The sequence below is a fragment of the Streptomyces sp. NPDC058701 genome, assembly GCF_042715295.1.
Taxonomy (GTDB): domain Bacteria; phylum Actinomycetota; class Actinomycetes; order Streptomycetales; family Streptomycetaceae; genus Streptomyces.
Genome location: NZ_JBHXSY010000012.1, coordinates 165,993 through 218,903, shown reverse-complemented (window position 1 = coordinate 218,903; position 52,911 = coordinate 165,993). Strand labels below are relative to the sequence as shown.

Annotated in this window: 40 protein-coding genes (1 of these 40 cut by a window edge); 24 read left to right on the top strand and 16 right to left on the bottom strand. The window is 73.2% G+C overall.

From position 1 onward, the window contains the following. Positions 1–58: 58 nt before the first annotated feature. The 3 genes from ACFWW8_RS16225 to ACFWW8_RS16215 all read right to left on the bottom strand — a co-directional run bounded on the left by ACFWW8_RS16225 (position 59) and on the right by ACFWW8_RS16215 (position 2,523). Positions 59–775 carry a hypothetical protein gene (locus tag ACFWW8_RS16225; protein ID WP_386528986.1) on the bottom strand — a complete coding sequence of 239 codons (717 nt, stop codon included), beginning with the start codon at positions 773–775 and terminating at the stop codon, positions 59–61. Positions 776–1,001: 226 nt separating this feature from the next. Then, entirely contained in the window at positions 1,002–1,772 is a 771-nt protein-coding gene (locus ACFWW8_RS16220) for a hypothetical protein (RefSeq protein ID WP_386528983.1), read from the bottom strand. 37 nt (positions 1,773–1,809) lie between these two features. Continuing rightward, on the bottom strand, positions 1,810–2,523 hold the full coding sequence (locus tag ACFWW8_RS16215) for a hypothetical protein (RefSeq protein ID WP_386528981.1): 714 nt from the start codon (positions 2,521–2,523) through the stop codon (positions 1,810–1,812). A gap of 327 nt (positions 2,524–2,850) precedes the next feature. Here ACFWW8_RS16215 and ACFWW8_RS16210 point away from each other — a divergent pair, with 327 nt between their 5' ends. Together ACFWW8_RS16210 and ACFWW8_RS16205 are read left to right on the top strand one after the other, a co-directional pair. Next, positions 2,851–3,681 carry an SAM-dependent methyltransferase gene (locus tag ACFWW8_RS16210; RefSeq protein ID WP_386529016.1) on the top strand — a complete coding sequence of 277 codons (831 nt, stop codon included), beginning with the start codon at positions 2,851–2,853 and terminating at the stop codon, positions 3,679–3,681. 107 nt (positions 3,682–3,788) lie between these two features. Continuing rightward, positions 3,789–5,957, top strand: a complete 2,169-nt coding sequence (locus ACFWW8_RS16205; protein WP_386529013.1) for a putative bifunctional diguanylate cyclase/phosphodiesterase — start codon at positions 3,789–3,791, stop codon at positions 5,955–5,957. A gap of 104 nt (positions 5,958–6,061) precedes the next feature. Here ACFWW8_RS16205 and ACFWW8_RS16200 read toward each other — a convergent pair whose 3' ends face one another. After that, positions 6,062–7,138: an FAD-dependent monooxygenase gene (locus ACFWW8_RS16200; protein ID WP_386528978.1), complete on the bottom strand. Its 1,077-nt coding sequence runs from the start codon at positions 7,136–7,138 to the stop codon at positions 6,062–6,064. 111 nt (positions 7,139–7,249) lie between these two features. Here ACFWW8_RS16200 and ACFWW8_RS16195 point away from each other — a divergent pair, with 111 nt between their 5' ends. Then, positions 7,250–7,894, top strand: coding sequence for a TetR/AcrR family transcriptional regulator (locus tag ACFWW8_RS16195; RefSeq protein WP_386528975.1), 645 nt, complete (start codon positions 7,250–7,252; stop codon positions 7,892–7,894). Between the two features lie 55 nt (positions 7,895–7,949). Here ACFWW8_RS16195 and ACFWW8_RS16190 read toward each other — a convergent pair whose 3' ends face one another. After that, positions 7,950–8,837, bottom strand: coding sequence for a LysR family transcriptional regulator (locus ACFWW8_RS16190; protein WP_386528971.1), 888 nt, complete (start codon positions 8,835–8,837; stop codon positions 7,950–7,952). Between the two features lie 95 nt (positions 8,838–8,932). Here ACFWW8_RS16190 and ACFWW8_RS16185 point away from each other — a divergent pair, with 95 nt between their 5' ends. The 4 genes from ACFWW8_RS16185 (at position 8,933) to ACFWW8_RS16170 (ending at position 13,342) form a co-directional block, all read left to right on the top strand. Beyond that, positions 8,933–9,637, top strand: a complete 705-nt coding sequence (locus ACFWW8_RS16185; protein ID WP_386528968.1) for a succinate dehydrogenase — start codon at positions 8,933–8,935, stop codon at positions 9,635–9,637. Positions 9,638–9,639: 2 nt separating this feature from the next. Further along, positions 9,640–11,595, top strand: a complete 1,956-nt coding sequence (locus ACFWW8_RS16180; protein WP_386528965.1) for a fumarate reductase/succinate dehydrogenase flavoprotein subunit — start codon at positions 9,640–9,642, stop codon at positions 11,593–11,595. Continuing rightward, a complete protein-coding gene (locus ACFWW8_RS16175) occupies positions 11,592–12,338 on the top strand; it encodes a succinate dehydrogenase/fumarate reductase iron-sulfur subunit (protein WP_386528962.1) in 747 nt (248 codons plus the stop codon). Before ACFWW8_RS16180 ends, ACFWW8_RS16175 begins: the two co-directional genes overlap by 4 nt. A gap of 356 nt (positions 12,339–12,694) precedes the next feature. Then, entirely contained in the window at positions 12,695–13,342 is a 648-nt protein-coding gene (locus ACFWW8_RS16170; protein WP_386528959.1) for a hypothetical protein, read from the top strand. A gap of 21 nt (positions 13,343–13,363) precedes the next feature. On the opposite strand, the gene ACFWW8_RS16165 is transcribed toward ACFWW8_RS16170, so the two are convergent. Together ACFWW8_RS16165 and ACFWW8_RS16160 are read right to left on the bottom strand one after the other, a co-directional pair. Then, positions 13,364–15,928 carry an ABC transporter gene (locus tag ACFWW8_RS16165; protein WP_386528956.1) on the bottom strand — a complete coding sequence of 855 codons (2,565 nt, stop codon included), beginning with the start codon at positions 15,926–15,928 and terminating at the stop codon, positions 13,364–13,366. 10 nt (positions 15,929–15,938) lie between these two features. Then, positions 15,939–16,928, bottom strand: a complete 990-nt coding sequence (locus ACFWW8_RS16160) for an MsnO8 family LLM class oxidoreductase (RefSeq protein ID WP_386528954.1) — start codon at positions 16,926–16,928, stop codon at positions 15,939–15,941. A gap of 113 nt (positions 16,929–17,041) precedes the next feature. On the opposite strand from ACFWW8_RS16160, the gene ACFWW8_RS16155 reads away from it, so the two are divergent. Further along, the gene (locus ACFWW8_RS16155; RefSeq protein WP_386528952.1) at positions 17,042–17,533 is read left to right on the top strand and encodes a hypothetical protein; all 492 of its coding nucleotides are present in this window, start codon (positions 17,042–17,044) and stop codon (positions 17,531–17,533) included. 111 nt (positions 17,534–17,644) lie between these two features. Here ACFWW8_RS16155 and ACFWW8_RS16150 read toward each other — a convergent pair whose 3' ends face one another. Then, a complete protein-coding gene (locus ACFWW8_RS16150; protein ID WP_386528950.1) occupies positions 17,645–17,860 on the bottom strand; it encodes a dodecin in 216 nt (71 codons plus the stop codon). Positions 17,861–18,026: 166 nt separating this feature from the next. On the opposite strand from ACFWW8_RS16150, the gene ACFWW8_RS16145 reads away from it, so the two are divergent. The 3 genes from ACFWW8_RS16145 (at position 18,027) to ACFWW8_RS16135 (ending at position 21,240) form a co-directional block, all read left to right on the top strand. Next, positions 18,027–19,289 carry an extracellular solute-binding protein gene (locus ACFWW8_RS16145; protein WP_386528947.1) on the top strand — a complete coding sequence of 421 codons (1,263 nt, stop codon included), beginning with the start codon at positions 18,027–18,029 and terminating at the stop codon, positions 19,287–19,289. A 200-nt stretch (positions 19,290–19,489) separates the two neighbouring features. Then, positions 19,490–20,305, top strand: coding sequence for a GNAT family N-acetyltransferase (locus tag ACFWW8_RS16140; protein ID WP_386528944.1), 816 nt, complete (start codon positions 19,490–19,492; stop codon positions 20,303–20,305). Then, positions 20,302–21,240 (top strand): lysophospholipid acyltransferase family protein, encoded by a 939-nt coding sequence (locus ACFWW8_RS16135; RefSeq protein WP_386528943.1) that lies wholly within the window; start codon positions 20,302–20,304, stop codon positions 21,238–21,240. The genes ACFWW8_RS16140 and ACFWW8_RS16135 overlap by 4 nt, the downstream gene beginning before the upstream one ends. Here the strand turns inward: ACFWW8_RS16135 and egtD are convergent. Genes egtD through egtA form a run of 4 tightly spaced genes read right to left on the bottom strand, consistent with a single transcriptional unit; the run spans position 21,123 to position 25,526 of the window. Then, entirely contained in the window at positions 21,123–22,097 is a 975-nt protein-coding gene (egtD, locus tag ACFWW8_RS16130) for an L-histidine N(alpha)-methyltransferase (RefSeq protein ID WP_386528941.1), read from the bottom strand. The genes ACFWW8_RS16135 and egtD overlap by 118 nt on opposite strands. Beyond that, positions 22,094–22,870 carry an ergothioneine biosynthesis protein EgtC gene (egtC, locus tag ACFWW8_RS16125; protein WP_386528938.1) on the bottom strand — a complete coding sequence of 259 codons (777 nt, stop codon included), beginning with the start codon at positions 22,868–22,870 and terminating at the stop codon, positions 22,094–22,096. The genes egtD and egtC overlap by 4 nt, the downstream gene beginning before the upstream one ends. Further along, entirely contained in the window at positions 22,870–24,192 is a 1,323-nt protein-coding gene (egtB, locus tag ACFWW8_RS16120; protein ID WP_386528935.1) for an ergothioneine biosynthesis protein EgtB, read from the bottom strand. Before egtB ends, egtC begins: the two co-directional genes overlap by 1 nt. Next, the gene (gene egtA / locus ACFWW8_RS16115; protein ID WP_386528933.1) at positions 24,189–25,526 is read right to left on the bottom strand and encodes an ergothioneine biosynthesis glutamate--cysteine ligase EgtA; all 1,338 of its coding nucleotides are present in this window, start codon (positions 25,524–25,526) and stop codon (positions 24,189–24,191) included. The genes egtB and egtA overlap by 4 nt, the downstream gene beginning before the upstream one ends. Between egtA and ACFWW8_RS16110 the strand changes: the two genes are divergently transcribed. After that, on the top strand, positions 25,525–26,190 hold the full coding sequence (locus tag ACFWW8_RS16110; RefSeq protein WP_386528930.1) for a TIGR02452 family protein: 666 nt from the start codon (positions 25,525–25,527) through the stop codon (positions 26,188–26,190). The genes egtA and ACFWW8_RS16110 overlap by 2 nt on opposite strands. A gap of 99 nt (positions 26,191–26,289) precedes the next feature. On the opposite strand, the gene ACFWW8_RS16105 is transcribed toward ACFWW8_RS16110, so the two are convergent. Together ACFWW8_RS16105 and ACFWW8_RS16100 are read right to left on the bottom strand one after the other, a co-directional pair. Then, on the bottom strand, positions 26,290–26,754 hold the full coding sequence (locus ACFWW8_RS16105; protein ID WP_386528928.1) for a type II toxin-antitoxin system PemK/MazF family toxin: 465 nt from the start codon (positions 26,752–26,754) through the stop codon (positions 26,290–26,292). Positions 26,755–26,833: 79 nt separating this feature from the next. Beyond that, on the bottom strand, positions 26,834–28,195 hold the full coding sequence (locus tag ACFWW8_RS16100) for an amidase (protein ID WP_386529011.1): 1,362 nt from the start codon (positions 28,193–28,195) through the stop codon (positions 26,834–26,836). Between the two features lie 519 nt (positions 28,196–28,714). Here ACFWW8_RS16100 and ACFWW8_RS16095 point away from each other — a divergent pair. The 5 genes from ACFWW8_RS16095 (at position 28,715) to ACFWW8_RS16075 (ending at position 34,921) form a co-directional block, all read left to right on the top strand. Further along, complete coding sequence (locus tag ACFWW8_RS16095) at positions 28,715–29,764, top strand: LacI family DNA-binding transcriptional regulator (RefSeq protein WP_386528926.1); 1,050 nt, start codon at positions 28,715–28,717, stop codon at positions 29,762–29,764. A 283-nt stretch (positions 29,765–30,047) separates the two neighbouring features. Continuing rightward, a complete protein-coding gene (locus ACFWW8_RS16090; RefSeq protein WP_386528923.1) occupies positions 30,048–31,247 on the top strand; it encodes a thiolase family protein in 1,200 nt (399 codons plus the stop codon). Positions 31,248–31,490: 243 nt separating this feature from the next. After that, on the top strand, positions 31,491–32,930 hold the full coding sequence (locus ACFWW8_RS16085) for an aldehyde dehydrogenase family protein (protein ID WP_386528921.1): 1,440 nt from the start codon (positions 31,491–31,493) through the stop codon (positions 32,928–32,930). A 102-nt stretch (positions 32,931–33,032) separates the two neighbouring features. Then, positions 33,033–33,449, top strand: a complete 417-nt coding sequence (locus tag ACFWW8_RS16080) for a thioredoxin family protein (protein WP_386528919.1) — start codon at positions 33,033–33,035, stop codon at positions 33,447–33,449. 41 nt (positions 33,450–33,490) lie between these two features. Beyond that, a complete protein-coding gene (locus ACFWW8_RS16075) occupies positions 33,491–34,921 on the top strand; it encodes a dihydrolipoyl dehydrogenase family protein (RefSeq protein WP_386528917.1) in 1,431 nt (476 codons plus the stop codon). A gap of 83 nt (positions 34,922–35,004) precedes the next feature. Here ACFWW8_RS16075 and ACFWW8_RS16070 read toward each other — a convergent pair whose 3' ends face one another. Together ACFWW8_RS16070 and ACFWW8_RS16065 are read right to left on the bottom strand one after the other, a co-directional pair. Continuing rightward, entirely contained in the window at positions 35,005–36,900 is a 1,896-nt protein-coding gene (locus ACFWW8_RS16070; protein ID WP_386528915.1) for a PAS domain S-box protein, read from the bottom strand. Between the two features lie 438 nt (positions 36,901–37,338). Next, positions 37,339–37,647: a DUF2087 domain-containing protein gene (locus ACFWW8_RS16065; RefSeq protein WP_386528912.1), complete on the bottom strand. Its 309-nt coding sequence runs from the start codon at positions 37,645–37,647 to the stop codon at positions 37,339–37,341. An 858-nt stretch (positions 37,648–38,505) separates the two neighbouring features. On the opposite strand from ACFWW8_RS16065, the gene sbnA reads away from it, so the two are divergent. From sbnA to ACFWW8_RS16030, 7 genes are all read left to right on the top strand, one after another. Further along, positions 38,506–39,564, top strand: coding sequence for a 2,3-diaminopropionate biosynthesis protein SbnA (gene sbnA, locus ACFWW8_RS16060; RefSeq protein WP_386529009.1), 1,059 nt, complete (start codon positions 38,506–38,508; stop codon positions 39,562–39,564). A 10-nt stretch (positions 39,565–39,574) separates the two neighbouring features. Further along, entirely contained in the window at positions 39,575–42,739 is a 3,165-nt protein-coding gene (locus ACFWW8_RS16055; protein ID WP_386528911.1) for an amino acid adenylation domain-containing protein, read from the top strand. Between the two features lie 16 nt (positions 42,740–42,755). Beyond that, positions 42,756–43,070: an AzlD domain-containing protein gene (locus ACFWW8_RS16050; protein ID WP_386528908.1), complete on the top strand. Its 315-nt coding sequence runs from the start codon at positions 42,756–42,758 to the stop codon at positions 43,068–43,070. Positions 43,071–43,107: 37 nt separating this feature from the next. Next, entirely contained in the window at positions 43,108–43,965 is an 858-nt protein-coding gene (locus ACFWW8_RS16045) for an AzlC family ABC transporter permease (protein ID WP_386528905.1), read from the top strand. A gap of 119 nt (positions 43,966–44,084) precedes the next feature. Continuing rightward, positions 44,085–50,630: an amino acid adenylation domain-containing protein gene (locus ACFWW8_RS16040; protein ID WP_386528902.1), complete on the top strand. Its 6,546-nt coding sequence runs from the start codon at positions 44,085–44,087 to the stop codon at positions 50,628–50,630. 106 nt (positions 50,631–50,736) lie between these two features. Next, positions 50,737–52,284 carry an argininosuccinate lyase gene (locus ACFWW8_RS16035; RefSeq protein ID WP_386528900.1) on the top strand — a complete coding sequence of 516 codons (1,548 nt, stop codon included), beginning with the start codon at positions 50,737–50,739 and terminating at the stop codon, positions 52,282–52,284. Further along, positions 52,281–52,911 carry the 5' portion of a kinase gene (locus ACFWW8_RS16030; RefSeq protein ID WP_386528897.1) on the top strand. 311 nt of this gene lie beyond the right edge of the window, so only the first 631 of its 942 coding nucleotides appear in the window; its start codon is at positions 52,281–52,283; its stop codon lies off the right edge, out of view. Before ACFWW8_RS16035 ends, ACFWW8_RS16030 begins: the two co-directional genes overlap by 4 nt.

Sequence of the window (52,911 nt, the reverse complement as noted above, 5' to 3'; positions counted from 1 at the left end):
CCCCGAGTCCTGGCCAGGACTCGGGGCGACCGGCGGTTCCGTTTCCGTGGCGCGCGGTTCAGTGGCTCCTGCCGGTGCCCCGGCGGCGGCGGAGCGCGTAAGCGGTCCCGCCGGCCGCGGCGAGGAAGAGCCCGGCGCCCGCGCCGAGCTCGACCGGGTCCAGCCCGGCGACGCTGCCGCCGAGGCCGCCGCGCACACCGCGGGCTGAGGGGACGGTGGTGCTGGCGGCGGTGCCGGTCGGGGCGCTCGTGCGGACGGGCGGGGCGACGGCGGTCCTGGTGCCGGCCGCGGCGTCGGGCGTGGCGGTACGGGTGGGGGTGCGCGGGGCGGCGGGGATGGTGCGGGCCGCGTTGGGCGTCGCTGTCGCTGTCGCTGTCGCCGTCGTGGTGGAGCTGGTGGTGGGGCTGCTCGTGCCGCCGGTGATGGTCAGGTCGGCCGAGCCGGTCTCCCCGTTGCAGGTGAAGGAGACGGAGTACTGCGCGCCGCGCCGTGCGTCCCGGTCCACCGTGACCCGTACGGTCCGGCCGCGCGCGATGCTCACGGTGTCGAAGATCCCGGACGACGAGGTCGCGAAGGCGGCGTCGCAGCCGGTGACAGCGAGGACCACCTGGCCTCCCGGGGCGACCGTGGAAGGGGTGAGGCTGAAACCGAACGAGGTGACGGGGGCCGCCTCGGCCGCGTGCGCGGCGGGGGCTCCGAGGGCGCCGAGCGCGAGTGCGGCACCCATGGCGCCGGCGCTCAGCAGGGCTGTGGCGGAGGTACGTATCGCACCCATGGTTGATTCTCCGGATCCCCGAGGAGCAGCCGCGGAACGGTTTCCGCACGTGGGGGGTCGTGCGCCTCGATGTCCGACACGCTAGGCGCGGGCGCGGTGACCCGCGATCAGGAACGGGCGAATGGGGCACGGCCGTAGGCCGAACCGGGGACGGGAGGCCCGTCCCCGGTTTACCGGCCGCCGCTGGTGCGCGGTGGGAGCGCCCCGTACGGGGCCGGTCCCGGCCTCAGTCCTCCAGCCCCAGATGGGGGAACTGGGCGAAGAACGGCTCGGCCGTGGCCGAGATGCCGCGGCCGAACGGGGCGTCGAAGTCCCAGATGAGGAACAGCAGGAACGCGATGAGCGCGCTGAACAGCCCCGCCAGCAGCATCTCCCGGAACGACCGGCGGATCTGCAGGGTGAAGATCAGACCCACCGTCACCAGAGCCCCGGCGATCAGCCCGAACCACACGACGCCGGGCATCGTGGCCCCGGCGCTCTGACCGCGTGCGTTGCGGGCGTCGTCGGCCACGGCGACCTGGTCCACCAGCGGCTGGTACGCCTGGCCCTCGTGGTCGGTCCGCGGCTCGTAGTCGGTGACGTCGCGGCGGATACGTTCCAGCAGCTCCCCGCTGCGGTCGGTGAGCTCGCCGGTCTCGCCCATCGCCTTCCACTCGGTGTCCACCACGTACGTCACGTAGGCGTCGACGTCGGACCGGATCCTCTTGCGCACCTCGGCCGGGTAGACCTCGGAGCGGACGCTGACCTCGTGCAGGGCCTGCGCCTCCTGGCGCACGTACTCCTGGGCGGCGCCGCGGCCCTCCCAGACGCCGGCGATCGCCAGGCCCAGCACGATCGCGTAGATCACCCCGATCATCATCGTCATGTACTCCATGACGTCCGGGGTCTCGTTCGGATCGTCGTCCTCGCCGATCCTGCGGTGGTTGAAGAAGGCGATGGACAGCACCACGGCGCACGCCGCGGCCATCGCGAGGGACAGGACGAGCCATTCCGACAAGATGACTCCCAATCGGTTGTCAGGGGGTGCCCCGGGGCTACCGGGGGCGCAGCGCGACGATCGCGAGCACCGCGGGAGCCGCGGTCAGCAGGGTGAAGGTCACCGGCGAGATGTGGTGCTCCACCGGCTTGCGGGACGGCGCGTGGTACGAGGGACGGGCCACCGGTTTCGGCGGCGCGGGCGGCGGGGTCACTACGGGAGCCGGAGGCGGTGGAGGGGCCGGGGGCGGCGGGGCGGGGGCCTTGGCCGCGAGGGGCGGAGCGGGAGCGGGCTTCGGGGGCTGCGGCGCCGGTTCGGGTGCCGGCTTCGGCGGCGGGGGTGGTGGGGGCACGGGGGGCGGGGTCGGTGCGGGCGGCGGAACGGGCTTCGGGGTGGGCTTCGGCGTGGGCGTCGGGGTCGGCGAGGGGGTCGGGGTGGGCGAGGGGGTCGGGGTCGGCGAGGGAGTCGGGGTGGGCGTGGGCTTCGGCGGGCACGGCGGGGGAGGCGGTGGCGGGCAGTGGTGTCCGCCGTGGTGTCCGCCGTGGTGTCCGCCGCCGTGCCCGCCGCCGTGATGGCGTCCGTGATGTCCGCCACCCGGACCACCGCCGCGGCCGCCGCCGAGGGCCGCCGTGACGGCGGCGGCGGCGTGCGCGCCGTCGCCGTAGTCGGTCGTCGCGTAGGCGCTGCTATCAGCCACGGCCGGCGTGACGGCCAGGGCCGCCCACAGCAGGACCGGGACCGCCAGCAGGCGCCTGGCACAGGCTCTGTTCACCCGGGGAGCATGGGCCCGCGCGTGCCCGCGCACGCGAGGGTCGGCCCTGGTTCGCCTGAACGGGTGGAGTGCCGACCATAGAGGTTTGAGCCAGCTTTCGGACTGCTGTGTAACGGGCCCGACCGTTCGACGATCAATTCCCAAAAGGGATTTGTCGGTAACGGTCATTCCCCTAGGGAGGGCTCGCGAGAGCCTTTGGTGTGTGACGAAGAACGGATCGCCAATTTCCGCTTTTGCTCGCCCTGTTGGGCAATGATCAGTACATTCGGCTCGTACAGGAGTCCGACCTCGGACGGACCACCACAGGAACAAGGCTTGGAGACCTCGATGGAGCGCCCCGCCTGGGCCCCGCCGGGCATCGACATATCGGTGCCGAGCGTGTCCCGTATCTACGATTACTACCTGGGCGGCTCCCACAATTTCGAGGTCGACCGCCAGGCCGCCCGTCGCGCCATGGAATTCATGCCGGGCCTGCCCAAGATCATGCAGGCGAACCGGGCATTCATGCGCCGGGCCGTGCGCTACGCCGTCGACCAGGGCGTCACGCAGTTCCTCGACATCGGCTCCGGCATCCCCACGTTCGGCAACGTCCACGAGATCGCCCAGGCCGCGGACCCCGAGTCCCGCGTCGTGTACGTCGACCACGACCCGGTGGCCGTGGCGCACAGCCAGGCCGTACTCGACGGCGACGAGCGCACCGGCATCGTCGCCGCCGACCTGCGCAAGCCGCAGGACATCCTGGCGGCCCCCGAGGTGACGCGGCTGCTGGACTTCGACCGCCCGGTGGCCCTGCTGCTCGTCGCCGTCCTGCACTTCCTGGAGGAGGAGGACGAGCCGTACGCCGCCGTCGCCCGGCTCCGCGACGCGCTGGCCCCCGGCAGCCTGCTGATCCTCACCCACGCCTCCTATGAGGGCATCCCGCTCACGGAGGAGGTCGCGGGCGGAACCGTGGGCGTCTACCGCGAGATCCGCAGCCCCCTCGTCATGCGCAGCGGGGAGCGGATCACCCGCTTCTTCGACGGCTTCGACCTGGTGGAGCCGGGACTGACGTCGATGCCCGGCTGGCGCCCCGAGATCTCCACGGGCGCCCACGACCTCGAGGCGGAGGAGGACCCGTACGCCTTCTCGGGCTTCGCCGGCGTGGGACGCAAGGCGTGAGACTTCCGGCACAGACGGCGGGCACCCGGGCGGCCGCCGCAGCGCACACGGCGCCCGCGGGACCGGGGGCGTCCGCCCCCGCGGCGTCGGCGGGGCCGCAGGGCGGTCTGGAGGACCGGATCGCCCGCTTCGCGACCATCTGGGGCCGGGCGATCTTCCCGGTCACGGCGACCTCGCTGACCCGCCCCGAGTTCGAACGGCACCTCCTCCCGCTCACCCGGACGCTCGCCGAGGCCCTGCACGCCCGGCCCTTCGACGCCGGCGTGGCCCAGCGCGTCGGGGCGGAACTCGTCGCGGTGCACTGCACCGACCCCGAGGCGCTGGCGGGCACCCTCGGCGTCATCGAGTCGTACCTGGTCCTGTACTGCGGAGCCGGTTCCCCGTCCGGGCCCGTCGCCTCCGGCGCGGACGGCACCGAGGAGTACCGGGCCCGCTGCGCCCGGCTCCAGCACGGGATCGCGGCCGGTTTCGCCCGGGCCCTGCGCGAGCGCACGCTCAAGGAGCAGGAGGCCATCGCCCGTTCCGCGCTGACGGCCCGCACCGACGCCCAGCAGGCGCTGCACGCCAGCGAGGCGCGCTTCCGGGCCGTGTTCGAGGGGGCGGCCGTCGGCATCGGCATCGCCGACCTGGACGGCAACGTGCTGGAGGCAAACGACGCGCTCCTGCAGATGTTCGGCGGCCTGGAGGGCCACGTCCGCGACCGCAAGGTCAGCGAGTGGGGCCACCCGGACGACACCCCGCACGTCTGGCGGATGTACGGCGAACTGGTGCGCGGCGAGCGCGAGAGCTACCGCGTGGAGAAGCCGTACTACCGGCACGACGGCACGGTGCTCTGGACCAACCTGACGGTGTCGCTGCTGCGCGACGCCGACGGCGTGCCGCAGTACCAGCTGGCGCTGATGGAGGACACCACCGAGCGGCGGTTGCTGAACCTGCGCCTGCGCTACGAGGCCACCCACGACGCCCTCACCGGGCTGCCCAACCGGACCCTGTTCTTCGAGCGGCTGGAGAAGGCCCTGAGCGGAGCCGGCGGTAGTCGCTTCGGCCTCTGCTACCTGGACCTCGACGGGTTCAAGGCGGTCAACGACAGCCTCGGCCACTCGGCGGGGGACCGGCTCCTGGTGGAGGTCGCCGACCGGCTGCAGAGCTGCGCGACCGGGCCCGGAGAGGTGGTCGCCCGGCTCGGCGGCGACGAGTTCGTGGCGCTGACCACCGGCTCCGACACCGAGGAGAAGGTGACCGACCTCGCCGTCCGCATCCTGTCCGCGCTGTCGACGCCGATCCGCATCGAGGGCCGGGAGCTGACGGTCCGGGGCAGCATCGGCATCGTCGAGGGCCGGGCCAGGGAGCGCACCCCGGCGGAGGTGCTGCGCAGCGCCGACATCACCATGTACCGGGCCAAGGCGGCCGGCGGCAACCGATTCGAGTTCGCCGACGCCGAGGCCGACGCCCGGGCCATCACCCGGCACGGGCTGACCAACGCCCTGCCGGCGGCCCTGGAGCGCGGCGAGTTCTTCATCGAGTACCAGCCGCTGGTGCACATGCACGACGGCAGCGTGCACGGCGCCGAGGCGCTGGTGCGCTGGTCGCACCCGCAGTACGGCGTGCTCGGACCGGACCGGTTCATTCCGCTCGCGGAGCGGACCGGGCTGATCATCCCGCTGGGCCGCTGGGTCCTGGAGGAGTCCGTCCGCCAGGCCCGCAACTGGCAGAGCCAGCTCGGCGGCGCGTCCCTGCGGATCAACGTCAACCTCTCGCCGACCCAACTGCACCACCCCGGCCTGGTCGCCGACACCATCGCGGTGTTGGAGAAGTCGGGCCTGGCGCCCGGGGCGTTGTGCCTGGAGGTCACCGAATCCGCTCTGATCGGCGCCGACGACGAGCTCCTCGAACCGCTGCGCCGGCTTGCCGCCCTCGGCGTGGACATCGCCCTCGACGACTTCGGTACGGGGTACTCGAACCTGGCCAACCTGCGTCGCCTGCCGGTCAGCGTCCTGAAGCTGGACCGCTCCTTCACCCAGGGGATGCAGCAGAGCCCCGCCAACCCGGTCGACGTCAAGATCGTGGAGGGGATCGTCGCGCTGGCCCACAGCCTCGAACTGGCCGTCACCGTCGAGGGCGTGGAGACCGGCGCCCAGGCGGCCCAGTTGCGCGCCCTCGGCTGTGACACCGCGCAGGGCTGGTACTACGCGCGCCCCGGGGCCCCGGACCGCATCCACGCCCTGTCCCTCTCGGACGCCGTGCCCACCTCCGCCCCCGGCTCCACGTTCTCCTGAGCGTGCCCCGGGGCCGGGCCGCGAGCATGGGGGGCGAGAGCGTCGGGGCCGAGAGCGTCGGGAGCGCCGGCGGCCGGGGCGGAGTTCCGGTGCCTGGCGGAGGGTCAGCCCAGGCCGGCCTCCGTCCCGATGCCCGGTTCGCGGACGGCGGCCAGGACCCGTTCGTGCCGCCGGGTCGTGTCGGCCAGCAGATCGGCGGCGAACGGCAGCCGTTCCGCTTCGTACGCGTCGAGCGCATCCGCCCGGGCGGGGCCGACGGGAGCGGTGAGTGCGGCTGCCAGAATCCGGCCGAGGGCGGCGGCGTCGTGGATGCCGGCGTTCATGCCCCGACCGCCCGCTATCGGGTGGGTGTGAGCGGAGTCCCCGGCGAGGAAGGCCCGCCCCTCCCGCATGCGCACGGCCATCCGGACGTTCACGCCCCAGCTCGTGAGCCAGGTCGGTTCCGCCAGACGTATCCCCGGCATCCGGGCGTGCCGTTCGAAGAGTCGTTGGAAGCCCTCCAGCGACGGGGGCATCGGATCGCCCCGTTCGTCCCGCTCGGGCGAAGCCTGTAGCCGGAAGCTCCTGGTTCCCGGTATGGGGCAGAGCAGCACGGCGCCGCCGTCCGATGAGAACCACTGGTGCCAGTGCTCCCGGCTCAGGCCCGGTGCCGCGACGTCCCCCAGCACCATCGTCGGAGCCCGCTCCGTGCTCCCCTCGAAGGGGATGCCGAGCAGCCTGCGGGTCGTGCTGCGACCCCCGTCGCACCCGGCCAGGTAACGGCCGCGGACGGCGCGGCCGTCCGCCAGTTCCACGTCGACTCCTGCCCCGTCCTGGCGGATCCCGGTGAGGCGGGACCCGTACTCCACGACCACGCCCAGTTCGGTGAGCCGCTCGCGCAGCACGTCCTCGATCTGCCACTGCCCCATGAAGAGGGCGCCGTCGTAGGGGGTGTCGCGGACGTGGACCCCGTCGAAGTACTTGCGGAAGACGAGCCCGTGGCTGCCGATGCCCGCGAGTCGCCGGGAGACGTCCGGCCCTTCGAGGAGTTCCAGGGAGTCGGGGTGGAGCGTCTTGCCGCGGGATTCGCGGTGCGGCGCGGTGCGCCGGTCGAGGATGCGCACCCGCGCACCGCGCCGGGCCAGCTCGCACGCCAGGGTCAGCCCGGTGGGGCCGGCTCCGGCGATCAGTACGTCGGTCATCGCGAGTCCTCTCGTCCGTGCGTCGTCTGTCTCAAGGAAAGCGCCTTCCGAAGAAAAAAGCAACTCAGTTAAAAAATTTACTCAGTCACGATTCAGTGCTACGGTGTACGCATGGAAAACGCGACGGGTCTCCGTGAGAACAAGAAGCTGCGTACGCGCCGCCAGCTGGCGGCCACGGCGCTCGAACTCTTTCTGGAACGCGGCTTCGACGCCGTCTCCGTGGCGGACGTCGCCGCGGCGGCGGAGGTGTCCAAGCCCACGCTGTTCCGGTACTTCCCGAGCAAGGAGGACCTGGTGCTGGACCGGTTCGCCGACCGTCAGGACGAGGCGGCGCGCATCGTGCGGGACCGGGCGCCGGGGCGAAGTCCCGTCAGCGCCCTGCACGAGCACTTCGTCGCGGCCCTCGGGGAACGGGATCCGATCACCGGTCTGTGCGACCACCCCGACGTCCTGGCCTTCCAGAAGCTCGTCTACTCCACCGCCGGCCTCGAGGCGCGGCTGGCCCACTACAGTGCCCGGGAGGTCGAACTGCTCACCGACGTACTCGAAGCCGAGTCCGTCCCGCCGCTCGCCGCCCGGCTGGCCGCCCTGAACCTGGTGACCGCCCGTCAGGAGCTGGGCCGGGCGAACTACCGCCGGATAGGCGCCGGGAAGAGCGCCGACGAGGCCCACCCGGAGGCCGTGGCCGAGGCCCACCAGGCGTTCGGAATGCTGGCCGGCGGGCTCGAGCGGGTCCTGCCCATACGCGAGGCCTGATCCGCGGCATCCGGTCCGGCATCCGGTCCGGGGTTGGACCCGCGGGGCTGTCGGGTCAGTCGGGTCGGCCGACCAGGATGCGCTTCAGTTCGCGGGCGGCGCGCGGGGGAGCCACGTCCGTGCGGTGCGCCAGGGCGATCGTGCGGCGCAGGGGCGAGCCGGCCAGCGAGGTCGCCCGCAGGCCCGGGCCCGCCCGGTCGACCACCATCGCCGGGACCACCGCCACGCCCAGGCCGGCCCGGACGAATCCGAGCACCGCGTCCATCTCGCCGCCCTCCACGGTGAACACCGGTTCGAAGCCCTCCGCCCGGCAGGCCGTCACCGTCATCTCCCGCAGGTCGTAGCCGTGCCGGAACATCACCATCGGCTCGTCCCGCAGCCCGGAGATGGTCAGCTCGCCACCGCCGCCGGGCGCCGGCAGCTCGGACGAGGACACCACCACCAGGTCCTCCGTCAGCAGCTCCACCGTGGTCAGCGCCGGGGCCGAGGGCGGGAGCGGCAGTGCGATCAGGGCAAGGTCCAGGGCCCCCCGAGCCAGCTCCCGTACGAGGTCGAGGGAGCCGCTCTCCTCGATCAGTAGCTCGATCCCCGGATGGGCCGTGTGGAAGGCGCGCAGTACGTCCGGCAGCAGGCCCGTGCACACGCTAGGGGTGGCGCCCAGCCGGACCCGCCCGCGCCGCAGCTGCGCCAGTTCCTGCACCTCCTGCCGGGCCGTGTCCGCGTCCGCCAGAATCCGCCGCGCCAGTGGCAGCAGGGCCTCGCCCGCGTCGGTGAGCGCGATGTTGCCCCGGGCCCGGCTGAACAGCTCCGCCCCCAGTTCCCGCTCGAGTGCCTTGATCTGCTGGGAGAGCGAGGGCTGGGCCACGTGCACCTGCTCGGCGGCCCGGGTGAAGTGCCGGGTCTCGGCCACGGCGACGAAGTACAGAAGCTGCTGGAACTGCATTCGCCCAGGTTACGCCCTTCCATAGGTAAGGGCTATCGAGAGGAGCTCTATCATGTCTTGGACCTTTCAGGACTTAGGTCCTTACCGTCGGTGGCATGGCTCTGGCAACGCGGACGGCCCGACGGTCGTCCACCACGCGCACCATCTGGGACTCGTCCATCGGCAAGAAGACCGTCATGGCGGTCTCGGGCCTCGTCATGCTCGGCTACCTCGTCGTGCACATGCTCGGCAACCTCAAGATCTTCTTCGGAGCGGACGAGTTCAACGGATACGCCCACTGGCTGCGCACCCTGGGAGCGCCGTTCCTGCACTACGAGTGGGCCCTGTGGATCGTCCGGGTCGTCCTGGTGGCGGCCGTGGTGGCCCACGCCGTGTCCGCGTACCAGCTCAGCCGGCAGGACATCAAGGCCCGCCCGGTCGCGTACGTCCACAAGCGCCGCCGCACGAGCTATGCCACCCGCACCATGCGCTGGGGCGGCATCATCCTGGCCCTGTTCATCGTCTGGCACCTCCTCGACCTCACCACGCTCACCGTCAACGAGCGCGCGTGGGCCGGCCACCCGTACGAGAACGTCCTCTCCACCTTCTCCACCTGGTACGGCAACACGGTGTACATCGTGGCGATGGCCGCCCTGGGCCTGCACGTGCGCCACGGCTTCTGGAGTGCCGCCCAGACCCTCGGCGCCGGCAGCGCACGGCGCGACCGGACGCTGAAGTTCCTGGCCAACGCCATGGCCCTCGTCCTGTTCGCGGGCTTCGTGTCCGTCCCCGTCGCCGTCATGACCGGAGTGGTGAGCTGACCATGAGCCCCTACGACAGCAGCTTCGCCCGCTACACCACGGGTGCCCCCCTGACCGACGCCAAGGCCCCCGACGGCCCGATCGCGGAACGCTGGGACCGGCGCCGCTTCGAGGCCAAGCTGGTCAACCCGGCCAACCGCCGCAAGCACACGGTCATCGTCGTCGGCACCGGCCTGGCGGGTGGCGCCGCCGGCGCCACCCTGGCGGAACAGGGCTACCACGTGGTCCAGTTCTGCTTCTCCGACTCCCCGCGCCGGGCCCACTCCATCGCTGCCCAGGGCGGCATCAACGCCGCCAAGAACTACCGCAACGACGGCGACTCGGTGCACCGCCTCTTCTACGACACCGTCAAGGGAGGGGACTTCCGCGCCCGCGAGTCCAACGTGCACCGCCTCGCGCAGATCTCCGTCGAGATCATCGACCAGTGCGTGGCCCAGGGCGTCCCCTTCGCCCGCGAGTACGGCGGCCTCCTCGACACCCGCTCCTTCGGCGGAGTCCAGGTCTCCCGCACCTTCTACGCCCGCGGCCAGACCGGACAGCAGCTCCTCCTCGGCGCCTACCAGGCGCTTTCCCGGCAGATCGCCGCGGGCAACGTCGAGATGCACGCGCGCACCGAGATGCTCGACCTGATCGTGGTCGACGGCGCGGCCCGCGGCATCGTGGCCCGCGACCTGGTCTCCGGCGAGATCACCACGTACTACGCCGACGCGGTGGTGCTGGCGAGCGGCGGCTACGGCAACGTCTTCTACCTCTCCACCAACGCGATGAACTCCAACGCCACGGCCGTCTGGCGGGCGCACCGGCGCGGCGCGTACTTCGCCAACCCCTGCTTCACCCAGATCCACCCCACCTGCATCCCGCGCACCGGCGACCACCAGTCCAAGCTCACCCTGATGAGCGAGTCCTTGCGCAACGACGGCCGCATCTGGGTCCCCAGGGCCAAGGGCGACGACCGCCCCGCCGCGGACATCCCCGAGTCCGAGCGCGACTACTACCTGGAGCGGATCTACCCCTCCTTCGGCAACCTCGTACCCCGCGACATAGCCTCCCGCGCCGCCAAGAACGTCTGCGACGAGGGCCGCGGAGTCGGCCCCGGGGGCCAGGGCGTCTACCTCGACTTCTCCGACGCCATCCGCCGCATGGGCCGGGACAAGGTCGCCGAGAAGTACGGCAACCTCTTCGAGATGTACGAGCGGATCACCGCGGAGAACCCGTACGAGGTCCCCATGCGGATCTACCCCGCAGTCCATTACACGATGGGCGGCCTCTGGGTCGACTACGACCTGCAGACCACGGTCCCGGGTCTCTTCGCCATCGGCGAGGCCAACTTCTCCGACCACGGCGCCAACCGGCTCGGCGCCTCCGCCCTGATGCAGGGACTGGCCGACGGCTACTTCGTCCTCCCCTCCACCATCAACGACTACCTGGCCCGCCACCCCCACCGGGAAGCCGTCGACGACACGCACCCCGAGACCGCGGCGGCCGTCCGCGAGACCCGCGACCGCCTCGCGAAGCTGCTCTCAGTAGACGGCGACCGCACCCCGGACTCCTTCCACCGGGAGATCGGCGAGCTGATGTGGGAGTACTGCGGCATGGCCCGCACGGAGGAGGGCCTGCGCAAGGCGCTCCAGCGGATACCTGAGATCCGGGAGGAGTTCTGGCGGCGGATCAAGGTCCCCGGCCGCGGCGAGGAGTTCAACCAGTCGCTGGAGAAGGCCAACCGCATCGTCGACTACCTGGAGCTCGCCGAGCTGATGTGCCTCGACGCCCTCCACCGCGAGGAATCGTGCGGCGGCCACTTCCGCGCGGAGTCCCAGACCGCGGAGGGCGAGGCCGAGCGCCGCGACGAGGACTTCTCGTACGCCGCGGCCTGGGAGTTCACCGGCCGCGCCCCCGTCCTGCACAAGGAAGAACTCGTCTTCGAGTACGTCCACCCCACCCAGCGGAGCTACGCATGAAGCTCACCCTGCGCGTCTGGCGCCAGCAGAACGCCGACGCCCCCGGCGCCATGGCCTCCTACGCGGTCGACGGCATCTCGAAGGACATGTCCTTCCTGGAGATGCTCGACACCCTCAACGAGGACCTCATCCTGCGCGGCGAGGACCCGGTCGCCTTCGACCACGACTGCCGCGAGGGCATCTGCGGCGCCTGCAGCCTCGTCATCAACGGCGACGCCCACGGCCCCGAGCGCACCACGACCTGTCAGCTGCACATGCGGTCCTTCGCCGACGGCGACACCATCGACGTCGAGCCCTGGCGGGCCGCCGCCTTCCCGGTGGTCAAGGACCTCGTCGTCGACCGCGGCTCCTTCGACCGGATCATCCAGGCCGGCGGCTACATCACGGCCCCCACCGGCGCGGCCCCGGAGGCGCACGCCACCGCCGTGCCCAAGCGCGATGCCGACCACGCCTTCGAGCACGCGGAGTGCATCGGCTGCGGCGCGTGCGTGGCGGCCTGCCCCAACGGATCGGCGATGCTCTTCACCTCCGCCAAGATCAACCACCTCAACGTCCTCCCGCAGGGCTCGCCCGAGCGTGAGACCCGCGTCCTGGACATGGTGGCCACGATGGACGAGGAGGGGTTCGGCGGCTGCACCCTGGCGGGGGAGTGCGCCACCGCCTGCCCCAAGGGCATACCCCTCCCCTCGATCGCCGCGATGAACAAGGAATGGCTGCGCGCGCTCCGCAAGGGGCCACGCTGACGGCACGAACCCGCAGGTGCCTTCGGGGCCCATCCTGGATGCGTTCTGCTTCGCCAACGACGCCGGTACGCGGCCCGTCCCCGTCCCGTCCTCGTCCCCGTCTCCGTCCCGTTCCGTCCCCGTACGAGAGACCGGCCGAACGGGCGCCGGCCGAGGGTGCCTCCGTGGCCGTGCCGCGGGCCGCACCCGCGGCCCCCGCCGCCGTTCCCGCCGACACGCTCGCGGCCGCGACGACCGGGCTCGTGCCACCCGCCCCGGCGGCGTCCCCGCTCCCGCCTGCGCCGATCGGCTGACCGGGGCCGCCCGCGCCGCGCCGCGCCCCGGCGGACCCCCGGCCATGGGCGACAGTGGACCCCATGCCACATGCCCCCACCGGGTCCGGACCGCGCCGCCGAACCGTACTGGCCGCCGCCCTCGCCCCGCTGGCCGCGGCCGGCTGCACGTCCGAGGAGCACCCCGGCGGCCCGGCTCCCGGCCCGCCGGCCGAACCGCGGGACGCCCTGGTCATGGTGATCCGGCACGCGGAGAAGCCGTACGCCGGTGACACCGCCGAGGACGACGAGGGCATCGAGCACCCCGGCTCCCTCTCCGGCCGCGGTCGGCGCCGCGCCGAGGAACTGCCCCGCCTCTTCCCGCCGTCCGCCCGTTCCTCCCTGCCCCGTCCCGCCGCCGTCTTCGCGGCCGGCGGCAAGGCCGCCCCCGAGCGGTGCCGGCAGACGGTGACGGCCCTCGCCACCGCGCTGCGCACACCGGTGCGTGCCGAGTTCGCCGTCGGCGCCGAGCCCGTGCTCGCCCGGACCGTGCTGGGCGCCCCCATGCCCGCACTGATCTGCTGGGAATCGGCCGGGATCCCGCGCCTGGTCCGGGCCCTCGGCGCCCACCAGGTCGTCGGCGTCCCCGCCGCCTGGCCCGACCGCTACGACCTCGTCTGGATGTTCACCCGCCGCCGGGGCCTGTGGAGCTTCCGCGAGCTCCCCCAGAACCTGCTGTCCGGCGACGCGTAGCGACCGCACCGGGCCGCGCCGTCACGGCGCGTTCCGGCCGCCGCCGCCTTCTGCCAGCGCTCGCGCCAGGTACGGAGCCGTGCGGCCCACCCCGGCCGCGGCCACCTCCGCCGGGGTGCCCGCCGCCACGATGCGGCCGCCCTCGGTGCCGCCGCCCGGGCCCAGGTCGACCACCCAGTCCGCGCCCGCCACCACCGCCATGTCGTGCTCGACGACGACCACCGAGTGCCCGGCGTCGACGAGCCCGTGCAACTGCCGCAGCAGCACCCGTACGTCGGCCGGGTGCAGTCCCGTCGTCGGCTCGTCCAGGACGTACAGGGTGTGGTCGCGGCGCAGGCGCTGCAGCTCCGTGGCCAGCTTGATCCGCTGGGCCTCGCCGCCCGACAGCTCCGTCGCGGGCTGGCCGAGCCGCAGGTAGCCCAGCCCGATGTCCTCCAGGGCCCGCAGGCTGCGTGCGGCCGCCGGCACCTCCGCGAAGAAGGCCGCCGCGGTCTCCACCGTCAGGCCGAGCACCTCCGCGATGTCCAGCCCCCCGTACCGGACTTCCAGGGTCTCGGGGTTGTACCGGGCTCCGGCGCAGGCGGGGCACGGGGCGTACGTACTCGGCAGGAACAGCAGCTCCACCGAGACGAAACCCTCGCCCTGGCAGGTCTCGCAGCGGCCGCCCGGCACGTTGAAGGAGAACCGGCCCGCCTTCCAGCCGCGCGCCCGTGCCTCCGGCGCTGCGGCGAAGAGCCTGCGCACGACGTCGAACAGGCCGGTGTACGTCGCCAGGTTGGACCGCGGGGTGCGCCCGATCGGCTTCTGGTCGACGGCCACCAGCCGCCGTACGGGGAAGTCCGGGTCCGCGAGCCGCTCGCCCGCCTCCCGGGCCAGTACCTGGCCCACCAGCGTGGACTTGCCCGACCCCGACACCCCCGTCACCGCCGTGAACACCCCCAGCGGGAAACGGGCCTCCACACCGCGCAGGTTGTGCCGGTCGACCCCGCTCAGGTGCACGGACCCGGTCGCCGTGCGCACCGGCCGCCGCACCCGGTCCGCCGGAGCCGTCCCGGACAGGTACGGCGCCGTGGCGGACCGTGGTACGTCGGCCAGGCCCGCGGGCGGCCCGCTGTACAGGACCTGCCCGCCGTGCTCCCCGGCCAGCGGTCCCACCTCCACCAGCCAGTCCGCGTGCCGCACCACGTCCAGGTGGTGCTCCACGACGAACACCGTGTTCCCGGCCTCCTTGAGCCGGTCCAGTACGCCGAGGAGCGCCTCCGCGTCGGCGGGGTGCAGCCCGGCCGAGGGCTCGTCCAGCACGTACACCACCCCGAACAGCCCCGAGCGCAGCTGGGTCGCCAGCCGCAGCCGCTGCAGTTCGCCCGCCGAGAGGGTGGGCGCGGTCCGGTCCAGGCTCAGGTAGCCGAGCCCGAGTTCCGTGACGGGGCCGATCCGCGAGCGCAGGTCGTCCGCGAGCACCCGCGCGGCCTCTCCGGCCGCCGGCGCGGAGCCCGCAGCCGTCGAGCCCGCGCCGGTCGCGCCCGCAGCCGTCGAGCCCCCGCCCGCGGACCCGGGTACGGCGGCCAACACCGCGTCCAGCTCGGACAGCGCCATCCCCGCGAGGTCCGCGATGCCGTACCCCGCGAAGGTGACGGCCAGTGCCTCCGGCCGCAGCCGGCGCCCCTCGCACACGGGGCACGGCGAGTCGGTGAGGAACTTCTCCGCGCGCGCCCGCAGGGTGGCGCTCTTGCTGTCCGCGTACGTCCGCATGATGTAGCGGTGAGCACTCATGTACGTGCCCTGGTACGGTCGTTGGATCCGGTCGGCGTCGCGCACCGGGTGCACGGTGACGACCGGCTGCTCATCGGTGAACAGGATCCACTCGCGGTCCTTCGCGGGCAGCTCCCGCCAGGGCCGGTCGACGTCGTGCCCCAGCGCCTCCAGGACGTCCCGCAGGTTCTTGCCCTGCCAGGCGCCGGGCCAGGCGGCGATGGCGCCCTGACGGATCGACAGGCCCGGATCGGGAACGAGCAGGTTTTCGCAGGTGCGGTGGATCCTGCCGATCCCGTGACACGAAGGGCAGGCGCCGGCGGCGGTGTTGGGGGAGAAGGCGTCGGAATCGAGCCGCTGTGCGCCCGGGGGATAGGTGCCGGCCCGGGAGAACAGCATCCGCAGCGAGTTCGACAGCAGGGTCACCGTCCCCACCGAGGAGCGCGAACCGGGGGAGGAACGGCGCTGCTCCAGCGAGACGGCGGGCGGCAGTCCGGTGACCGAGTCGACCTTCGGCGCGCCGATCTGGTGGATGAGGCGCCGGGCGTACGGGGCCACCGACTCGAAGTACCGGCGCTGGGCCTCCGCGTAGAGCGTGCCGAAGGCGAGCGAGCTCTTGCCGGAGCCGGAGACACCCGTGAACACGGTCAGCGCGTCGCGCGGGACGTCCACGTCGACGCCGCGCAGATTGTGCTCCCGGGCGCCGCGGACGCGGACGTAGGGGTCGAGGCCGCGCGGGTCGAGGTCGCGCGGATCCGGGGGGCGCGGATCCGGCGAGCGGGGACCGCGGGCAGGGGGGCCGACGGGGAGGGGTGCGGACGCGGGCTGGTGCATTCGTCCCAGTTTAGAGCCCCGCGACGCGGGCCAGCCCGCGGTAGGACTCCACCAGCGCCGTCCGGTCGTGGGTGGACGTGGTGACCAGCAGCTCGTCCGCGCCGGTCAGGGCGGCCACCTCGGAGAGCTCCGCCGCCACCTGCTCCTCGGTGCCGTGGACGTGACCGGCGAGGGCGCCCTCGTACAGCTCCCGCTCCCTGGGGGTCATCTCCAGCGCCTCGATGTCCTCGGCCGGCCGGAGCGGCGGGAAGCTCCCCCGGGTGCGGGAGTTCGCCACGGACCACGCCTCCGGCACCAGGATCCGGCGGGCCGCCTCCGTGGTCGCGGCCACCGCGACCGTCCCGGAGACCACGACGTACGGCTCAGGGCTCCACGCGGAGGGCCGGAACTCACCCCGGTACGTCGCGACGGCCTCCGCGACCCGGTCGCGGGAGCGCAGGTCGCCCACGACCAGCGGCAGCCCGGCCCGGGCGGCGATCCCGGCCGCGGCACCGGTGGCCAGTACGAAGGCGGGGATCCGCAATCCCTCGGCGGGGCGCGCGTGGACTCCGGGGTGGGCGACCTGGCTGCCGTCGAGCCAGCCCAGCAACTCGGCCAGCTGCTCCTCGAACCGGTCGGCGTCCCCCGTGTCGCGGCCCAGGGCGCGCCGGATCCCGTCCGTGAAGCCGACGGAGCGGCCGAGGCCCATGTCGATCCGGCCGGGGAAGAGGGACTCCAGCACCCCGAACTGCTCGGCGACCACCATCGGCTGGTGGTTGGGCAGCATGACCCCGCCCGTGCCGACCCGGATGCGCCGGGTGGCGCCGGCGACGGCAGCCGCGAGCACGGTGGGCGCGGAACCCGCCACGCCGGGCACGCTGTGGTGTTCCGAGACCCAGAAGCGGTGGTATCCGAGCTCCTCGGCCGTGCGGGCCAGGTCCACGGTGTCGCGCAGCGCCTGCGGGGCCGGGTGGCCCTCGCGGGTGCGGGACCGGTCGAGTATCGAGAGTTTTCGGATCACACTCGTGTCAACGCCGGGCGGCCGCGGGGATTCCCGGGCCGCCGCGACGGCCCGGCCGCGGCCCGTTCGCCCTCCCGGCCGGCTTCCCCGGGGCGCGCCCCTAGGGTGGCGGGATGACCGAGAGCACCGCGCGGCCGCTGGCCGTCTTCGACATCGACAACACCCTGGCCGACACCGGCCACCGCCAGCACTTCCTGGAGGGCCGGCCGCGGGACTGGAACGGCTTCTTCGGCGCGGCCCCGGCCGACCCGCCGCTCGTGCGCGGGGTGGCGCTGGCGCGGGAGAGCGCGCAGGAGTGCGAGGTGGTGTACCTGACGGGCCGGCCCGAGCGGTGCCGGAAGGACACGGTCGACTGGCTCGCGCGGCACGGCCTGCCCGAGGGGACGCTGTGGATGCGCGGGAACCAGGACCGGCGGCCGGCCCGGACGACGAAGCTGGAGGTGCTGAAGCGGGTCGCCCGGGGCCGCGAGGTGCGGATGCTCGTCGACGACGACGAGCTGGTGTGCGGGGCGGCGCGCGCCGCGGGCTTCCGGGTGGTCCTGGCGGACTGGGCGGCGGACGCGCCGGAACTCAAGGAGGCCCAGGAGGGCGAGGGCCGCACCTGAGGGCACGCACCGGGACGGCCGGCCGGGCCCGTCGTGTCCGAGCCGCTCGCGGGCCCGGGGCGTGGGCCCGGGGTGTGGGTCAGGGCGGCCGTGCCCGGGGGCGGCCGTCGTTCAGGCGTCCTCGTCGAGGCGGAAGCCGACCTTCAGGCCCACCTGGTAATGCGCGACCTCGCCGTTCTCGATGTGCCCGCGCACCTGTACGACTTCGAACCAGTCCAGATTGCGCAGGTGCTGCCCCGCCCGGGTGATGCCGTTGCGGATGGCCTGATCGACGCCCTCGGGGGAAGTGCCGACGATCTCGGTCACCCGGTACGTGTGATTGGACATGGAGGTCTCCCGACACTGGGTGGCTGTTGCCTTGTTCCACGGTGCCCCAGTTCGTCAGTCTCCGCGAACTTTGTGTGAAGAGTCCCGGGCCAAACCCCCTTGACCCGCCTATTGGTCTATGCCAATTTCAAGCCATCTGAGCCCCGTTCCCAGAAGGTGGACTTTCGTGAAGATGCGCTTCCTTGCCGTGTGCACCGCCCTCGCGGCCGCGGCCGCCCTCACGGGCTGCAGCCAGCTGGCCGACTCGGCCGCAGGGCCCGAGAAGGTGACGCTCTGGCTGATGAAGGGCAGCGCCTCGGACGACTTCATCGGCAAGTTCACCGCTTCGTTCGAACGGGAGCATCCCGGCGTCGACCTGGAGGTGAAGATCCAGGAGTGGACGGGCATCGGCGACAAGGTGAGCGGCGCCCTCTCCGGCAAGAGCAAGGAGAGAGCCGACGTCATCGAGGTGGGCAACACCCAGGTGGCCCGGTACATCGAGGTCGGGGGGCTCTCCGAGCTCACCCTGGAGGGCCTGCGCGAATGGGGCAACAAGGACTGGCTCAAGGGCCTCTCCGACCCCGGCAGCGTCAACGGCGCCCAGTACGGCGTCCCCTGGTACGCCGCCAACCGCGTGGTCATCTACAACAAGGACCTCTTTGCCGACGCGGGGGTCAAGGCGGTGCCCAAGAACCGCCAGGAGTGGATCCAGGCCACCCAGCGGCTCGACAAGGGTGACCAGCAGGGCATCTACCTCGCGGGCCAGAACTGGTACGTCCTCGCCGGGTTCGTCTGGGACGAGGGCGGCGAGCTCGCCGTCGAGAACAGCGGCACCTGGACGGGCGCGCTCCACGAGGACAAGGCCCTGGCAGGCATGGACTTCTACAAGCAGCTCCAGGCGCTCGGCGACGGCCCCAAGGACGCCGACGAGGAGACGCCCCCGCAGTCGGAGGTCTTCGCCCGCGGCCAGGTCGCCCAGATCATCGCCCCGCCGAGCCAGGTCAAGGAGATCGAGGCGGCCAACCCCGCCCTCAAGGACAAGCTCGGCTTCTTCCCCATCCCCGGCAAGACCTCCGAGAAGGCGGGCGCCGTCTTCACCGGCGGCTCCGACCTGATCATCCCGGAGAACACCGGGCAGCGCGCCCACGCGGTGAACGTGATCACCGCCCTGGTCAGCGAGAAGTGGCAGACCGAGCTCGCCCGCACCATGAGCTACGTGCCGAACCGGACGACCCTGGCCCACGTCGTCGAGGGCAACGAGGGCGCGGTGGCCATGGCCCCCGGGGCGGCCCAGGGCCGGGCCACGCCGAATTCCGCCCGGTGGGCCGAGGTCGAGGCCGACAACCCGATCAAGCCGTTCATGACGGCCGTCCTCACCGGCCAGGACCCCAAGCAGGCCGCCAGGGCGGCCTCCGACACCATCACCCGGCTCCTCGGCGCCGGCCGCTGAGACCCGCGCCGCCGCAGACCGGTGCGGCGTCCCACGGGGTGCCGGCCGGCGCCCCGGGACGCCGCCCACCGCCGAGTTCAGCGTCCGCACATCCGGGGGCCTCGGCGCGGCCATGTCGAATCCAGCCCGCCACGGAAGAAGTAAGGAGCCAGGCCGCACACCCGCCGGCCCGGCTCTCCGTGCCCGGCTCAGGAGTCGCCATGACCATCGCACCCCTGTCCCCGTCCCCCCTCGCCGGCGCCCCTGCCGCCTTCCCCGCAGCCCCGGCCCCCGGCCCCGTCGCCCCCGCCCCCCGCTACGCCGTCCGCCTCGCCCGCGACGAGGACGAGGTGCGCGCGGCCCAGCGCCTGCGCCACCAGGTGTTCGCCGGAGAGCTCGGCGCCCGTCTCGACGGTCCGGAGCCGGGTCTCGACGCCGACGCCTTCGACGCCTACTGCGACCACCTCCTCGTCCTCGACCAGGAGACCGGCCAGGTCGTCGGCACCTACCGGCTGCTGCCCCCGGAACGCGCCGCCGTCGCCGGACGCCTCTACTCCGAGGGCGAGTTCGACCTCTCCGCCCTCGCCCCGATCCGCCCCGACCTGGTCGAGGTCGGCCGCTCCTGCGTCCACCCCGACCACCGCAACGGCGCCGTCATCGCCCTCATCTGGGCCGGCCTCGCCCGCTACATGGACCGCTCCGGGCACAACTGGCTCGCCGGCTGCTGCTCGATCCCCCTCGCCGACGGCGGGACCCTGGCCGCCGCCACCCGCGAAACCGCTCTGGCCCGCCACCTCGCCCCCGAGGAGTACCGCGTCACCCCGCACCTCCCCTGGAGCCCCGCGGGCATCACCCACCCCGACCGGATGGAGGTGCCCCCGCTGCTCCGCGGCTACCTGCGGCTGGGCGCCTGGGTCTGCGGCGAGCCGGCCCTCGACGCCGGGTTCGGCTGCGCCGACCTGTACGTCCTGCTCTCCCTGCGGCGCACCAACCCGCGCTACCTGAAGCACTTCCTCGCGCTCGCCCCGACCGCATGAGCGCCTGGCTCCCCGCCTCACCGTGCACCCCCGAGGCCTGCGCCGGCCACCAGGGGCGCACGGCGGGGCTGCCGCGCGCGGTGCTCCGGCTGGCCGCTGCCGCGGCGCTGGTCCTCCTCGGCGTCCTGTGCGCGCCGCCGGTCCGGCTGCTGCCCGCCGGGTCCCGGGACGCGGTCGTGCGGGCCTGGGCCACCGCCCTCGTACGGGCCTTCGGGATACGCCTCACCCCGTACGGCAGTCCCGGCCCGGCCGGGGGGCGCCTGATCGTCGCCAACCACATATCCTGGCTGGACGTCCCGCTGGTGCTGGCCGTCCTGCCCTCCCGGATGCTGGCCAAGAGCGACCTCCGGACGTGGCCGGTCATCGGCGGCCTCGCCCGGCGCGCCGGAACCCTGTTCATCGAACGCGACCGCCTGCGCGCCCTGCCCGCCACCATCGGGGACGTCACCCGGGCCCTGCTGGCGGGAGAACGGGTCACCGTCTTCCCCGAGGGGTCCACCTGGTGCGGGCGCGCCCGGGGGCCCTTCCGCAGGGCCGCCTTCCAGGCGGCCCTGGACGCGCGGGTCCCCGTACAGCCCCTGCACCTCGCGTACCTGCGGGGCGACGGGGCGCCGGCCGGGGAGCCCGCCTTCGTCGGCGACGATCCGCTGACCGCCTCGCTGTGGCGGATCGCCCGGGCCCGCGGGGTGCGGGCCGAGGTCAGGCTGCTGCCGCGGATCCCGCCGGGCCGGTACGCGGACCGGCGGGACCTCGCGGCCGCGGCTCAGGCGGCCGTCGCCGCAGCCGCGGGCCCGGCGCCGCTACCGGGGATCCCCGCTCAGCCGGCCGGGACGTGGGCGACCGACAGGGACAGTGCGAAGCGGCCTGCCGCGTCCGTCCACCATTGGGTCAACTCCAGTCCAGCGGACGCCAGTTCCTTCCGTACGCCCTCCTGACGGAACTTCGCGGAGATCTCCGTCAGGATCTCCTCGCCCGCGGTGAACGGCACGACCAGGTCCAGTGCCCGGATCTTCACCAGCAGGTCCGACCGGGCCCGCAGCCGCATCTCGACCCACTCCCGCTCCCGGTTCCACACCGCCACGTGCTCGAAGTCGGCGGTGTGGAAATCCGCGTTCAACTCCCGGTTGACGACGGACAGGACGTTCTTGTTGAACTCCGCGGTGACTCCCTGCCCGTCGTCGTACGCCGCCACCAGCACGGCCTCGTCCTTCACCAGGTCCGTCCCCATCAGCAGCGCGTCCCCCGGCGAGAGCATCGCCCGTACGGAAGCCAGGAACAGCGCCCGCTCCGGAGGCAGCAGGTTGCCGATCGTGCCGCCGAGGAACACCACCAGCCGCGGCCCGGGGGACTCCGGAAGCCGCAGGGCCCGCGTGAAGTCGGCCAGCAGCGCGTGCACTCGCAGCCGCGGATGCTCCTCCAGAAGGGAGTCCGAGGCTCCCCTCAGGGCGCTCTCGCTCACGTCCACCGGCACGTACGTGTCCAGCCCGGGCATCGCCTCGATGAGGTGCCGGGTCTTCTCCGAGGACCCGGAGCCCAGCTCCACCAGGGTCCGGGCCCCGCTCGCCGCGGCGATCTCACCGGCCCGCTCCAGCAGGATCTCCCGCTCGGCCCGCGTCGGGTAGTACTCGGGCAGCCGGGTGATCTCCTCGAACAGCTCGCTGCCCCGCGCATCGTAGAACCACTTGGGCGGCAGCGCCTTGGGGGTGCCCGTCAGGCCGTGCAGGACGTCCGTGCGCAGCGCGGCCTCCGCGGCGTTCTCGTCGAGGGTCCGGGTCAACTGGAAGTCAGTCACGAGCGCTCCTTCTCCCCGAGCGGGGACTCCTTGAGAGGGGTCAGTTCGACCCGGGTGCGAGTGGCGGTCAGCAAGGTCCGGTCGGGCACCTCGCACCAGCGGGTGTCGTCGTCGTACGGCTCGGAGGCCACCACGGTGCGGCGGGCCCCCGGATCGGCCAGGTACCAGAGCGAATCGCCCCAGGCCGTCGCGGCGATGGCCGCCCCGTCGGTCAGCAGGAGGTTCAGCCGGGAGCCGGGCGCGGCCGACGCCACCTCCCGGACCGGTTCGCCCAGCGCCGTGCCGAGGTCGTCCCCGGCGCGCAGCCGGCTCAGGACCAGCGCCCACACGAACGCCGAATCCGTGCGCGCGGACAACCGGAGCAGTTCCCGGGCCGGCAGGGAGGCCGCGAGCGGCGCCATCGCGTCCGGCCAGTTCCGCACCGCGCCGTTGTGGCTGAACAGCCACGGCCCGTCCGTGAACGGCGCCGCCGCGGCCTCGCCGTCGGCCCCGGCACGGGTGGCGTCCCGGACGGCGGCCAGCAGGGCCCCGCTGCGCACCACGCGCGCGAGGTCGGTGAAGGTCTCGTCGCCCCAGACGGGGCCGGACCGGCGGTAACGGCCCGGCACCGGGTCGCCCTGTGCGTACCAGCCGACGCCGAAGCCGTCGGCGTTGACCGTGCCGTAGCGCTGCCGGCGCGGCTCCCAGGACTGGTGCACCAAAGAGTGCGCGGGCTCGCTCAGCAGCCGCCCGAGGGGCACCGCCGGCCCCACGTAGGCGAGGTGACGGCACATCAGGCTCCACCGTCCCGCGCGGTGCGGAACCCGGAGAAGATCTGCCGGCGCACCGGGAGGTCCCAGTTGCGGAACGTGCCGCGGCAGGCGACCGCGTCGACCGCGAAGGAACCGCCGCGCAGCACCTTGTGCTCCGGCCCGAAGAACACCTCCGAGTACTCCCGGTAGGGGAAGGCCCGGAATCCCGGGTACGGCAGGAAGTCTGAGGCCGTCCACTCCCAGACGTCTCCGATCAACTGGCGTACCCCGAGGGCGGATGCTCCGGCCGGGTAGCTGCCCGCCCGGGCCGGGCGCAGGTGGCGCTGGCCCAGGTTGGCGTGCGCGGGGGTCGGGTCGGCGTCGCCCCAGGGGTAGCGGGTCGAGCGGCCGGTCGCCGGGTCGTGCCGGGCGGCCTTCTCCCACTCCTCCTCGGTGGGCAGCCGGCGTCCCGCCCAGCGGGCGTAGGCGTCCGCCTCGTACCAGCTGACGTGCAGCACCGGCTCGTCGGCCGGTACCGGCTCGGTCACCCCGAAGCGGCGGCGCAGCCACCGGCCGTCCTCCCGGCGCCAGAACAGCGGGGCGCCGATGCCGTGCGTGCGGATCTGCTCCCACCCGGCCGGGGCCCACCAGCGGGGGTCCTCGTAACCGCCGTCCGCGATGAACGCCTCGTACGCGGCGTTGGTCACCGGAGCCGTGTCGATCCAGAACGGCGCGGTGTCCCGGGTGTGGGCGGGGCGTTCGTTGTCGAGCGACCAGGGCTCGGCGGAGGTGCCCATCGTGAAGGGGCCGCCCGGTACGAGGACTTCGGCGGCGACCGGGGGATCGAACGGGGCGTCGGGCTCGCGGTCCGTCAGGACGGGAGCGCCCGCACGGAGCTGATGGGTAATCAGCATCGTTTCGTCGTGCTGCTGTTCGTGCTGGGCGATCATGCCGAAGACGTAGCCGGAGTCCAGCAGCGCCGTGCCCTCGAAGGGAGTGTGCTCCAGCAGGTCGAAGACGCGGCCCCGCACCTCGGCCGCGTACCTCCGGGCCTCCTCCGGGGCCAGCAGCGGCAACTTCGGCCGTTCGGCGCGCGGATGCTCGAAGGCGTCGTACAGGGGGTCGATCTCGGGGTGCATGGACGGGCGGCCCGCGACGTTGCGCAGGAGCCACAGCTCCTCCATGTTCCCGATGTGCGCCAGGTCCCAGACCAGTGGCGACATCAGGGGCGAGTGCTGTGCGACCAGGTCCGGCTCGCTCACGGGGTCGGTGAGCGCGGCCGTACGGGCTCGGGCGGCGGTCAGTGCGGCCGCCGCCCGCTCCCGCAGGTCCACGGGGGGCGTCTCGTGCGCGTCGGCGCTCACGGGCGGGCCTCCGTTCCGGCGAGGCGCTGCCCGGTCGGGTCGTCGGCCGGACACCGGCCGCGCAGGACGTACCGGTCGGCGAAGGCCGCGACTGTGTCCCGGACGCGCGTGCTCGCGCCGAGCCGGGGCAGCGCCTCGGCGGCGGCCCGGAAGCACGCGGTCGCGGCACCCCGCAGCTCGGGGTCGGCCAGACCGTGCCGGGCGGCGGATCTCCACAGCGGGTTGCGGGGCGCGGGCCCGTGGCCGTAGGAGTCCGCCAGCGACTTCGCCACCCGGTACGCCGTCTCCGCGGCCTCCGGGTCGTCGAACAGCGCGTGGACGACGGCCAGGGGCACCAGCCAGCCGTCGTCGCCGGGCTGGGCGTCGATCATCCGCAGTTCGAGGTGGCCGCGGGGCCGGACGGGCGGGAACAGCGTGCTGAGGTGGTAGTCGAGGTCGTCGGCGTCCGGAGGCCGCAGCCCCGGGAGCCCGCCGCCGCGCAGCCAGTCCCGGAAGGTCATCCCGCGCGGAACGGACCACGGGTCGCCGTCGTAGGACCGCACGCACATCAGCTCGGTGTCCAGCGCCTGCCTGACCCACCCGGAGCGGGGTGCGACGTCCATCGGCTGGGCGAGGGCGCGCCGGGCGTCGATGTCGGCCCAGTTACCCTGGCGGGCGCAGCGCCAGCCGTCGTACGGGGCCTCCGTGCCCGGGGAGTTGGCGAACGCGGCCACCAGCACCGCGCCGAGCAGGTGGGCGAGGCGCCAGCGGCGGCCGAGGCCGAACAGGCCGGGTTCCTCCTGGCCGGCGTCCACACAGACCTGCACGGAGGCGGAGCCGCACATCATGGCGCGGCCGGCCGGGCCGGTGCGGTCGAAGTGGGCTTCCATGGCCTCGTAGCGCGGGCTGCGCAACAGCCGGTGGTAGGGGCGGCGGGGGTCCTGGCCGAGGCCGCGCAGGACCAGGCCGCGGGAGAGCAGCGCGGCCCGGACGGCGGTGAGGTCGGCCTGGAGGTCGTCCACGCACCCGGTGAGGGAGGCCGAGGGGGCGGAACTGAGCTCCAGCTGGCCGCCGGGCTCGACGGTCACCGAGGAGTGCAGGGGCAGGGCGCGGGCGGCGGCGTGCGCGGAGCGCAGCCGCTCGGGCGGCACGGGCAGGCCGGGACGCTCGGCGTCCATGACGAGCCATTCCAGCTCGGCGCCGAGGAGCCGTGGCGGGCCGGTCTTGAAACAGATGCCGTGGAGCAGGTCCTCGGCCTGCGTCTCGGTGAGGGGTGCGCCGGGGGGCGGCGCGCCGGGGGGTGGCGCGGCGGTGTGCGGGGCCTGTGGTGCGGGAACGGCTGAGTCGTGTGACATGAACGGGTCCTCGTCTCCTGTCGTCGGCCGTGACATCACCGGTGCCTACCCGCCCCCGGGGTACAAATTCCTTTGTTTCCAAGGGCTGCGATGCCCGGGACGAGGTGTGAGCAGCAGATCGCGCGCGATCGCGCGGGAGAACTCCGAGGTCCTGGCGGCCGGCGGCTGCCGGGCGCGCTCGGGGCGGCAGGTTTCCCTGGCCGCCGCCCTGGCGGAAGCCACGGCAGCAACCAGAATATATGGACCAAACCCTGTCATTCCAGGCGAACTGTCACCGGGTGGAGGCGGCCCGACGACGTTCGAGGCCACGGGGGAGAGCGGCACGGTCGCGGCCCGCAGGCTCGCGGCGGACGGCTGCCGGGCCGCTTCCGCGGCGGTCCTGAACTTCGCCTCGGCCCGGAATCCCGGGGGCGGCTACGTCCGCGCGGCCAAGGCCCAGGAGGAGGCCCCGTGCCGCGCCTCCGCCCTGTACGAGACCCTGCCGGAGGCGCCGGAGCGTTACGCGGCGCACCGGGCGGACCGCAGCACGTTCTCCACCGACCGGGTGATTCACTCGCCCGGGGTCCCCGTCTTCCGCGACGACCACGTTCGAACGGGTCGTGTTCGGCATCCGCGACCGCGACCCCGGGCTCCGCGCCGCCTTCGACCGGCCTTTCCGGCCTGAGCGCCGCCGCCCGCCCGGGCAGTGGTGGGCGGCGGCCCGGGCGGGCGGCGGTGGACGTCCGTGGCGCCGTGGGGGCGGGCGGGCGGCGCCCCGTGTGCGTTACTGCCAGCCGTAGCGCTCGCGCAGCCGGTCGACGACGAGCCGGAACCGAGCCCGCTCCAGGGCGCACGCCTCGCGCCGCATCCCGGACTCGTGCACGCGCAGCACGCGGTCCACGGCCACCCAGGATTCCCGCCCGGCGTTGTCCCAGGGGCCCGTGCCGATCGGCACCCACTCCCGGTCGTGGTCGTGCCGCTTGCTGGACAGCTGGACGGCGAGCAGGGTGCGCCCGCCCGGCTCCCGGGCCACGATCAGCACCGGGCGGTCCTTGCCGCGGCCGTCGTTCTCCTCGTACGGGACCCAGGTCCACACGATCTCGCCCGGGTCGGGATCCCCGTCGGGGTCGGGCGCGTACGCGGTGCGCACGGGGCCGATGGCGCGCGGATCGGCCTCGGCCGTCGCGGTGTGTCCGTCGCGGCCGGGATGGTCGAGGTGGCTGCCGCCGTGATGCGAAGGTGCCGTCATGGCGCGGAGGGTACTCGCGTTCGCCGGCCAGCCGCTCGGCGGTCGGGCCCGGCCGCGCCGCCGGCTCCGTACCGCGGGTTCAGGACGGGCGGGCGGGTGCCCAGGCGGAGGCGGCCTCCGCTTGGGCGGCCAGGGACAGGAGCAGCGGCTCCGAGTGTGCCGGGCCCAGGAGTTGGGCGCCGAGGGGCAGGCCGGTGCCGGTGAAGCCCGCCGGGACGTTCACCCCCGGCCAGCCCAGGACGTTCCACGTCCAGGCGTACGGACAGGCGGCGATCATCGCCCGGTCCGTCGCCATCGCCCCCAGGCCCGCCAGCGCGCCCACCCGCAGCGGCGGTGTGGCCGTCGTCGGGGTCAGGACCACGTCGTAGCGGCCGAATATCTCACCGACCCGCCAGCGCAGCCCCGCCTCCGACCGGCGGGAGAGCCGCAGGGGCAGGCCGCCCAGGATCCTGCCCGTGCGGACGGCCTCGTGCGTACGCCGGTCCAGCAGTGCGCGGTCCGGCACCCGCGCCGCCCAGTCCCGTACGCCCGCGGTCGCCCGGGGCACGAAGGTCAGGCCGATCGGGCCGTACCGGGGGTCCTCCGGCACCACCTCGTGTCCCAGCGACTCCAGCCGCCCGGCCAGCCGCTCCACCGCCGAACGAACCTCGGGGTCCAGGGACTTGGGCGTCGCCGTGAACGGCATCCTGAAGGAGAGGGCGATCCGCAGCCGCCGCGGCGTCCGCGCGGCCGCCTCGACGGCGGATATCCCGGCGGGACGGTGCAGGTCCTCGGCGTGCTGGCCGGCCGCGGCGTCCAGCAGCAGCGCCGCGTCGGCGACCGTGCGGGCCAGCACGCCGTTGACCGTGAGCCCGTTGAAGGACTCGGGCTCCGGCCAGGTGGAGATCCGCCCGCGCTGCGGCTTCACGCCGATGAGGTGGGTCCAGGCCGCGGGGATCCGTACCGAGCCCGCTCCGTCGGAGCCGAGCGCCGCCGGGACCAGCCCCGCGGCGACGGCGGCCGCCGAACCGCCCGAGGAGCCGCCGGGGGTGTGGTCGGTGTTCCACGGATTGCGGGTCTGGCCGAAGGCGGCGCTTTCGGTGAAGGGCCATTGGCCCAGTTCCGGCGTCTGGGTCTTTCCGACGATCACGGCGCCGGCCGCGCGGAGCCTGCGCACGGCCTCGCTGTCCGCGGCCTTCGGGGCGAAGGCGCCCGCGCAGCCGAAGGCGGTCGGCTCCCCGGCCAGGTCCATGTCGTCCTTGACGGCGAGCGGAACGCCGAGCAGGGGCAGCCGCTCGCCCGCGGCCAGCCGCCGGTCCGCGGCGTCCGCCTCGGCGAGCGCGGCCTCGGCGCGCACGGTCCGGAAGGCGTTGAACCGGGGTTGCGCCGCCGCGATCCGGTGCAGGGCCTCCTCGGCCAGCCGGCGTGCGGAGACGCTGCCGTCGGTGAGCGCCGTCACCATCTCCACCAGGCCCGCGCAGGCGGGAGTACTCGGAAGGCCGGGCGGACCGGAGCCGGCCGCGGCGGGTGCGAGCACGGGCGAAGACGAAGACGAAGGTGAATCCGGCACCGTGACCACTCCCCATTACCGATCGGTAGGAAGACGGTAACGGGGAGCGGGCGGTGGAGGCCAGATCCACCGCTCCGGGGAGGCCGTGAAGCCTGTGAAGTCGTCCCGGTGGGTGGCGTGTCCGGCGCCGGCGACCGCACGGACGTCGAAGCCGCGGCTCTTGAGGACGGTTGCACGCTGCCCCTGCCCGTCGGTGGCGGCGGGGGCGACGCCCCTGTACCGGGCCGGAGTTGACTGCGCGGCGGGGGCCGCGCAGGGCGCGGGCGGCGGGTGTCGCGGCCCCCGAGGTGTGCGGAACGGGCGGGCGCCGCACGCCGACGACGCGTGTCATCGCTGGGTAGCATGCCTTTCAGGCCATCCGCCGGACCCCCGGTGCGACCGGTGCGACCGGTCTGGAAGGATGCCACGGCAATGTCTCAGTCACCGAAGTCGCCGAAGCAGCCGGCGCCGGCCGCCGGGCCTGCTCCCACGCCGCCGCCTCCCGTCCCGACCAGCGCCGACGTCGCCCGCCTCGCCGGCGTCTCGCGCGCCACCGTCTCGTACGTGCTGAACAACGCGGAGGCCGTCCGCATCAGCGAGCCCACCCGCGTCAAGGTCCGCAGGGCCGCCGAGGAGCTCGGCTACGTCCCGCACGCGGCCGCCCGCAGCCTGCGCGCGGGGCACACGCGGCTCGTCCTGCTGCCGACCTCGCACGTACCGGTCGGCCCGCTGTACAGCACCTTCCTGAACGAGCTCCAGTGGGCCCTGCGCCGCCTCGACTACACCGTGGTCCAGTACGGGAGCCTCGGCCTCACCGGCGACGAGGCCGCGCGCGCGTGGGCGGAACTGCGTCCGGTGGCGGTGATCTCCCTCGGCGAGATCACGCTCTCCGCGCACAACGTCGCCACCCTGAAGCGCGCCGGGGCCCGTGCGGTGATAACGATGGGCCCGGCCGGCGTGCCGGGTGCGCACGCGCTCGTCATGGACCAGCGCGAGGTCGGGGCCAGGGCCGCCGCCCACCTCGTGGAGCGCGGTCGGCGCCGGATCGGCGTCATCGTGCCCGAAGAGGAGGGGCTGGAGCTGTTCTCCGGGCCCCGGTCGGAGGGTGCGCGGTCCGTGACCGGCGCGGACGTCGAGACCTTCCCGATGTCGTACTCGGAGGAATCCGCGGCGGCCCTCGCGGCCCGCTGGCGCGGGCTCGGCAGGGACGCGGCGTTCGCCTACAACGACGAGTACGCGATGCTGCTGATGCGGGCCTTCCAGGACGAGGGGCTGCGCATCCCCGAGGACGTGGCCGTCATCGGGGCCGACGACCTGCTCATCGGCAGGCTGCTGCGGCCCCGGCTGAGCACGGTCCAGATCGAGATGCCGACCGGCGACCACCTCGCGTCGCTCGTGGACCGCGCGGTGCGCGAGCCGTCGGAGGTCACGCAGCGGCACGACCTGATGGCGGCCAAGGCCGTCCGGCGAGAGTCGACCTGATCCGCACGCCCCTTCGCCTCCCGCCCGCCCCCTCGGCTCCCGCGCGCCCGCCCGCCCGTCCGAGCCGCGGGCGCACCCGTACGTCCGGCCGCCCCGCCGGGCCCCCGCGTCCGCCCGAGGGGCCGTTGACAGGCGGTGACGTGCGGACGGAGACTGCGGGCGCGCCCCACCGGGCGTGCCCGGCCGTGCGCTCCGGTACCCACGCAGGCACCCTGCGCCCCGCCACCCGGCTCCGGCCCCGCTCCACCCGCCTGTCCGTACGGATCCGCCCAGGAGAGACCCCATGAGCAGCCGCACCGTCCGCGACGTCTACGTGGTCGACGCCGTCCGCACCCCGATCGGCAAGTTCGGCGGGGCCCTCGCCGGAGTCCGGCCGGACGACCTCGCCGCACACGTGGTCCGCGCCCTGGTGGACCGTACGCCCGACCTCGACCCGGCCCGCATCGACGACGTGGTCTTCGGTGACGCCAACGGCGCGGGCGAGGACAACCGCGACGTCGCCAGGATGGCGGTGCTGCTCGCAGGACTGCCCGTGACCGTCCCCGGCGTCACCGTCAACAGGCTCTGCGGATCCGGTCTCGAAGCCGTCATCCAGGCCGCCCGCGCGATCGCCGTCGGCGATGCCTCCGTCGCCATCGCCGGCGGCGTCGAGTCGATGAGCCGCGCTCCCTGGGTGGTCCAGAAGCCCGAGCGGGCCTTCCCCGCCGGTCACCAGCAGATGTGGTCCACCACCCTCGGCTGGCGGATGACGAACCCGCGCATGCCCGCCGAGTGGACCGGTTCGCTCGGCGAGGGCGCCGAGCTCATCGCCGAGAAGTACGGCATCACCCGCGAGGCGCAGGACGCCTTCGCCCTGGAGAGCCACCGCAAGGCGGCCGCGGCCTGGGCCGGCGGCCAGTACGACGCTGAGGTCGTCCCGTACGCGGGCGTGGACCTGGCGCGCGACGAGTGCGTACGCGAGGGTTCCACGCCGGAAGCGCTGGCCCGGCTCAAGCCCGCCTTCCGGACGGACGGCTCCGGCACGGTCACCGCCGCCAACGCCTCCCCGCTCAACGACGGCGCGGCCGCCCTGCTGCTGACCGACGAGGCGGGCCTCGCGGCCACCGGGCGCGAGCCGCTCGCGCGGATCAGTGCGTCCGCCGTCACCGGGATCGAGCCCCAACTGTTCGGGCTCGGACCGGTGGAAGCCGTCCGGCGGGCCCTGGACAAGGCGGGCCGAGGTCTGGCGGACCTCGCCGTCCTGGAACTGAACGAGGCCTTCGCCGCGCAGGCGCTGGGCTGTCTCGCCGAGTGGCCCGAGCTGGACCCCGCCGTCCTCAACCCGCGCGGCGGGGCCATCGCGATCGGTCACCCGCTCGGCGCCTCGGGGGCCCGGCTGGCCGGCTCGGTCGCCCACCAGCTGGCGGCGGCCGGGTCGGGTACGGGCATGGCGGCCCTGTGCATCGGCGTCGGCCAGGGGATCGCCCTGGTCCTGGAGCGCTGAGCCGCTCCGGGAACACGGGGCGACCGCCGGCCCAGGGCCCCGGGGCGACGCATGATCGGGGCCCCGATCCGGCGTCGGCACCGAGGGCCCCGAACCCGTACCGAGGGCGCGGGTCTCGATCGTTTCCGGTCACGTGCCCGGGTCAACTGCCCAATAACTGAACAGAAGTGGGGCCCCGGGTCTGGCACGATGGCGCGTGCTGCCGCCCCCCGCCCCGACCATCCCCACCGGAGGCCCCGCGCCATGCCGCTCCTCGATCCGACGCTCTGGCAGGACGGACCCACCCTCACCGGCGGCGCCGCCCCCGTCGTGGAACCCGCCACGGGCCGCACCCTCGCCACCTTCGAGCTCGCCGCCCCGGCCGACGTGTCCGAGGCCGCCGTACGGGCCGGGGCCGCACAGCGGGACTGGTCCCGCACCACCCACCTGGAGCGGGCCGCCGTGCTGCGCCGCGCCGGGGACCTGTTCGCCGCCCACGCCGACGAGCTGGGGGAGTGGCTGGTACGGGAATCGGGGTCGATACCCGGCAAGGCGGCCTTCGAACTGCACGTCGCCGCCCAGGAGTGCTACGAGGCCGCCGCCCTGGCCTCGCGCCCGACCGGGCAGGTGCTGCCGAGCGAGGCGCCACGGCTTTCCTTCACCCGCCGGGTGCCGGCCGGGGTGGTCGGGGTCGTGGCGCCGTTCAACGCTCCGCTGATCCTGTCGATCCGCTCGGTCGCGCCGGCGCTGGCGCTCGGCAACGCCGTCCTGCTCAAGCCGGACCGCCGCACGGCCGTGTCGGGCGGCCTGGCCCTCGCCGCGGTCTTCGCCGCCGCGGGCCTGCCGGGCGGGCTGCTGCACGTCCTGCCCGGAGGCGCCGAGACCGGCGCCGCGGTGGTCGCCGACCCCCGGGTGCGGGTGGTGTCGTTCACCGGGTCCACCGCGGCCGGGCGTACGGTCGGCGAGCTGGCGGGGCGTCACCTCAAACGCGCCCACCTGGAGTTGGGCGGCAACTCCGCCCTCGTCGTCCTGCGCGACGCCGACGTCGAGGCGGCCGTGGCGCAGGCCTCCTGGGGCTCCTTCTTCCACCAGGGCCAGATCTGCATGACGGCCGGCCGCCACCTCGTCCACGCCTCGCTGTACGACGAGTACGTCGAGCGGCTCGCCGCGCGGGCCGAAGCCCTGGCGGTGGGCGACCCGTACCGCGAGCAGGTGCACCTCGGGCCGCTGATCGACGGGCGCCAGGTGGAACGCGTACACGCCCTGGTGGAGGCGAGCACCGCCCAGGGGGCCAAGCTCGTCGCGGGCGGCACGCATCGGGGGCTCTTCTACCGGCCCACCGTGCTGGCGGGCGTCGGGGACGACACTCCCGCGTACACCGAGGAGGTCTTCGGCCCCGTCGCACCCGTGCGGTCCTTCGCGACGGAGGAGGAGGCGGTGGAGCTGGCCTCGGCCGGTCCGTACGGCCTCTCCCTCGGGATCGTGACCCGCGACGCGGGACGCGGACTGGAGCTGGCCGGACGGATCCCGACCGGCATCGCGCACGTCAACGACCAGACGGTGAACGACGAGGCCGTGGCGCCCTTCGGCGGGGTCGGCGCGTCGGGAACAGGCGCCCGCTTCGGCGGCGAGGCGAACCTGGACGCCTTCACGGAACTGCGCTGGACCACGGCCCGCACGAGCCCGGCGGGCCACCCGTTCTAGACGGCCCGGGGGTGTCGTCTCACGCTCCGCCGTGGGCGGAATGATGCGGGCCGGTCGTTCGTTCAAGCAGGCAGACGGCTCTCATCAGGAGGTTTGGACACCGTGGCTACAGTCGAGCTCACCAAGGAAAACTTCGACCAGACGGTCAGCGAGAACCCGTTCCTGCTGATCGACTTCTGGGCGGGCTGGTGCCGGCCGTGCCTGGCGTTCGCCCCGGTCTACGAGAAGGCCTCCGAGGCCCACCCCGACCTGGTCTTCGCCAAGGTCGACACCGAGGCGCAGCAGGAACTGGCCGCCGCGTTCGACATCACGTCCATTCCGACGCTGATGATCGTCCGCGACCAGGTGGCGATCTTCGCGCAACCCGGCGCCCTGCCGGAGGCGGCCCTCACGGACATCATCGGGCAGGCCCGCGCGCTCGACATGGACGAGGTACGGGCCAAGATCGCCGAGGAGCAGCAGGCCGCCCGCGGCACGGGCGCCGCGGACGCCCAGGGGTCCGGCACGCCGGAGGCCTGAGTGCGTGGCGTGCTGCCCGACCAGCGGTGACACTGATCCGTATGACTGAAGCGGTGGAGTACGACGTCGTGGTCCTCGGTGGGGGTCCGGCCGGCGAGAATGTCGCCGACCGGACCCGCGCGGCCGGGCTGAGCACGGCGGTGGTGGAGGGCGAGCTGGTCGGCGGGGAGTGCTCGTACTGGGCGTGCGTCCCGAGCAAGGCGCTGCTGCGCCCGGCGCTGGCCCGGGCGGACGCCCGCCGGGTGCCGGGGCTGGCGGGGGCCGTGCAGGGACCGCTGGACGAGGCGGCGGTGTTCGCGCACCGCGACTACTGGACGGGCGACTGGAGGGACGAGGGCCAGATCGGCTGGCTCGATTCCATCGGGGCGCACGTGTACCGCGGCCACGGCCGGCTCTACGGGGTCCGCAAGGTCGCCGTCACCAGCCCGGAGGGCGAGCACCACGTACTGTCCGCCAAGCACGCGGTGGTGGTCGCCACCGGCACCCGGGCGCTGGTCCCCGACCTGCCCGGGATGGCCGGGGCGCGTCCCTGGACCTCCCGCGAGGCGACCTCCGCGCGGGAGGTGCCCGGCCGGCTGCTGATCGTGGGCGGGTCGGTGGTCGCAGCCGAGATGGCCACCGCGTGGCAGGCGCTCGGATCCCGGGTGACCGTGCTGGTGCGCGGGTCGGGGCTGCTGCCGCGGATGGAGCCCTTCGCCGGTGAGCTGGTCGCCGACGCGCTGCGCGAGGCGGGTGCGGAGGTCCGTACGGGCGTGTCCGTCGAGTCGGTCGTACGGGACGGCTCGACTGGGCCCGTCACCGTGGTCCTGACCGGCGGCGAGAGGCTCGAGGGCGACGAGCTGCTGGTGGCGACCGGCCGCGCGCCGCGGACCGAGGACATCGGCCTGGACACGGTGGGCCTGCCCGCCGGGGGGTGGATCGGGGTCGACGACGGCTGCCGGGTCCCGGGCCACGACTGGCTGTACGCCGTCGGGGACGTCAACCACCGCGCGCTGCTGACCCACCAGGGCAAGTACCAGGCCAGGATCGCGGGCGCCGCCATCGCGGCCCGCGCTGCGGGCGACGCCGCGCCGGACACCGGCCGCTGGGGCGCGCACGTGGCGACCGCCGACACGCAGGCACTCCCGCAGGTGGTCTTCACCGACCCGGAGGCCGCGGCCGTGGGCCTGTCCCTGGCCGACGCGGAGCGGGCGGGCCTCCGGGTGCGGGCCGTCGACTACGACCTGTCGAAGGTCTCCGGCGCGGGGTTGTACGCGGACGGCTACCGTGGCCGGGCCCGGATGATCGTCGACCTGGACCGCGAGGTCCTCCTGGGCGCCACCTTCGTCGGTCCGGGAGCGGCCGAACTGCTGCACGCGGCGACGATCGCGGTCGCGGCGGAGGTTCCGATCGAGCGACTGTGGCACGCGGTTCCGGCCTTCCCCACGATCAGCGAGGTCTGGCTGCGCCTGCTGGAGACGTACCGGGGCTGAGCCGGGCGGGCCGCTGCCCGTGCACGGTCCGGCCCCGTGCACGCCCCCCCGACACGCTCCTGACCCGCCCCCGCGCCGCCCCGTCACAGGGTCCGGCGCGGGGCGGGCAGGGGCAGGGAGAACCAGACGGCTTTGCCCTCGGCCGTCGGCAGCGTGCCCCAGGACTCGGCGAGGGAGTCGACGAGGAGCAGGCCCCGGCCGGATTCGGCGTCCGGGGATGCGAACCGCGCCTGGGGGAGGACGGGGCTGCCGTCGCACACCTCGACGCTGAGTTCCCGGCCCGCCTGGCGCAGCCGCAGCCGGACCGGTCCGCAGCTGTGGCTCACCGCGTTGGAGAGGAGCTCGGACGCGAGCAGGCACGCCGTTTCGCACAGCTGTTCGTCCCCGGTGCCCCACGCGGCGAGGGTGGAGCGCAAGAACCGCCGCCCCTCGCCGACGCTGCTCGGCAGCGGAGCCAGCACCATGGTCTGCGAGGTCACCGGCGCGTCGGGGACGCGCACGAGCAGCAGGGTGACGTCGTCGGTGTTCTCGTCCGCGTCCGGCAGCATCTCGCCGAGGAGGGCGTCGGCCATCATCCCGAGACCTCCGGCGTTGGCGAGCGCCTCGCCGAACGTCTTGTCGAACGCCGACGAGAGGACGTCGAGTTGCTCCTCGATGTCGCTGCCCGGCGTTTCGACCAGCCCGTCCGTGTAGAGGGCGAGCACCGAGCCGGGTTCCACGGTGTGGCGGCTCTCGCCGTGCGGTACCTCGCCGACCCCGAGCGGCACACTGACGTCCACCGGGAGTCGGCTCACGTGCCCGTCCGGGGTGGCCATGAGGACCGGCAGGTGTCCGGCCGAGCACACGGTCAGCTCGGCGGCGTCCGCGTCGACCACCAGGTAGCAGCAGGTGACGAACTGGTCCGGGAGTTCACTGACCACGGCGTCGAGGGCGCGCATCAGCTGCCAGGGCGGCATCCCGGTCTTGGCCAGGGCGTGCGACGCGGAACGGAGCTGTCCCATGACGGCGGCGGCTTCCAGGCCGCGTCCCATCACGTCGCCGATCATGACGCCGACGCGGCCGCCGCCCAGCGGGATCAGGTCGAACCAGTCGCCGCCCACCCCCGCGCCCTGGCGGGCCGGGAAATACCGGCTGGCCGTGGCCATGCCCGGGACCTCGGGCGGCGAGCCCATGAGGCTGCGCTGCAGGGTGAGGGCCACGTGCCGCTGCTGTTCGTACAGTTCGGCGAGCTTCTCCTCCGCGGCCTTGCGGTCGCTGACGTCACGGATGGCCGCGGACACCAGCGTGCCGTCGGGGGTTTCCAGGGGGCTGAGGCTGATCTCGACCGGGAACTCCCGCCCGTCGCGGCACAGGCCGTGCAGTTCCAGCGCGGCGCCCATGGGTCTGACCTGGCGGTTGACGAAGTAGCCCTGCCGGAAGGCGGAGTGGTGCCCCCGGAACCGCTCCGGTACGAGCACCTCGACGGGCCGCCCCAGGAGGTCGGCCCGGGTGTGGCCGAAGAGCGCCTCCGTCTGGGCGTTGACGAGCCGGATCGTGCCCCGGTCGTCGACGATCACCATCGCGTCGGGAGCGGCCTCCAGGAGCGCGCGGAACAGTTCCTCCGCCGCCCGGCGTTCGCTGACGTCGCGCACGGCCGCCGAGATCAGCAGGCCGTCGGGGGTCTCCAGGGGGCTGAGGCTGATCTCGACCGGGAACTCCCGCCCGTCGCGGCAGAGCCCGTACAGCTCCAGTCCGGCGCCCATGGGGCGCACTTGGCGGCTGGCCGCGTACCCGGTCCGGTGCCGCGGGTGGTGTCCCCGGAAGCGCTCGGGGACGAGGATGTCGATGGGCCGGCCCAGGAGTTCCTGCCGGGAGTAGCCGAACAGGGCTTCCGTCTGCGCGTTCACCAGCCGGATCGTGCCGGCGTCGTCCACGATCACCATCGCGTCCGGTGCGGCCTCCAGGAGGGCGCGGAAGGGCTCCTCGGTCGTGGTCGTCATGTCGCGCCTCGCACTCGCCGAATACCACCGAAGCGAACATCCGACCACGTCCCCGCTCCCCGATCCGCGGATTGACCGGAAACCGCGCCCAATTGACCGGGTGTGAACAGGCGCGAGGGTCGCGCCCGGGGGGTCGCGTCGAGATGCGGCAACGTGGTTTCCGTGCAACGGATGTGGTGATCACTCAGGTGGGCCGTGTGTGTGCACGGCAGCGCGGAGGAGGGGTGAGCCAGGCGCCCCCGGGGCGTCGGGAGCGCTCAGCCGGCGCCGAGGTCGCCTCGACGGTGCTTCGAGCGACAGGTGCGCTCCGCGGGAAGGCCGTGCCCCGTTGCCTCCTTGTACGCTGCCCTGCGTCCCTCGCCGGCTCGGTGACCGGCGGCGAGCTTCACCCGCGACCACTTCGTGCCCGACCGGGGACATGACATCGCGCGATCACGTTCACCGGCGGGCCGTCTCGGTCCGGCGGTAGCTGCTGCCGTCGCGGGCCCGGGTGAGCAGGCCCGCGGTGATCAGGTAGCGGCGGAGTGCCGCGTAGTCCTCGTGCACGGTGCGCAGCGCGTCGTTCACCTCCGGCTCCGTGTACTCCCGTCCCGCTGTGAAGAGGGTCTGCGTGAGGTGGGTCAGTACCTGTTCGCGGCGCGCGACCTTGCGGGGAATCGCGATGAGACGGCCGTCGGCGGAGAAGAGGTCGCGGACCTCGCGCGGCGTGCGGGAGGCGTGCGGGGGGTGTTCGGTGCTCTGTGCCATGGTGGCGACCCTCTCCCGGCGCGGGATCCCGGGGCAACGGCTTTTCCCGGCGGGGACGGGCGACGCATCCCCGACGGTGCAGGGGCGGGCCCGGTCCGGTCCCGGACGGGGGCCCGGGAAGATCCCGACATCGCCCGACGCGCCCGCTGTGCGGGTCGTCCGTCGGCCGCGCACCTGCGTCGCGGCTGGGTCCCGGGATCCCGAAACGGGCCCGGGGGCGCGCGTGAGCGTCGCCCGGGACGGTGGCGCGCCGCGCGGGCAAAGCCGGAGATCTCTGAACTCGGAACCTACGGTTCCGATAAGAAACACGGCGTTCTCAGACGAGCGAAGGGGCGCTCAATTCACGCCGCCGAAAATGAGACCGGACGGTGGCTCGTATTCGCCACCGGGCGCGCGGCGGGGCCGTGAGTTCCTTTTGATTTATTCGTCACGGAAGTCCGTTTTGGCTTTAGTTTCCACATGAAACTACCCGCGTAGACCGGACGGTTCGGCCGTTGATCTGCGGCAGACGCTGCGGGCGGGTCCGCGCGTGCGAGGGTGATTTCAAGCCAGGCGCACCGATTCTCTCCAACGGCATAGCGGCACAAGTGTCCTTAAAGATCTCAAAGCCATGATCTCAGGCATTTGGGGTCGCGGTCGCCGTCGCTCCGCCCTTGGATGTTCCTCCAAATGTGCTCGCTGGCCTTTGTGTCTTCCGTCCGCTAACGTCTCTCCACGTGTCCCGCGACCGTCACGGCGCGGTGTGCTCCGCCACACCGCAGTACCCGCGATCGGCCATGGGGGCCGGATTCACCCCGTGATTGCATTCCAGTAGTGGTTTTCCTCGAATAATGGCGCAGGACTGTCGTCTGCCGAGTGATGTCGGTGGATATTTTTAGGAATCACTCTATGATTTCACAGGCTCAGCAGAGCTATTCCGGCGTTGAGGTCAGAGCACCGCAAGACCTCATTCTGGATGAGATATTCGTCGACCTGAACCCCGCTCTGGGGCACAATCTTTCGCTGAAGTGTGAAGGGTTCAATTTCTTCGGCTCGGTCAAAGCCAAAGCGGCGGCGGCGATGATAGCGGCGGCCGAACGAGAAGGCAGGCTGAAGCCGGGTTCCACGATTATCGAATCTTCCTCCGGCAGCCTCGGCATCGCCGTCAGTGCGATCGCCGCCGACCGGGGATACCGGTTCGTCTGTGTCACCGACATCCGGTGCAACGAGCGGAACCTCCACCTCATGCGCTCGCTCGGGGCCGAGGTCGTCCTGGTCGCGGATCCGGACGAGAACGGCGGGTTCCTGGGCAGCAGGATCCGATACGTGCAGGAAGCCTGTGCCGCCGACCCGGACCTCGTCTGGCTCAACCAGTACTCCAACGAGAACAACTGGCGCGCCCACTACGACACCACCGCCCCGGCGATCGTCCGGAACTACCCGCACCTGGAGTTCCTGTTCGTCGGCGCCGGCACCACCGGGACCCTCGTCGGTTGCGCCCGCTACCTCAAATCGATCGGCCACCCCGCCCGGGTGGTCGCCGTCGACAGCACGGGATCCATCACCTTCGGCGGTCCGCCCGGACGCAGGCTCATCCCCGGACTGGGGTCGAGCCAGCCGCCCGCGATCGCCGACCGGCGCGTCATCGACGAAATCGTGATGGTCGACGAGGCGGACACCATCCGGATGTGCCGCTATCTCGCCGGCCGGGGCTTCCTCTTCGGCGGATCGACCGGCACCGTGCTCCACGGCGCCTGGCAGCGGCTGCGCACCGAGCGCCCCGACACCCGCGCGGTCGCCATATCGCCGGACTTCGGCGAGCGGTACCTCGACACCGTCTACGACGAGGACTGGGTCCGCATGCACTACGGCGACATCGGAACGTTCGAGCCGCTGCGGGAAGTCGTCGCCCCCGTCGCCGAATTCGCCCAGGGGTAAGGAGTAGAGAATGCCCACCACTTCGAACTCTCCGGCCCGGCTCGACGAGTTGTTCGTCGCCCAGGTCGAGCGCACGCCGGATTCGCCCGCCCTCGCCCACGGCGCAGAACGGCTCAGCTACCGCCAACTCCACGCGCGTGCCGCTGCGGTGGCCGAGGGACTCGCCGCGCTCGGTGTCGGCGAGGAGACGCTCGTCGCCATCGCCTTCCACCGATCCGCCGACGCCGTCGTCGCCATGCTCGGGACGGTGCTCGCCGGAGCCGCGTACCTGCCCGTGAGCCCTGCCCACCCCGAAGAGCGCATCGCACGCATCCTCGGGGACTCCCGGGCCCCCGTCGTGCTGTGCGGAGCCGGGCTGCGGGAATCGCTGGAGCGGGCCGCGCCGGACGGAACCGCGGTACGCGAACTCGGCGAGCTCGCCACCCCTGCCCCCCTCCCGCCTGCACCCCTCCCGCCTGCCCCCCTCCCGCCTGTCCCGGGCGCCCCGGCCCCGAGCGCGCCCGCCTCCCCGGCCCGTGCCTGCGCCCCCCACCGCCCCGCCGGTGCCACCGGGTCGCCGCTGGCCTACGTGATGTACACCTCGGGCAGCACCGGCCGCCCCAAGGGCGTGATGGTCGAGCACGCCGGTGTCGTACGCCTGGTACGGGACGCGGACTACTTCACGTTCTCCGCGGACGAGCGGTTCCTGCAGACCGGCGCCCTCGAATTCGACGCCGCCACCTTCGAGGTCTGGGGGGCGCTGCTCAACGGCGCCTTCCTCCAGATCGTCGACCAGGACGTGCTGCTGACGCCCGCGCTCCTCAAAGCCGCCCTGCACGACGCCGGCACCACCGTCCTGTGGCTCACCTCCCCGCTCTTCAACCAGCTCGTGGACGAGGACGTCAGCCTCTTCTCCGGGCTGCGCACCCTCCTGGTCGGCGGCGACGTGCTGTCCTGCCGGCACGTCAACCTCGTCCGCCGGGCCCATCCGGCCCTGCGCGTGCTGAACGGCTACGGCCCCACCGAGAACACCACCTTCACCACCGTCTTCCCCGTCGAGCGGACCTACGAGACGTCCATCCCGATAGGACGCCCCATCAGCGGGACGACCGTCGCCGTCCTCGACGCCGACCGCAGGCCCGTCCCCGCCGGGGAGATCGGCGAGCTCTACACGGCGGGCACCGGCCTGGCCCGGGGCTACCTCGACAACCCCGAGCTGACGGCCGAGAAGTTCGTCCTGGTGGACGGCGTACGGCACTACCGCACGGGTGACCTCGTCAGCAGCGACGCCCACGGCGTCCTCTCCTTCCACGGCCGGACGGACAGCCAGGTCAAGATCCGCGGACACCGCATCGAACTCGGCGACATCGACAACGCACTGCTGGAGATCCCCGGTCTCACCGACAGCCACACCAGCGTCGACGACGGCCCCGGCGGCGCCAAACAGCTCGTCAGCCACGTGGTGCTCGCACCCGGGCACGACGAGCGGGGCGTCCTGGACGTGCTGCGCAGGCGGCTCCCGTCGTACATGTGCCCGGCCCACCTGGTGCCGGTGGACCGGCTGCCCCTGAACGCCAACGGCAAGGTGGACCGCTCCCTCCTGCCCCCGCCGCCCGTGCGGAGCGGCGCCGGAGCGCCCCCTGCCACCCCCGACGAGCTGACGCTGGCCCGCCACTGGGCCGACGTGCTGGGTTTGGACGCGGAAGGGCTCGGCCTGGACGACGACTTCTACGAACGGGGCGGGAACTCCATCGCCACCGGCGCCCTCATAGGCCGCCTGGCCCGGGACCCCGGCGTACGGCTCGGCTTCGGCGAGCTCTTCGCCGCCCGGACCCTCGGCGCCATGGCCCGTACGGTGGCGGGGGCCGCCGCCACCGGGCTGGCGCCGATCCCGGCGGCCACCGGGAGCGGCGTGCTCCACCCACAGCAGCGGGCGCTCCACGCCCTCTGGCAGCTCGATCCGGACAGCCTCGTCTACAACATCCCGGTCCGCATCGAAGCGGGGGGCCCGCTCGATCCGGACCGCCTGCGCGCGACGCTCGACCGGCTCATCGCCCGGCACGACGCCCTGCGGAGCCGGTTCACGACCGACGGGGGAGGCGTCGTGCGCCGGGCGGAGAACAGCGCGACCGTCGAACTCACCGTCGTCGACGGTGCGGCCCCCGACTGGATCAGGCCCTTCGACCTCGGGTCGCCGCCCCTGCTGCGGGCGCTCCTCGAACGGCATCCCTCCGGTCAGGACGTGCTCCACCTCGACGTCCACCACATCGTCTTCGACGGCATCTCGCTGCGGCTCCTGGTGGACGAACTGTTCGAGCTCTACGCGGGCTTCGAGCCGGACCCCCCGGCGGTGGACTACGCCGCCGCGGCCGAATGGGCCGACGCCCGCGCGTCCGCCCCGGAGGCGGGGGAGGCCGAACGGTACTGGCTGGCGAAGTTCGCGGACCCGGCGCCGCCGCTGGACCTGCCGACGGACCGGCCGCGTCCCGCTCTGCGGTCCACGGAGGGCGCCGTGGTGACGGTGGACCTGTCTCCCGAGGACACCGCGCACGTACGGGCGGTGGCGGCGCGGGAGTCGCTGACCCCCTTCGCCGTGCTGCTGACCGCCTGGACCGCCGCCCTCGTCCGCCTCAGCGGACAGCGGGACATCGCCGTCGGAAGCCCCATGGGCGGCCGGCCGCACCCGGACCTCGAAGGCGTGGTGGGCATGTTCGTCAACACCGTTGTCCTGCGCGCCAGACCGCGCGCGGGCACCGGACTGGGCGACCTGCTGCGGGACCTGGGGGCGGAGCACCGGGACGCCCTGGACCACCAGGAGTACCCGTTCGTCGACCTCGTCCAACGACTGGACCTGCCGCGGGACTTGAGCCGCAACGCCCTGTTCGACGTGTTCTTCGCATTGCAGGACATCGACTTCCACAGCTTCCGCAAGCACGGACGCAGAGCGACGCTCTCGCTGCCGCACCCGGGGACCTGCCGCTTCGACCTCAACCTCCAGGCATGGCAGAAGCCGGACCGCTACACGCTGGAACTGGAGTACTCCACGGCGCTGTTCGAACGGACCTCCGCCGCCTTCCTGCTGGACCGCGTCGTCGACGCGCTCCGTGAACTGTCGCTCGACCCGCACGCTCCGGTCCTGCCGGAGGCGGCCGGAGGACCCGGACGGGTCCTCGAGGCCGCCGACTTCTCCTTCTGACCAAGGCGAGATTTTGATGACCCCCTTGACCATCATCCTCTGCGGGGCGGTGACGTTCGCCGTCCGCTACGCACTCTTCGGACCGATCGGCCCCGAACACCTGCCCACCCGTATCCGCAGCACCCTGCCCTACGTGATGCCGGCGGTGCTGATGGCGATCATCGTGCCGTCGGTGGTGCTGGCCGGGGACGCCGGCGACCCGAAGACGGTCGCCCCGTACCTGGTGGGGGCCGTCTGCGGGTTCACGGTCGGTGCGTTCAAGCGGGACGCCTTCTTCCTGGTGTTCGCGGTCGCCATGGCCGGCTTCATGGTCACCAAGTTCGCGCTGTGAACCAGCTCCGCCCTCCCTCCGGAACGAGGTCGAATTGATGTTGCCCCGACACAGCCGCGGGGGTGAGGCACTGCAAGGCGCCCTGGCCGCCGTCCCCGTCATCATCGGCGCGGTGCCGTTCGGCCTGCTGTTCGGCGCGCTCGCCGAGGCGCAGGGCCTGGACGTGGTCAACACCATGCTGATGAGCCTGGTGGTCAACTCCGGTTCCGCCCAGATGATCGGCCTCGGCATGATCACCTCGGGTGCCGCGTGGCCGCTGACCGTCATGACGGTCCTGCTGATCAACCTGCGGCACGTCTTCTACTCCGCCGCGCTGTCGCCCTACGTGCGGCCCATGCCCGTGTTCTGGCGCGCGGCCATCGCCTTCGGCATGACCGACGCCGTCTACGCCCTCGCGGCGAAGCGGTTCGGCGAACCCACGCCGGAGCAGGACAACCGGCGGTGGTACGTGCTGAGCAACGCCGCAGTCATCTACCTCGCCTGGAACCTCGCCACGCTCTGCGGCTGGATCTTCGGCCAGACCCTCGCCGACCTCAGCTCCTGGGGACTGGACTTCGCGGTCTACGCCTCGTACATCGGCCTGGTCGTCTCCTCCTTCACCACCCGCCGCGCGCTGCTCATCGGGCTCATCGCGGGCGCCGGCGGTCTTCTGCTGAGCCATCTGCCTTACCAGAGCGGCCTGTTCCTCGCCACGCTCGCCGGCACCGCGGTGGCGGCCTTCCTGGAGAGCAGGGCGCGCGTCGTCCCCGTCCCGGAGCCGAAGGCGGCGCAGCCGCACCCCGTACAGCCACCACCGCGGCCGCAACCGACGGCGCCGCAGCGCGCGGGCTCGCAGCCCGCCGAGGCGACGTGCGAGGAAGCACCGGACCGAGAGATCGGCAGCAGTCCGCGCTGAGGGCCCCGCGCCGCCACCGGGGCCCCGCCGGGCCACTTCTCCACCCTTCCCCATCCGCAGCAGCGGGGTGGGCTGGGCCGCCCCCAGCCGTGCCCCCGGTCGAGACCGGAACTTTCGAGATGAGCATCTTCCACCTGCAGCAGGCCCGCACCGCCCATCCCGCCCAGGCGGAGTTCTGGGACGCACAGCAGAGCGCCTGGGCCGAGCCCACCGTGCTCATACGCGACCACGCACACCACGGCGCCGGGCCCGCCGAGCGCATCACGGTCGCCCTGGAACCCGACACCGTACGGGCCGTCGCCCGGATCACCCAGGGCGACGCCGTCCTGAAGGCCGTCATCGGCGCGAGCGCCCTCGCGCTCCTCGCGGTCCGCAGCACCGACCTCCCCTCCGTCACGGTCTTCGCTCCCGTCCCCCGGAGGCAGGACCGGGACCAGGGGCAGGGTCCGACCCAGGACCAAGCCCAAGGCCAGGAACCCGACCGGACCGTCCCGATGAGCCTCGCGGTGACCGGTGAGGAGTCCGGCCGCGAGCTGCTCACCACCGTCCGCGCGGCCTACCTGGCAGCCTCGGCCAACCTGGACATCCCCGTCCGGCAGCTGCTCGACCAGCTCGACGCACGACCGAGCGACCTCGTCGTCTCCCTCGACGGACAGCTCACCGCCGAGGACGCCCGGGCGACGGGGAGCCCGCTGCTCTTCGACCTCCACCTGTCGGCCGACGGGCTCGCACCCCGCGTCGAACTCGACTACGACCCCGCCCACTTCACCGCCGCGACCGGCCGCCGCCTCGCCGCCGCCTACGCCCGCACGCTCGCCGGCCTGGTCGGCGAACCCTCGCTCCCCGTCGGACCGCTGCTCCGCCCGGACGCAGCCGAACTGGCTCAGATCGAGGAGGCGTTCAACGACACCGCGGCGCCCTTCCCCGACCACCGCCTCCTGCACGGCTTCCTGGAGGAGCGCGCCGCGGCCGAGCCGGACCGCGTCGCCGTCGTCGACGACGGCACCACGTACGGCGAGCTCAACGCCGCGGCGAACCGCCTCGCCCGCACCCTGCGCGCCTCCGGGGTGGAGCCGGGCAGCCCGGTCGCCGTGTGCGTCCCGCGTTCCACCGAGCTCCTGACGGCCATCTTCGGCGTCCTGAAGGCCGGCGGCGCCTACCTGCCCGTCGACCCGATGCTGCCGCCCAACCGCATCGCGTACCTGCTGGACCACAGCCGTGCGGCCCTCGTCGTCGCCACCCCGGACACGGCCGCCGTGGCCGGGGGACAGCGGGTGCTGCTGCTCGACGACCCCGCCGTCGCCGCACAGCCCGACGGCGACCTGGAGCCCGTCACCGGTCCCGACGACGTCGCGTACGTCATCTACACCTCGGGGTCCACCGGACGCCCCAAGGGGGTGATGGTCGAGCACCGGGCGATCGTCAACCGCCTCTGGTGGATGCAGAGCGCGTACCCGCTGCACGAGGGCGACGTGATCCTCCACAAGACGCCGTTCACCTTCGACGTGTCCGTCTGGGAGATCTTCTGGTGGTCCCTCGCCGGTGCGGCGGTGGCCACCCTGCCCAACGGCGACGAACGCGACCCGGAGCGGATCATCCGCCGGATCGAGGAGACCGGGGCCACCACCCTGCACTTCGTCCCCTCGATGCTCCACGCCTTCCTCGGCTTCGTGGGCGCGACGGGCGAGCGGGAGCGGCTCTCCCGCGTACGCCGGATCTTCGCGAGCGGCGAGGCCCTCGCCGTCGACCAGGTGCGGCAGTTCGACGAGCTCCTGGGCGACGGGCGTGAACTCGTCAACCTCTACGGCCCCACCGAGGCCGCCGTGGACGTCACCCACCAGCCCTGCGCCGACCTCGACACCACCCGGTCCGTGCCGATCGGCCGCCCCATCAGCAACATCCGGCTCAGCGTCAGGACCCGGTCCGGCGACCACGCCCCGATCGGCACCCCCGGCGAGCTGTGCATCGCCGGCACGGGACTCGCGCGCGGGTACCTGCACGCCCCCGAGCTCACCGCCGAGCGCTTCGTCACGGGCGAGGACGGCGAGCGCCGCTACCGCACCGGCGACCTGGCCCGGTGGCTCGCCGACGGCACCGTGGAGTACCTCGGCCGCCTCGACACCCAGGTGAAGATCCGCGGCTACCGCATCGAACTCGGCGAGATCGAGCACGTCGCCCAGCGGACCGCCGGAGTCCGTCAGAGCGCGGTCGTGGCCCGGCCCACCGACGCCGGGGACAGCCTCCTGGTGGCCTACGTCGTGACCGGCGACGGCTTCGACGCGACCGTCCTGCGCGCCGCCCTGGAGGCCGAACTCCCCTCCTACATGGTCCCGCAGCACATCATCGAGGTCCCCGCGATCCCCACCAGCCACAACGGCAAGCGCGACGTCTCCGGGCTGCCCGCGCCGCTGCTCGACGGAGGACCCGTCGCCGCCCACCGGGCCCCGCGCACACCGGTCGAGCAGCAGCTCGCCGGGATCTGGGCCGAGGTCCTCGGCCTCGACACGGTCGGCGTGGACGACAACTTCTTCTCCCTCGGCGGGGACTCCATCAAATTCATCACGGTGCTCGCCCGCTCCCGGGCCGCCGGTCTGGACTTCACCTTCCAGGAACTCTTCGGCCACCCCACCATCGCGGAGCTCGCCGAGCGCGTCGTCGCCGCCCGGCCGGACGCGCCCGAGCCCGACGTCGAGCCCTTCGCGCTGGTCGGCGCGGAGGACCGGGCGCTGCTCCCCGCGGACATCGTCGACGCCTACCCCATGTCACAGCTCCAGGTCGGCCTGATCTACGAGGCCCTGCGCGGCGGCACCGAGGGGATGTACCACGACATCCTCAGCTACCGGATCCGCGGCACCGTGGACACCGGCCTCTTCGAGCGGGCGGTCGCCTCGGTCGTACGCCGGCACTCCCTGCTGCGCACCTCCTTCCACCTGAACGGCTTCAGCACGCCGCTGCAGCTCGTCCACGCGAGTGCCCCGTCCCCGCTGCGGGTGTTCGACCTGCGCGGCCGGTCGGCCGAGGAGCAGGAGGAGGACCTGCGCCGGTACGCCGAACTCGAACTCCGCGGCGGCTTCCACTACGGCAGCACCGACCTGGTCCGGGTCCACCTCCACCTGCTGTCCGACGACGAGTACCAGTACTCGCTGAGCTACCACGACGCCGCGCTGGACGGCTGGAGCGTCAACACCGTTCACCGCGACGTGTTCTCCGCGTACTTCGCGATCCTGGACGGCGAGGAGCCGCACGGCGGCTCCCGGCAGGTCATGTCGCACCGCCAGTACGTGGCGCTGGAACAGGCCGCCGTCGGCTCGCCCGAGCAGCGCGGGTTCTGGCTGGAGGTGATGGAGGGCGCCGAGAGCACCCGGATCACCCCGTACACCGAGCCGGACCCCCAGCGCACCGGCGTGGGCATCCACGACGTCGTCTTCCCCGAGGACCTCTCGGACGCCGTCCTCGCGACGGCCCGCGCCCTGCGGGTCCCGGTGAAGGCGGTGTTGCTGGCCGCCCACGTCGGGGTCCTGGCCTTCGTCGCCGGCACCTCGGACGTCATCACCGGATACGAGCACTCGGGCCGCCCGGAGGTCGAAGGCGGACAGGACATCGCCGGCCTGTTCCTCAACACCCTGCCGTTCCGCGTCCGCGACCTCGGCACGAGCTGGGAGGACCTGGTTCACGCCGTCTACGCGGCCGAGGCCGGCCTGCTGCCGCACCGGCGGTTCCCGATGGCCGAGATCAAGCGCGCCGTCGGCAGCCGCGAGACACTGTTCGAAACCGTCTTCAACTTCACGCACTTCCACGTGCTCAAGGACCTCACCGCCCGCGACGGCTTCGAGCTGGTGCGCTCGATCGTCAACGTGCAGAGCGAGTTCCCCTTCCGAGCCGAGTTCTCCCAGGACGCCGTCAGCGACGAGGTGCTGCTGAGCCTGCACTTCCACCACGCGGTCTACGAGGCCGAGCAGGTCGAGCGCGTCGGCGGCTACTACCTCGACGCCCTGCGGGCGCTGGTCGCCGACCCGGCGGCGGACCGGGCCGCGACCCCGCTGATCGGCGCCCGGGAGCAGGCCCAGCTGACGGCGATGTCCGAGGGCCCCGCGTACCCGCTGCCGGAGGGGACCTTCCTCGACGCCTTCGCCGAGCAGGTCCGCCGGACCCCGGCCGCGATCGCCCTGGAGCACGGCGCCGAGCGGCTCGACTACGCCGCCCTCGACCTAGCCTCCGACCGGTACGCGGCGCAGCTGCTGGAGGCCGGCGTGACCCCCGGCGACGTGGTCACCACCGTGTTGCCGCGGGGCATCGACTGGTCGCTGACGATGCTGGCCCTGCTCAAGATCGGCGCGGTCTACCTCCCGCAGGACCGCGGCTTCCCGGCCGAGCGGATCGCCGCCGTGCTGCGGCGCAGCGCCTCGCGCTTCCTGGTCGCCGCGGCCGCAGACGCGCCGGGGATCGGCGCGGACCTGCGCGAACGCGTCGACGGACTCACCGTGGTGACGCTCCACGACACCGCCGAGGGCGTCGCGGCCGCACCCCCCGCCCGGCCGGAACCGGCGGACACCGCCTACATCATCTTCACCTCGGGATCCACCGGCGACCCCAAGGGCGCCACGGTGCGCCACTCCGGCATGCTCAACCACCTGCTGTCCAAGGTCGTCGACCTCAAGCTGACCGCCGACGACCGGGTCGCCCAGCTCAGCACCCAGTGCTTCGACATCTCCGTCTGGCAGCTGCTCGTCGCCTGGCTGGTGGGCGGACGCACCGTCATCTACGACCACGACACCGTCGTGGACCTGCCGGTCTTCCTCACCGCGCTGGCCGAGGACGGCATCACCATCCTGGAGACGGTGCCCTCGTACACCGACGCGCTGCTCACCGAGGTCGAGCAGCGGCCCGCGCCGCTCCCGTCCCTGCGCTTCAACATCATCAACGGCGAGACGCTGCCGCCCGCGCTGACCCGGCGATGGTTCGCGAACTACCGCATCCCGGTGATCAACGCCTACGGCCCGACCGAGTGCTCCGACGACGTGACCCACCACTTCATGGACAGCGGATTCGACGGGGTCCGCGTCCCGATCGGCCGGCCGATCATCAACACCAGCCTGCACGTCGTCGGCGCCGACGGCAGGCCGCGCCCCATCGGCAGCTACGGCGAGATCTGCGTGACCGGCGCCGGTGTCGGCCTGGGCTACGTCAACGATGCCGAGCGCACCGCCGCGGCGTTCGAGCCCAACACGCTCGACGGGCGGTCGGACCTGCTGTACCGCACCGGCGACGTGGGCCGGTGGCTCCCCGGCGGACTGCTCGACTGCGCCGGCCGCCGCGACGGCCAGGTCAAGATCCGCGGGTACCGCATCGAGCTCTCCGAGGTGGACGGGGCGGTCAACCGGCTGCCCGGCGTGGAGACCGCGGTGACCCTGGCCCGCGAGGTCGTTGGCGAGAAGCGGCTGGTGACCTTCTACACGGGCACGGCCGAGCCCGACCGCACCGAGTTCAAGCGGCAGCTCGCCGAGATCATCCCGGACTACATGCACCCCGAGATCCTCGTGCACCTCGACGCCTTCCCGCTGAACTCCAACGGGAAGACCGACCGCAAGGTGCTGGCCGCGCGGCCGCTGAGCACCGAGCGCGACGCCGAGCGCGAGCAGCCCGCCACCGAGGACGAGGAGTTCGTCCGCGACCTGTTCGCCTCCGTGCTCGGCGCGGCCCCCTCCGAGATCGGGGTCACCGACAACTTCTTCGAGATCGGCGGCCACTCGATCGCCGCGATGAAGGTCGCGGCCTCCTCCCAGGGCCGCATCGCCCTGCGCGACCTGCTGGTCCGCCCCACCGCACGACTGATCGCGGCGAGCTTCGCCCAGCGCGACGGCGCCCGCCGCGACCTCCTGATCGACCTCACCGCAGCCGCCGGGGCACGCCTGGACACCACCGACGCCCTCCTCGTCTGCATCCCCTTCGCGGGCGGCAGCGCGGTCAGCTACGTACCGCTGGCCCGGCAGCTCGCCGACGACGGCGTCGCCGCCCGCGTCATGGGCACGGAACTGCCGGGCCGCACGGTCGGCGACGACCGCCCGATGGTCGCCGTGGACGTCCTCGCCGAGCAGCTCGCCGACGAAGTGGCCCGGGAGGCCGCCGGCCGGCCCGTTCTGGTCCTGGGCCACTGCGCCGGCGCCTCGCTGGCGATGCACCTGATCCGGACGCTGGAGGGACAGGGCCACCACGTCGGCAGGCTGCTGATCGTGGCGAAGCTGCTGCGGTCGACGGACCCGGCCGACCACGCCGCCAACGAGGTGGTGCACATGAGCGAGCAGCAGATCATGGACTGGATGGCGGACAACACCGGACTCGACGAGGTCCACCGGCTGTCCGCGACCGAGCGCACCGACCTCGCCAGGTCGTTCCGCTACGACACGGTCGAGGCCACCCACGGCTTCCACCTCGCGCTCTCGGACCCCGGCCGCGCCGCCCTCAAGGCACCCGCCACCGTGGTCCTGTCCACCGACGACGCGCTGATGGGCGACCACACCGCGGCCGTCGGCAACTGGGAGCGGTTCGTGCCGCAGTGCCGCCTCGTCGTCACCGACCACGGCGGCCACTACCTCAACACCAGCCGCCCCGAACTCCTCGCCGAAACGGTCCGCCAGGACCTGGCCGCCCTGGAGCGCACCAGCTGAACGCACGGGGCGGCGGGCTCCGCGGAGCCCGCCGCCCCGCCCGGCGGCAGGGGATCCTGTCCGACCGCTCGAACGGGACCCCCACCCGAGAAACCGGAGAGAAGACATGAGTCCTTCCCACGACCAGGCGCCGGTGGGAGAGGCCGACCGGCTCACGGGCAGAATCAGCGGCACCCCCAGCCTGCTGCTCCACGAGGAAGTGCTGGAGCCCCAGTTCCGCTACGAGGCCGAGCACCTCCTGCCCTGGTACACCGCGATCGAGAAGGTCTTCGCGATCGAGTACCGGCGCATGGGTCTGATCACGGAGCCGCAGGCCGCCGAGATAGGCCGGCTGCTGCACCACGCGACCCGCGACCGCATCACCGCGGACGCGCGGACCAACATGTCCGACATCGCGTTCGCCCTGGAGCAGTACGTCGAGCAGGGCCTGAGCCGGCCCGTCACCGCCTGGCACGTCGACCGCAGCCGCAACGACATGCAGGCCACCGCCCAACTCCTCTTCGGACGGGGGCTGCTGCACGACGGCGCCCGCGCCCTCCTCACCTTCACCCGCGCCGTCCACCGGCTCGCCGCACGCACCGCCGACCTGCCGATGGTCGGGCAGACCCACCTCCAGGCGGCCCAGACCATCACCCCCGGCTTCTATCTCGCGGCCGTCTCCCAGCAGATGCTGCACACGCTCGGCCGGCTGCTGTCCACGTACGACGGGATCAACCTCTGCCCGCTCGGCTCCGGCGCCATGACGGGACAGGACCTCCCCTGGGACCGCGACGCGATGGCCGGATTGCTCGGGTGCCCGGCCCCCCAGCCGCACGCGCTCACCGGCGTGGCCTCGCGGGCCTGGGTCCTGGAGACCGCCGCCGAACTCTCCCTTCTCGGCTCCTCGCTGAGCCGGTTCATCAGCGACCTGATGACCTGGGGCAGCGGCCCGTACGGCTTCCTCGTGCTGCCCGACGAACTGTCCGGGATCTCGTCGGCCATGCCACAGAAGAAGAACTACCCCGTCCTGGAACGGATCCGGGGCAAGTCCGCCCACCTGAGCGCCTACTACTTCGACATGCTCCTCGCCCAACGCGCCACGCCCTTCAGCAACATGGTCGAGGTGTCGAAGGAGGCCGGGGCCAACCTGCTGCCGATGTTCACCACCCTGGGCACCACGCTGCGGCTGTTCACGGCGGTGGTCGAGCACCTCGACTTCGACGGGGAGCGGATGCGCGAGGCCGTCGACCGGGAGTTCCTCGGCGGATTCACCCTCGCCAACGAGCTGACCCTCCGGGAGTCGGTGCCCTGGCGCAAGGCCCAGGTCATCGCCGGCCGCTACGTCGTGGCGGCCGACGCCGCCGGACTGCCGCCCCGCCGGTGCGCACCGGAACTGCTGCGGACCGCGGCGGCCGAGCAGGGCTTCACCCTGGAGGCGCCCGGGGAGCTGCTCGCGACGGCCTTCCAGGGCGACGGCGAGCTGTACCGGAAGACGTCCGACGGATCGGCCCACCCCGACCGGGTGCGCGCCCTCCTCGACGACCAGGACGCCCTGCACCGGTCCCTCGACACCGCCTGGTCCACGCGCCGAGACGCCGTCGGCACCGCCCTGAAGCGCGTCGACGCCCTCCTCGGCCTCGGCGGCGCGGCGGTCCGCGAGGAGGTCGCGGAATGACCCGCGCCGACAGTACGGCCCCGGCCGCCCGGACTGCCGGTCCGGCACGGGTCGGCACCGGCCGGGCCCCGGGCACCTTCGGAGAGCTGCTCCAGGGGGCCACGTCGGCCGAGCAGCTCGACTTCCTCGTGACCCTGCCCATCGACCGGGGCGCGGAAGCCGTCTTCGCGGCCGACCCGGACACCACGGACGTCTCGGTGTTCCCGCCGCGCAAACACCGCTCCCGCCGGCTCGTCCAGCTCATGCTGCGCGAGTACGGCGTCCCGGGCGGCGGCCACCTCGACCTCCGGGGAGAACTTCCCGAGGGCAAGGGGCTGGCCAGCTCCTCCGCGGACCTGGTCGCCACCGCCCGCGCGGTCGCCGACGCCCTCGGGCGCACGGCGGACTGCGGGACCATCGAGTTCTTCCTGCGCCAGATCGAACCCACCGACGGCGTGATGTACCCCGGCGTCGTCGCCTTCTACCACCGCGAGGTCCGGCTGAGAGAGCGGTTCGGCGCGCTCAGCCCCCTATCCGTCGTCGGCGTCGAAGAGGGCGGCGTGGTCGACACCATTGAGTTCAACCGGCGGCCCAAGGACTTCTCGCCGGCCGAACGGCGCGAGTACGACGGCCTGCTGGAGGAGATCG

What these genes read in the sequence shown, in the direction of transcription:
- ACFWW8_RS16135 (WP_386528943.1), top strand. Translation starts at nt 20,302, where the DNA reads ATGAGCGCCTGGCTCCCCGCCTCACCGTGCACCCCCGAGGCCTGCGCC.
- ACFWW8_RS16085 (WP_386528921.1), top strand. Translation starts at nt 31,491, where the DNA reads ATGCCGCTCCTCGATCCGACGCTCTGGCAGGACGGACCCACCCTCACC.
- egtC (WP_386528938.1), bottom strand. Translation starts at nt 22,870, where the DNA reads ATGTGCCGTCACCTCGCCTACGTGGGGCCGGCGGTGCCCCTCGGGCGG.
- ACFWW8_RS16105 (WP_386528928.1), bottom strand. Translation starts at nt 26,754, where the DNA reads ATGACGGCACCTTCGCATCACGGCGGCAGCCACCTCGACCATCCCGGC.
- ACFWW8_RS16045 (WP_386528905.1), top strand. Translation starts at nt 43,108, where the DNA reads ATGTTGCCCCGACACAGCCGCGGGGGTGAGGCACTGCAAGGCGCCCTG.
- ACFWW8_RS16190 (WP_386528971.1), bottom strand. Translation starts at nt 8,837, where the DNA reads ATGCAGTTCCAGCAGCTTCTGTACTTCGTCGCCGTGGCCGAGACCCGG.
- ACFWW8_RS16175 (WP_386528962.1), top strand. Translation starts at nt 11,592, where the DNA reads ATGAAGCTCACCCTGCGCGTCTGGCGCCAGCAGAACGCCGACGCCCCC.
- ACFWW8_RS16155 (WP_386528952.1), top strand. Translation starts at nt 17,042, where the DNA reads ATGACCGAGAGCACCGCGCGGCCGCTGGCCGTCTTCGACATCGACAAC.
- ACFWW8_RS16035 (WP_386528900.1), top strand. Translation starts at nt 50,737, where the DNA reads ATGAGTCCTTCCCACGACCAGGCGCCGGTGGGAGAGGCCGACCGGCTC.
- ACFWW8_RS16210 (WP_386529016.1), top strand. Translation starts at nt 2,851, where the DNA reads ATGGAGCGCCCCGCCTGGGCCCCGCCGGGCATCGACATATCGGTGCCG.
- ACFWW8_RS16165 (WP_386528956.1), bottom strand. Translation starts at nt 15,928, where the DNA reads ATGCACCAGCCCGCGTCCGCACCCCTCCCCGTCGGCCCCCCTGCCCGC.
- ACFWW8_RS16150 (WP_386528950.1), bottom strand. Translation starts at nt 17,860, where the DNA reads ATGTCCAATCACACGTACCGGGTGACCGAGATCGTCGGCACTTCCCCC.
- ACFWW8_RS16055 (WP_386528911.1), top strand. Translation starts at nt 39,575, where the DNA reads ATGCCCACCACTTCGAACTCTCCGGCCCGGCTCGACGAGTTGTTCGTC.
- ACFWW8_RS16185 (WP_386528968.1), top strand. Translation starts at nt 8,933, where the DNA reads ATGGCTCTGGCAACGCGGACGGCCCGACGGTCGTCCACCACGCGCACC.
- ACFWW8_RS16065 (WP_386528912.1), bottom strand. Translation starts at nt 37,647, where the DNA reads ATGGCACAGAGCACCGAACACCCCCCGCACGCCTCCCGCACGCCGCGC.
- ACFWW8_RS16110 (WP_386528930.1), top strand. Translation starts at nt 25,525, where the DNA reads ATGAACGGGTCCTCGTCTCCTGTCGTCGGCCGTGACATCACCGGTGCC.
- ACFWW8_RS16040 (WP_386528902.1), top strand. Translation starts at nt 44,085, where the DNA reads ATGAGCATCTTCCACCTGCAGCAGGCCCGCACCGCCCATCCCGCCCAG.
- ACFWW8_RS16090 (WP_386528923.1), top strand. Translation starts at nt 30,048, where the DNA reads ATGAGCAGCCGCACCGTCCGCGACGTCTACGTGGTCGACGCCGTCCGC.
- ACFWW8_RS16140 (WP_386528944.1), top strand. Translation starts at nt 19,490, where the DNA reads ATGACCATCGCACCCCTGTCCCCGTCCCCCCTCGCCGGCGCCCCTGCC.
- ACFWW8_RS16195 (WP_386528975.1), top strand. Translation starts at nt 7,250, where the DNA reads ATGGAAAACGCGACGGGTCTCCGTGAGAACAAGAAGCTGCGTACGCGC.
- ACFWW8_RS16200 (WP_386528978.1), bottom strand. Translation starts at nt 7,138, where the DNA reads ATGACCGACGTACTGATCGCCGGAGCCGGCCCCACCGGGCTGACCCTG.
- ACFWW8_RS16170 (WP_386528959.1), top strand. Translation starts at nt 12,695, where the DNA reads ATGCCACATGCCCCCACCGGGTCCGGACCGCGCCGCCGAACCGTACTG.
- ACFWW8_RS16100 (WP_386529011.1), bottom strand. Translation starts at nt 28,195, where the DNA reads ATGGTGACGGCGCTCACCGACGGCAGCGTCTCCGCACGCCGGCTGGCC.
- sbnA (WP_386529009.1), top strand. Translation starts at nt 38,506, where the DNA reads ATGTCGGTGGATATTTTTAGGAATCACTCTATGATTTCACAGGCTCAG.
- ACFWW8_RS16075 (WP_386528917.1), top strand. Translation starts at nt 33,491, where the DNA reads ATGACTGAAGCGGTGGAGTACGACGTCGTGGTCCTCGGTGGGGGTCCG.
- ACFWW8_RS16050 (WP_386528908.1), top strand. Translation starts at nt 42,756, where the DNA reads ATGACCCCCTTGACCATCATCCTCTGCGGGGCGGTGACGTTCGCCGTC.
- ACFWW8_RS16225 (WP_386528986.1), bottom strand. Translation starts at nt 775, where the DNA reads ATGGGTGCGATACGTACCTCCGCCACAGCCCTGCTGAGCGCCGGCGCC.
- ACFWW8_RS16070 (WP_386528915.1), bottom strand. Translation starts at nt 36,900, where the DNA reads ATGACGACCACGACCGAGGAGCCCTTCCGCGCCCTCCTGGAGGCCGCA.
- egtA (WP_386528933.1), bottom strand. Translation starts at nt 25,526, where the DNA reads ATGTCACACGACTCAGCCGTTCCCGCACCACAGGCCCCGCACACCGCC.
- ACFWW8_RS16180 (WP_386528965.1), top strand. Translation starts at nt 9,640, where the DNA reads ATGAGCCCCTACGACAGCAGCTTCGCCCGCTACACCACGGGTGCCCCC.
- ACFWW8_RS16095 (WP_386528926.1), top strand. Translation starts at nt 28,715, where the DNA reads ATGTCTCAGTCACCGAAGTCGCCGAAGCAGCCGGCGCCGGCCGCCGGG.